The 56,415-nt window shown below is 64.8% G+C and carries 54 protein-coding genes (1 of these 54 only partly in view); 29 read left to right on the plus strand and 25 right to left on the minus strand.

Going from position 1 to position 56,415, the window contains the following annotated elements; all coding sequences use genetic code 11:
- Position 1 precedes the first annotated feature (1 nt).
- A complete protein-coding gene (locus ACH196_RS02835; protein WP_396644770.1) occupies positions 2-676 on the minus strand; it encodes a LacI family DNA-binding transcriptional regulator in 675 nt (224 codons plus the stop codon).
- 148 nt (positions 677-824) lie between these two features.
- On the opposite strand from ACH196_RS02835, the gene ACH196_RS02840 reads away from it, so the two are divergent.
- The 4 genes from ACH196_RS02840 to ACH196_RS02855 are packed head-to-tail and all read left to right on the plus strand — an operon-like array spanning position 825 to position 5,172.
- A complete protein-coding gene (locus tag ACH196_RS02840) occupies positions 825-1,766 on the plus strand; it encodes a sugar ABC transporter substrate-binding protein (RefSeq protein WP_396644772.1) in 942 nt (313 codons plus the stop codon).
- A 30-nt stretch (positions 1,767-1,796) separates the two neighbouring features.
- The gene (locus ACH196_RS02845) at positions 1,797-3,341 is read left to right on the plus strand and encodes a sugar ABC transporter ATP-binding protein (protein ID WP_396645021.1); all 1,545 of its coding nucleotides are present in this window, start codon (positions 1,797-1,799) and stop codon (positions 3,339-3,341) included.
- Entirely contained in the window at positions 3,338-4,333 is a 996-nt protein-coding gene (locus ACH196_RS02850) for an ABC transporter permease (RefSeq protein WP_396644774.1), read from the plus strand. Before ACH196_RS02845 ends, ACH196_RS02850 begins: the two co-directional genes overlap by 4 nt.
- Positions 4,334-4,344: 11 nt before the next feature.
- Positions 4,345-5,172 carry an N-acyl homoserine lactonase family protein gene (locus ACH196_RS02855; RefSeq protein ID WP_396644776.1) on the plus strand — a complete coding sequence of 276 codons (828 nt, stop codon included), beginning with the start codon at positions 4,345-4,347 and terminating at the stop codon, positions 5,170-5,172.
- A gap of 73 nt (positions 5,173-5,245) precedes the next feature.
- On the opposite strand, the gene ACH196_RS02860 is transcribed toward ACH196_RS02855, so the two are convergent.
- Entirely contained in the window at positions 5,246-6,283 is a 1,038-nt protein-coding gene (locus tag ACH196_RS02860) for an MBL fold metallo-hydrolase (protein ID WP_396644778.1), read from the minus strand.
- 213 nt (positions 6,284-6,496) lie between these two features.
- Between ACH196_RS02860 and ACH196_RS02865 the strand changes: the two genes are divergently transcribed.
- From ACH196_RS02865 to ACH196_RS02895, 7 genes are all read left to right on the plus strand, one after another.
- Positions 6,497-7,267 (plus strand): enoyl-CoA hydratase-related protein, encoded by a 771-nt coding sequence (locus ACH196_RS02865; RefSeq protein ID WP_396644780.1) that lies wholly within the window; start codon positions 6,497-6,499, stop codon positions 7,265-7,267.
- Between the two features lie 164 nt (positions 7,268-7,431).
- Entirely contained in the window at positions 7,432-8,214 is a 783-nt protein-coding gene (locus ACH196_RS02870; protein ID WP_396644782.1) for an ABC transporter ATP-binding protein, read from the plus strand.
- Between the two features lie 10 nt (positions 8,215-8,224).
- Complete coding sequence (locus tag ACH196_RS02875) at positions 8,225-9,106, plus strand: branched-chain amino acid ABC transporter permease (protein ID WP_396644784.1); 882 nt, start codon at positions 8,225-8,227, stop codon at positions 9,104-9,106.
- Positions 9,103-10,131, plus strand: coding sequence for a branched-chain amino acid ABC transporter permease (locus tag ACH196_RS02880; RefSeq protein WP_396644785.1), 1,029 nt, complete (start codon positions 9,103-9,105; stop codon positions 10,129-10,131). The genes ACH196_RS02875 and ACH196_RS02880 overlap by 4 nt, the downstream gene beginning before the upstream one ends.
- Before the next feature lie 82 nt (positions 10,132-10,213).
- Positions 10,214-11,419: an ABC transporter substrate-binding protein gene (locus tag ACH196_RS02885; protein WP_396644786.1), complete on the plus strand. Its 1,206-nt coding sequence runs from the start codon at positions 10,214-10,216 to the stop codon at positions 11,417-11,419.
- A gap of 3 nt (positions 11,420-11,422) precedes the next feature.
- Complete coding sequence (locus ACH196_RS02890) at positions 11,423-12,175, plus strand: ABC transporter ATP-binding protein (protein WP_396644787.1); 753 nt, start codon at positions 11,423-11,425, stop codon at positions 12,173-12,175.
- A gap of 876 nt (positions 12,176-13,051) precedes the next feature.
- Positions 13,052-14,002, plus strand: coding sequence for a hypothetical protein (locus ACH196_RS02895; RefSeq protein WP_396644789.1), 951 nt, complete (start codon positions 13,052-13,054; stop codon positions 14,000-14,002).
- A gap of 121 nt (positions 14,003-14,123) precedes the next feature.
- On the opposite strand, the gene ACH196_RS02900 is transcribed toward ACH196_RS02895, so the two are convergent.
- From ACH196_RS02900 to ACH196_RS02920, 5 genes are read right to left on the minus strand one after another with little or no spacing between them, the layout of a single operon-like run.
- A complete protein-coding gene (locus ACH196_RS02900; protein WP_396644790.1) occupies positions 14,124-14,858 on the minus strand; it encodes an SDR family NAD(P)-dependent oxidoreductase in 735 nt (244 codons plus the stop codon).
- 11 nt (positions 14,859-14,869) lie between these two features.
- Positions 14,870-15,658, minus strand: a complete 789-nt coding sequence (locus tag ACH196_RS02905) for an SDR family NAD(P)-dependent oxidoreductase (RefSeq protein ID WP_396644792.1) — start codon at positions 15,656-15,658, stop codon at positions 14,870-14,872.
- A gap of 10 nt (positions 15,659-15,668) precedes the next feature.
- Entirely contained in the window at positions 15,669-16,454 is a 786-nt protein-coding gene (locus ACH196_RS02910) for an SDR family NAD(P)-dependent oxidoreductase (protein WP_396644793.1), read from the minus strand.
- On the minus strand, positions 16,447-18,045 hold the full coding sequence (locus ACH196_RS02915) for a long-chain-fatty-acid--CoA ligase (RefSeq protein ID WP_396644794.1): 1,599 nt from the start codon (positions 18,043-18,045) through the stop codon (positions 16,447-16,449). Before ACH196_RS02915 ends, ACH196_RS02910 begins: the two co-directional genes overlap by 8 nt.
- Entirely contained in the window at positions 18,042-18,821 is a 780-nt protein-coding gene (locus ACH196_RS02920; protein WP_396644795.1) for an enoyl-CoA hydratase/isomerase family protein, read from the minus strand. Before ACH196_RS02920 ends, ACH196_RS02915 begins: the two co-directional genes overlap by 4 nt.
- A gap of 160 nt (positions 18,822-18,981) precedes the next feature.
- Between ACH196_RS02920 and ACH196_RS02925 the strand changes: the two genes are divergently transcribed.
- Complete coding sequence (locus tag ACH196_RS02925; RefSeq protein ID WP_396644796.1) at positions 18,982-19,650, plus strand: TetR family transcriptional regulator; 669 nt, start codon at positions 18,982-18,984, stop codon at positions 19,648-19,650.
- 13 nt (positions 19,651-19,663) lie between these two features.
- Here the strand turns inward: ACH196_RS02925 and ACH196_RS02930 are convergent, their stop codons facing one another.
- The 13 genes from ACH196_RS02930 to ACH196_RS02990 all read right to left on the minus strand — a co-directional run bounded on the left by ACH196_RS02930 (position 19,664) and on the right by ACH196_RS02990 (position 33,391).
- A complete protein-coding gene (locus ACH196_RS02930; RefSeq protein WP_396644797.1) occupies positions 19,664-20,824 on the minus strand; it encodes an acyl-CoA dehydrogenase family protein in 1,161 nt (386 codons plus the stop codon).
- The gene (locus tag ACH196_RS02935; protein ID WP_396644799.1) at positions 20,817-21,572 is read right to left on the minus strand and encodes an SDR family NAD(P)-dependent oxidoreductase; all 756 of its coding nucleotides are present in this window, start codon (positions 21,570-21,572) and stop codon (positions 20,817-20,819) included. Before ACH196_RS02935 ends, ACH196_RS02930 begins: the two co-directional genes overlap by 8 nt.
- A 435-nt stretch (positions 21,573-22,007) precedes the next feature.
- Complete coding sequence (locus ACH196_RS02940; protein ID WP_396644800.1) at positions 22,008-23,564, minus strand: long-chain-fatty-acid--CoA ligase; 1,557 nt, start codon at positions 23,562-23,564, stop codon at positions 22,008-22,010.
- 25 nt (positions 23,565-23,589) lie between these two features.
- On the minus strand, positions 23,590-24,753 hold the full coding sequence (locus ACH196_RS02945; RefSeq protein ID WP_396644802.1) for an acyl-CoA dehydrogenase family protein: 1,164 nt from the start codon (positions 24,751-24,753) through the stop codon (positions 23,590-23,592).
- Between the two features lie 34 nt (positions 24,754-24,787).
- Positions 24,788-25,588, minus strand: a complete 801-nt coding sequence (locus tag ACH196_RS02950) for an enoyl-CoA hydratase/isomerase family protein (RefSeq protein WP_396644804.1) — start codon at positions 25,586-25,588, stop codon at positions 24,788-24,790.
- A gap of 99 nt (positions 25,589-25,687) precedes the next feature.
- Entirely contained in the window at positions 25,688-27,784 is a 2,097-nt protein-coding gene (locus ACH196_RS02955) for an acetate--CoA ligase family protein (protein WP_396644805.1), read from the minus strand.
- Positions 27,785-27,969: 185 nt separating this feature from the next.
- Positions 27,970-29,205, minus strand: coding sequence for an acyl-CoA dehydrogenase family protein (locus tag ACH196_RS02960; RefSeq protein ID WP_396644807.1), 1,236 nt, complete (start codon positions 29,203-29,205; stop codon positions 27,970-27,972).
- A 1-nt stretch (position 29,206) separates the two neighbouring features.
- On the minus strand, positions 29,207-29,623 hold the full coding sequence (locus ACH196_RS02965) for a Zn-ribbon domain-containing OB-fold protein (protein WP_396644808.1): 417 nt from the start codon (positions 29,621-29,623) through the stop codon (positions 29,207-29,209).
- Between the two features lie 11 nt (positions 29,624-29,634).
- On the minus strand, positions 29,635-30,801 hold the full coding sequence (locus ACH196_RS02970; protein ID WP_396644810.1) for an acetyl-CoA acetyltransferase: 1,167 nt from the start codon (positions 30,799-30,801) through the stop codon (positions 29,635-29,637).
- Position 30,802: 1 nt separating this feature from the next.
- Positions 30,803-31,231, minus strand: coding sequence for a MaoC family dehydratase (locus tag ACH196_RS02975; RefSeq protein ID WP_396644812.1), 429 nt, complete (start codon positions 31,229-31,231; stop codon positions 30,803-30,805).
- Complete coding sequence (locus ACH196_RS02980; protein ID WP_396644814.1) at positions 31,228-31,641, minus strand: hypothetical protein; 414 nt, start codon at positions 31,639-31,641, stop codon at positions 31,228-31,230. The genes ACH196_RS02975 and ACH196_RS02980 overlap by 4 nt, the downstream gene beginning before the upstream one ends.
- Before the next feature lie 3 nt (positions 31,642-31,644).
- The gene (locus ACH196_RS02985; RefSeq protein ID WP_396645023.1) at positions 31,645-32,556 is read right to left on the minus strand and encodes an SDR family oxidoreductase; all 912 of its coding nucleotides are present in this window, start codon (positions 32,554-32,556) and stop codon (positions 31,645-31,647) included.
- A 79-nt stretch (positions 32,557-32,635) separates the two neighbouring features.
- A complete protein-coding gene (locus ACH196_RS02990) occupies positions 32,636-33,391 on the minus strand; it encodes an SDR family NAD(P)-dependent oxidoreductase (protein WP_396644816.1) in 756 nt (251 codons plus the stop codon).
- Between the two features lie 325 nt (positions 33,392-33,716).
- Here ACH196_RS02990 and ACH196_RS02995 point away from each other — a divergent pair, with 325 nt between their 5' ends.
- Positions 33,717-34,595 (plus strand): NmrA family NAD(P)-binding protein, encoded by an 879-nt coding sequence (locus ACH196_RS02995; RefSeq protein ID WP_396644818.1) that lies wholly within the window; start codon positions 33,717-33,719, stop codon positions 34,593-34,595.
- A 38-nt stretch (positions 34,596-34,633) separates the two neighbouring features.
- Here ACH196_RS02995 and ACH196_RS03000 read toward each other — a convergent pair whose 3' ends face one another.
- Positions 34,634-35,770, minus strand: a complete 1,137-nt coding sequence (locus ACH196_RS03000; protein ID WP_396644819.1) for an acyl-CoA dehydrogenase family protein — start codon at positions 35,768-35,770, stop codon at positions 34,634-34,636.
- 131 nt (positions 35,771-35,901) lie between these two features.
- Here ACH196_RS03000 and ACH196_RS03005 point away from each other — a divergent pair, with 131 nt between their 5' ends.
- Entirely contained in the window at positions 35,902-36,213 is a 312-nt protein-coding gene (locus tag ACH196_RS03005) for an NIPSNAP family protein (protein ID WP_396644821.1), read from the plus strand.
- 31 nt (positions 36,214-36,244) lie between these two features.
- On the opposite strand, the gene ACH196_RS03010 is transcribed toward ACH196_RS03005, so the two are convergent.
- The 3 genes from ACH196_RS03010 to ACH196_RS03020 form a co-directional block, all read right to left on the minus strand.
- Positions 36,245-37,468: a CaiB/BaiF CoA transferase family protein gene (locus ACH196_RS03010; protein WP_396644823.1), complete on the minus strand. Its 1,224-nt coding sequence runs from the start codon at positions 37,466-37,468 to the stop codon at positions 36,245-36,247.
- 76 nt (positions 37,469-37,544) lie between these two features.
- A complete protein-coding gene (locus ACH196_RS03015) occupies positions 37,545-38,288 on the minus strand; it encodes an SDR family NAD(P)-dependent oxidoreductase (RefSeq protein ID WP_396644824.1) in 744 nt (247 codons plus the stop codon).
- A gap of 89 nt (positions 38,289-38,377) precedes the next feature.
- Positions 38,378-38,746 (minus strand): cupin domain-containing protein, encoded by a 369-nt coding sequence (locus tag ACH196_RS03020; protein ID WP_396644826.1) that lies wholly within the window; start codon positions 38,744-38,746, stop codon positions 38,378-38,380.
- A gap of 222 nt (positions 38,747-38,968) precedes the next feature.
- Here ACH196_RS03020 and ACH196_RS03025 point away from each other — a divergent pair, with 222 nt between their 5' ends.
- The 8 genes from ACH196_RS03025 (at position 38,969) to ACH196_RS03060 (ending at position 47,279) form a co-directional block, all read left to right on the plus strand.
- On the plus strand, positions 38,969-39,979 hold the full coding sequence (locus tag ACH196_RS03025) for a BMP family ABC transporter substrate-binding protein (RefSeq protein WP_396644828.1): 1,011 nt from the start codon (positions 38,969-38,971) through the stop codon (positions 39,977-39,979).
- Positions 39,980-40,044: 65 nt separating this feature from the next.
- The gene (locus ACH196_RS03030; RefSeq protein ID WP_396644830.1) at positions 40,045-41,562 is read left to right on the plus strand and encodes an ABC transporter ATP-binding protein; all 1,518 of its coding nucleotides are present in this window, start codon (positions 40,045-40,047) and stop codon (positions 41,560-41,562) included.
- Positions 41,559-42,617 (plus strand): ABC transporter permease, encoded by a 1,059-nt coding sequence (locus tag ACH196_RS03035; RefSeq protein WP_396644832.1) that lies wholly within the window; start codon positions 41,559-41,561, stop codon positions 42,615-42,617. The genes ACH196_RS03030 and ACH196_RS03035 overlap by 4 nt, the downstream gene beginning before the upstream one ends.
- The gene (locus tag ACH196_RS03040) at positions 42,610-43,512 is read left to right on the plus strand and encodes an ABC transporter permease (protein ID WP_396644834.1); all 903 of its coding nucleotides are present in this window, start codon (positions 42,610-42,612) and stop codon (positions 43,510-43,512) included. Before ACH196_RS03035 ends, ACH196_RS03040 begins: the two co-directional genes overlap by 8 nt.
- Positions 43,513-43,524: 12 nt before the next feature.
- Positions 43,525-44,838, plus strand: a complete 1,314-nt coding sequence (locus ACH196_RS03045; protein WP_396644836.1) for an amidohydrolase family protein — start codon at positions 43,525-43,527, stop codon at positions 44,836-44,838.
- A gap of 8 nt (positions 44,839-44,846) precedes the next feature.
- Complete coding sequence (locus ACH196_RS03050) at positions 44,847-45,689, plus strand: purine-nucleoside phosphorylase (RefSeq protein ID WP_396644838.1); 843 nt, start codon at positions 44,847-44,849, stop codon at positions 45,687-45,689.
- A gap of 10 nt (positions 45,690-45,699) precedes the next feature.
- On the plus strand, positions 45,700-46,488 hold the full coding sequence (locus ACH196_RS03055; protein WP_396644839.1) for an SDR family NAD(P)-dependent oxidoreductase: 789 nt from the start codon (positions 45,700-45,702) through the stop codon (positions 46,486-46,488).
- A gap of 23 nt (positions 46,489-46,511) precedes the next feature.
- A complete protein-coding gene (locus ACH196_RS03060) occupies positions 46,512-47,279 on the plus strand; it encodes an SDR family NAD(P)-dependent oxidoreductase (RefSeq protein ID WP_396644841.1) in 768 nt (255 codons plus the stop codon).
- Between the two features lie 241 nt (positions 47,280-47,520).
- Here ACH196_RS03060 and ACH196_RS03065 read toward each other — a convergent pair whose 3' ends face one another.
- Positions 47,521-48,501, minus strand: coding sequence for a hypothetical protein (locus ACH196_RS03065; RefSeq protein ID WP_396644843.1), 981 nt, complete (start codon positions 48,499-48,501; stop codon positions 47,521-47,523).
- A 386-nt stretch (positions 48,502-48,887) separates the two neighbouring features.
- On the opposite strand from ACH196_RS03065, the gene ACH196_RS03070 reads away from it, so the two are divergent.
- The 7 genes from ACH196_RS03070 to ACH196_RS03100 all read left to right on the plus strand — a co-directional run.
- Positions 48,888-49,862, plus strand: a complete 975-nt coding sequence (locus ACH196_RS03070) for an ArsR/SmtB family transcription factor (RefSeq protein ID WP_396644845.1) — start codon at positions 48,888-48,890, stop codon at positions 49,860-49,862.
- A gap of 118 nt (positions 49,863-49,980) precedes the next feature.
- Entirely contained in the window at positions 49,981-50,295 is a 315-nt protein-coding gene (locus ACH196_RS03075) for a hypothetical protein (protein ID WP_396644847.1), read from the plus strand.
- A gap of 142 nt (positions 50,296-50,437) precedes the next feature.
- Positions 50,438-51,946, plus strand: a complete 1,509-nt coding sequence (locus tag ACH196_RS03080; RefSeq protein WP_396644849.1) for an alpha-N-arabinofuranosidase — start codon at positions 50,438-50,440, stop codon at positions 51,944-51,946.
- 205 nt (positions 51,947-52,151) lie between these two features.
- Complete coding sequence (locus tag ACH196_RS03085) at positions 52,152-54,041, plus strand: ABC transporter substrate-binding protein (RefSeq protein ID WP_396644851.1); 1,890 nt, start codon at positions 52,152-52,154, stop codon at positions 54,039-54,041.
- A 100-nt stretch (positions 54,042-54,141) separates the two neighbouring features.
- The gene (locus tag ACH196_RS03090; protein WP_396644852.1) at positions 54,142-55,143 is read left to right on the plus strand and encodes an ABC transporter permease; all 1,002 of its coding nucleotides are present in this window, start codon (positions 54,142-54,144) and stop codon (positions 55,141-55,143) included.
- 4 nt (positions 55,144-55,147) lie between these two features.
- A complete protein-coding gene (locus ACH196_RS03095; RefSeq protein ID WP_396644853.1) occupies positions 55,148-56,011 on the plus strand; it encodes an ABC transporter permease in 864 nt (287 codons plus the stop codon).
- Positions 56,008-56,415: the start of an ABC transporter ATP-binding protein gene (locus ACH196_RS03100; RefSeq protein ID WP_396644854.1), read on the plus strand. Its footprint extends 654 nt past the window's final position; the window shows 408 of its 1,062 coding nt (coding positions 1-408); it begins with the start codon at positions 56,008-56,010; its stop codon lies off the right edge, out of view. The genes ACH196_RS03095 and ACH196_RS03100 overlap by 4 nt, the downstream gene beginning before the upstream one ends.

Consider the following 56,415-nt stretch of genomic DNA (forward strand, 5'->3'; position numbering starts at 1 on the left):
CCTAAGCCTTCGTCGGCAGTGTCAGATGTGTAGAAGAGACAGGCTCTGGCGCCAGGCCGCGCGATTTCATCGCCGACAGCATCCCATCAAGACGGCCGCGGCCGGTGGTCAGGTGCAACGGTCCGGTGATCGAGCCGACACGCGTGTGGCCGAGGTCGAGCAAATATTCGGTCGCCTGCCGGCCGGCCGAAATATTGTCGATGGTGATGGTGTCGGACTTGTCGTCCTCGACGGTGCGTCCGAACAGCACGGTGGGAAGCGGCTTCTCGTCGGGGTCGCGCTGCAGATGCTTGGTCGAATCACCGACCGGAACCAGCAGCACGCCGTCGCAGGAGAGCATGCGGACGCGGCTCAGGATGCGTTGCTCCGCCTCCGGTTTCTCGTCGCTGTTGAACACCACCAGTGAATAGCCCCATGCCGCAACGGCGGCCTCCGCCGCCCAGACGACACGCGAGAAGAAGGGGTTGGCGAGGTCGGCTACGACCAGCGCGATCAATTGGCTGCGGCCGCGCTTCAGATTCTGCGCCGCCAGCGAGGGCGCGTAGTTCAGTTCCCTGATCGCGGCCAGCACGCGGGCGCGCAGCGGCGGGCTCACATAGGCGGAACCGTTGATGACGGCCGACACCGTCGCGGTGGAGACGCCTGCCGAGCGTGCAACGTCTTTGATGGTTGCCATGTGAACCTAGCTAATCGTTTAGCTGAGTGTTACTGCATCAAATGTGCTTGTCTAGGCCAAAAAACGCGAAAAATAGCTTGATCAACGGCGTTCTTTGCCTATTCTGGCGAAACGGTTCGTTGAGGCAACCAGCCGTCAGGGAGGAGTCATGAAACAGTTAATGGTGGGCGCCGCGATTGCGGCGATCGGTCTTGGCATCGTGCCGGCATCGGCGCAGGACAAGCCGCTTGTCGGCATCGTCTCGATCTCGGCGACCGAGGCCAACAATGCACGCTATATCAAGGGCGCCGAGGCCGCGGCCAAGGAACTCGGCTGGGAGGTTTCGGTCATCGACGCGGCCGGCAGCGCCGACCAGGCCAACGCCGCGATCCAGAATTTCGCGCAGCGCGGCACCACGGCGATCGTCGACATGGTGTTCCCGTTCTCGTCCATCGGCGCCGGGCTCGACGCCGCCAAGTCGGCGAACATTCCCGTCGTGACCTGGGGCGGCGGGCTTGGGTCCACGGTCGCTGCCACCAACGGTTCCGGCGGCCCGATGGTCGTGCCGGTCAACGAGGTGATGCTCAAGGCGATGGAAGGCAAGGGATCGCTGCTCGTCCTCGCCTACCGGACCGGCGAGGTGTGCAGGAACCGCGAGGTCGAGCTCGACAAGGCGCTCACCGCCTATCCCGACGTCAAGGTGACGAAGAACGAGGTGCGCATCCCCGGCTATTTCGAGGACGGCGCGCAATATGCCAACGCCTGGCTCGCCGCCCATCCGGCCGGCGACGAAAAGCTGGCGATCTGGGGCTGCTGGGACGATCCGGCGATCGGCGCCATCGGTTCGCTGCGCGCCCAGGGCCGCGACGACGTCAAGGTCTACGGCGTCAACGGCAATGCCCAGGCGCTGGAGAACATCAAGAACGGCTTCATGACGGCCACCGCCTGGCAGGACAGCTACACGGAAGGCTACAACATGATCAAGCTGCTGCCCGAGATCCAGAAGGCCGGCGCGGACTGGCAGCCCAAGGCCGTCGAGGTGCCGGCAGTGCTGGTCACCAAGGATACGGTCGAGAAATTCATTGCCGACCACCCCGATGCCATCAAGTGAGTTTCGGCGTAAAAACCGATCATGAATGCTATGTCTGGGCCGATGGGGACGCCTGCGGCGCCCCCATTCATTTCGGCGGTCGCGGTGACCAAGTCCTATGGCGGCGCGCAGGCTTTGCGCGGCGTGTCGCTGTCTATCGCGCCCGGAGAGGTGCATGGCCTGGTCGGCGCCAACGGCGCCGGCAAGTCCACCCTGATAAAAATCCTCGCCGGCCTGACGGAGCCTGACAGCGGCGAGATTTTCGTCGACGGCCAGCCCACAGCGATCGGTTCGCCGCACCGCGCCAATGATCTTGGCATGAGCTTCATCCACCAGGAACTGGCCTTCGTTCCTGGCATGACGGTGCTCGAAAACATCATGCTCGGCCTGCCCAAGAAAACACGCTTCGGCATGGTCGACTGGACGGCAATCGCCCGCGAGGTAACCCCCATCGCCAAGCGGGTCGGCGTCACGGCGCCGCTGCATGCGACGGCCAAGGGCCTGTCGACCGCCGAGAACTGGCTGATCAACATCACGCGCGCGCTGGTGCGCAAGGCGCGCCTGATCGTCATGGACGAGCCGACCGCCTCGCTGTCCGCCAGCGAATGCCAGAAACTCTTCGCCATCATCCGCGACCTGTCGGCCTCCGGCGTGGCGGTCCTCTATGTCTCCCATAGGCTCGACGAGATACTCGACCTTTGCAACCGGGTGACGGTGTTCCGCGACGGCCGCTCGGTGGCGGAGCTCGCCGGCTCGCAACTCACCCGCCCTTCCCTCGTCGAGGCGATTGTCGGCGGCGAGGTGGAGCATTTGGCCAAGTCGCACGGCGAGGTGACGAAGGGCGAGATCGTGCTTTCCGTGCGCGGATTGCAGCGCCTGCCAAAAGTCAGGGAAGCAAGCTTCGACCTGCATCGCGGCGAGATTCTGGGGATCGCCGGCCTTGTCGGCGCGGGCCGCAGCGAGCTGGCGCGTCTGCTCTACGGAGCCGACCTGCTGGATGCCGGCACGATGGCGCTGGAAGGCAAACCCTATGCGCCGCGGACCCCAGCCGCCGCGGTGCGCGCCGGTCTCGGCCTGGTTCCGGAAGAACGGCGCACCGAGGGCCTGCTGCTCGCCAAATCGATCGCCTTCAACATCAGCCTGACCAATCTGAATGCGATCCTCTCCAACGCTATTCTGCCGTTCATCAGCTCCCGCAAGCGCGCCGGCATGGCGGAAAAAATCATCCGCGACCTGTCCATCAAGGCACAGTCCTCGGACCAGCCGGTCGGGCGGCTCTCCGGCGGCAACCAGCAGAAGGTGGTGATCGGCCGCTGGCTGCAATCGAAGCCGAAGGTGCTGATCCTCGACGAGCCGACGCGCGGCGTCGACATCGGCGCGCGCGGCGAGATCCATCGGCTGATCCGCGACCTTGCCGCCAGGGGCATGGCGGTGCTGGTCATCTCCTCCGAGCCGGACGAGTTGCCGGAGCTTTGCGACCGCGCGCTGGTGATGGCCGAGGGCCGCATCGTGCGCGAGCTTGCCGGCAAGCACGTCACGCGCAATGCAATCATCGAAGCAAGCTACGCCGCAGCGGCGGAAAGGGTCCCGGCATGAGCGACGTCGGCTACACGACGCGGCGTCTGTCGCCCAATACCAAGGCGGCGCTCGGCGTGTTCGCGCGATACGGCACGATCATCGGCCTGGTGGTCATGGTCATCGTCTTCTCGATCCTGTCGCCGCGCGCCTTCCCCACCATCACCAATTTCACCAACGTGCTGAGCCAGGCTTCGCTGGCGATGATCATCGCCGGCGGCCTCACAATGGCGGTCATCGTCGGCGAACTCGATCTTTCGGTCGGCTATGCCGCCAGCCTGCACGGCGTTCTGGTCACCGGCCTCATCGTCCAGAACCAGCTTCCGATCCCCGTAGCCATCGTCATCGTGCTGGCGCTGGGCGCCCTCATCGGTGTCGTCAACGGGCTGATCGTCACCAAGCTGAAGGTCAATTCGGTCATCGCCACGCTCGGCGTCGGCACCATCCTGGTCGGCCTTTCCTTCGCCTATTCCTCGGGTGTGCCGATCGTGTCGGGCGTTCCGGAAGCCTTCCTGCAACTGGCGCTCGGCCGCTGGCTGTTCGGCATCCCCAACCCCATCATCGTCATGGCGCTGGTGCTCGGCGGGCTTTGGCTGCTGGTCGAACGCACGGCCATCGGCCAGGAGATCCAGGCCGTGGGCGGCAATCCGGCAGCGGCACGGCTCGCCGGCATCGATGTCGACCGCATCAAGATCCTCGGTTTCGTGCTGTCCGGCATGTGCGCGGCGCTGACCGGCACGCTGCTCGCCTCGCGGCTCGGCAGCGGCACCACCAACGCCGCCGACTCCTACCTGTTGACGGCCTTCGCCGCCGTGTTCCTCGGCTCGGCGACGCTGCGCGACGGCGAGTTCCACATTCTCGGCACCTTCATCGGTTCGCTGATCATCGTGCTCGGCTTCAACGGCCTGAATATATTCGGCGCGCCCACCTATTCACAATTCGTCTTCCAGGGCGCCATCCTGATCGTCGCGGTCGGCCTCGCCAGCCTTGGCCGCTCGCTCGCCGAAAGCTGAAGGGTTATACGATGACGGACACGCATTGGGACGTCTACGTGCTGGAATATGCGCGCTCCAAGGACCAGCCCTGGGTCGACCTGATCAGCGGCATGTACCAGGACGGCGTCATGGACCTGCCCTTCTCCTTCATCCTCGCCCGGCAGGGCGACCGCAACGTGCTGGTCGACACCGGCTTCATGCAGGACGATCACAGCTTTTCCCAAAAATTCGGCATCCCCTACTGGATCTCGCCGCTGAGGATGCTCGGCGAACTCGGGATCGAGCCGGGCGGCATCACCGACATCTTCGTCACCCATGCGCATTTCGACCATATGGGCTCGATCGGCGAGTTCCCGAACGCGCAGATCTACATCCAGAAAAGCGAGCTTCTGTCGTGGTACGAGGCGATCGCCCTGCCGAAGCGTTTTTCCCATCTCACCGCTATCATCGATCCCGACAATCTGCGCTCGGCGCTGGACGCGTCCATCGAGCATCGCGTGACGCTGGTCGACGGCGACAAGGACAATGTGCTGCCCGGCATCCACGTTCGCCTCGGCAGCGGCCACACGATCGGCCAGCAGTTCGTCGTCATCGAGACCGAGGCCGGGCGGCGCACCATTTCAGGCGATTGCGTCTATTCCCGGCGACAGTTCACCGGCCACAATCACGACGGCGTCTACGTGCCGCTGAACAACGCCGTGGGCAGCGTCTGGGAACAGTTGAAGACCATCGACAAGATGAACGACGAGCTCGGCGGCGATCTGTCGAAACTCGTCATCCTGCACGACATCGAGGGCTGGAAAGGCCATCCTGTCGTCGGGGAAGTCGAGGGGTTCAGAATCGTCAAAATAACATAGTGATTGGAGCCAAAGGCACCTGAAGGGCGGACTCGCGGCCCTTGCTTGTCGTGTTGTTCTCCCTCCTCTCCGGTCAAATGATGGCTTGGTAGATGGCGCTGGCATTGTCCGGCGACACATCAGCCACGATACCCTGCCTGACGAGACGGTTCACATGGGCAAGAGTTTCGCCGAGCGCGAAGCCGATATTGTCCGGGCCTTCTATGTGCGGGAACATTTCCCGGGCGAGGTCGAATGTCGTCTTCGGATTGCGCAAGAACTCCGCCGTCGCCTCGAGCCTCGCCCGATGATGCTCGCGAAGCGCGTCGATGCGCTTGCGGATACCGCGATACGGCATGCCATGCGAAGGCAGGATAAGCGCGTCGTCCGGAACGATGTCGAACCGGGGAAAGGATTCGAGATAATCCCCCAGCGGATCGCCCTTCGGAATCATCTCGAAGACCGCGATGACCGGACTGATCCTGGGCAGCAGGTGGTCGCCCGCGATCAGCACGTTCGCCTGCGGGTCGTAGAATGACGCATGCTCGAAGGCGTGGCCGCGCGTGACGATGACGCGCCATCCCCGCCCGCCGATGGCAACCATATCCCCGTCGCGGATTTCGCTGATCCAGCCGGGGATCGGCGTCGAGAGATTGATGAAGCGCTGGCGGCTCCCGACCAGTTGCCTGGCCGCACTGTCATCGAAACCGTTGCGGATCAGATAGGTGTGATGAGCCGCACTCGAGCCGGGCACGTCGTGAGTGTGGCTGACACGCGCCCAGACCCATTCGGCGAACGTTCCCATAAAGTCTGCATCGAAGCGCTCGACCATCCAGCCGCAGAGCCCGATGTGATCGACATGGCCGTGCGTGGCGATCACCCGCACCACCTTTTCGCCACGCATCGGGCCGGCCAGCAGCCGCTCCCAGACGCCAAGAATCTCCGGCGTCGCGCAGCCCGTATCGATCACCGTCCAGCCGTTGCTCTCCTCGACGAGCCAGACATTGACGTGGTTCAGACGGAAAGGCAGCGGCAGCCGCGCCCATAACACGCCGGGCGCGACCATCTTCGCCTGACCGGTTTCAGGCGGACTGTTCCAGGGAAATTCGAGCGTCGTTGGCTTGGCGAGCACATCCTGCTCCAATCACCGCACGCTGCGCGGCATTAGTATCCAGTGGTTGAGATCAAGCGGCACCGATAGCTCGGCCGCGCCGCCCGTCCCTCTTCAGTCCGATGGCAATGGTCATCATTTTGACAGGTCGGCCAGCATCCGTTAATCTAACTATCGTTAGAATCTGTCTGCGTAAACCCCGAAACGTCCATCGACGCATCCGAGGGAGGAAACATGGCCACCGTGCTCCTGGAGCATCCCGCAGCGCATGTCGCCCTGTTGCGGCTGAACCGCCCCGAAGCCCGCAACGCGCTGAGCCCTGAACTCAGGGAGGAGTTGCGCGACCATTTCCTGGCGCTTGCGCATGACGCCGACTGCCGCGCCATCGTCATCACCGGCGACGCCAGCGCCTTCGCCGCGGGCGCCGACATCAAGGCGATGGCGGACATCGGCCCGGCCGAGATGATGGCGAGCGATGACGAAGCGAACTGGGCGGCGATACACAACTGCCCAAAACCCATCATCGCCGCGGTCGACGGCTACGCGCTGGGCGGTGGATGCGAGCTGGCGATGAGCGCCGACATCATCGTTGCCGGCGAGAGCGCCACCTTCGGCCAGCCGGAGGTGAAGCTGGGCATAATGCCCGGAGCCGGCGGCACGCAGCGGCTGACGCGCGCCATCGGCAAACACCGGGCAATGCTCATGCTCCTGACCGGCGCCACCATGTCCGCCGGTGAGGCCTTCGCGGCCGGCCTCGTCAGCCAGGTCGTCGACGACGACCGCACGGTGGAAGCGGCCCTGTCCCTCGCCTCTAAGATCGCGAGCATGCCGCCGATTGCCGTCGCCGAGATCAAGCGCGTGGTGCTGGCCGGCATGGACGCCTCGCTCGACACCGCCATCATGCTGGAGCGTCGGGCGGCCTATCTCCTGTTCGGAACGCACGACAAGAACGAGGCAATGAACGCCTTCATCGACAAGAGAAAGCCCGTCTTTTCAGGCACTTGATCCGCCTTTTGGATAAATGCCGAATCCGGGATGACAAACTTTCGAACAAGTGTTAGAGTTTTTGGAAATGGCCGGAACGGCTCAGTTCGGGCAAGGGAGGAAGACATGACATCCGGCGGCTTTCCGCATTGGCGGCGCGCATCCTGCGCCGGGCTCGCCCACTGATGCTTCACGTCGACGACATCCAGCTCTCCTTCGGCGGCGTGAAGGCGCTCTCCGGCGTCAGCGTTCATGCGGAGAAGAGCAGGATCACGTCCGTCATCGGCCCGAACGGCGCCGGCAAGACCAGCCTCTTCAACGTCATCTCGGGCTTCTATAAACCGCAGGCCGGCCGGGTAGTTCTCGATGGGGAGGACATATCCGGGCTGAAGCCGCATGCGCGTGCCTATCGCGGCATGTCGCGCACCTTCCAGAACATCGCGCTCTTCCACGGCATGACCGTGCTCGACAACATCAAGCTGGGCGCCCACACCAATTTGAAGAGCGGCGTGCTGTCGGCAGGCCTGCGCCTGCCGCGGACGCGCCACGAGGAGCAGGAGCTCGACCGCGGCATCCAGCGGGACATCATCGGCCTGCTCGAACTCGACCGCGTGCAGCATCACTACGTCGAGGATCTCGCCTACGGCCTGCAGAAGCGCGTCGAGTTGGCGCGCGCGCTGGTGATGAAGCCAAAGATCCTGCTGCTCGACGAACCCGTCGCCGGCATGAACCGCGAGGAGAAGCGCGAGATGAGCCGCTTCGTGCTCGGCGTGAAGAAGGACTGGAACACCACCGTCCTGCTCATCGAGCACGACATGAGCATGGTGATGAGCATTTCCGACCACGTCGTGGTGCTGTCCTTCGGCAAGCCGATCGCATCCGGCTCGCCCGACGCGGTGCGCGCCAATCCGGACGTCATCAAGGCCTATCTCGGCACGGCCGAAGAGCCCGTGCAGAGCGCGGCCTGAGGAGGATTGCGTGAGCCCGATTCAGCAATTCATCGAATATTCGATCGTCGGCATCGCGGCCGGCGGCATCTATGCCCTGATCGCGCTCGGCATCATCGTCATCTTCAAGTCGTCGCGCACCTTCAATTTTGCCATGGGCGAGATGATGATGCTGTCGGCCTACTTCTTCTACGCCGCGGCGGTGACCTTCGCGCTCGGGCCGGTGCTGGGCCTGATCGTGGCGCTGATCGGCTCGATCGCCGTCGCGCTGCTGATCGAGCGCGTCGCCATCCGGCCTATGCTCGGCCGGCCGTTCATCGCCGTGGTCATGGTCACCTTCGGCATCGGCTCGATCATCCGCGGCATCGTCGGTATGGTCTGGGGGCCGAACGACCTCCAGATCCCGGCGATCCTGTCGCGCTCGCCGATCATGCTGGGCGACATCTTCGTGCCGGGCAAGACGGCGCGCGCCTTCGCCATCGCTGTCGTCATCGTCCTCGCGCTCATCGCCTACCTAAGATACTCGCGGGCCGGCGTCGCCCTGCGCGCCGCGGCGGCGGACGCCGTCACCGCCTATTCGATGGGCATCGACGTGCGCCGCGTCATCGCCTTCACCTGGGTGATCGCCGCGGTCACCGGCTGCATCAGCGGCGTGCTGATGGCCAACGTCAACACGCTGACGCCACATCTGGGCATGGTTGCGCTCAATGTGCTGGCGGTCGTCATCCTGGGCGGCATGGCTTCGATCGGCGGCGTGCTGGTGTCCGGACTGATCATCGGCTGGCTGGAAGCGATCACCGGCCTGTTCCTGCCGACCGAGTTCCGCGAGATCACCCCCTACGTGCTCGCGCTGATCGTGCTGCTGGTGCGCCCGAACGGCCTGTTCGGCAGCAAGGAAGTCGAGAGAATATGATGGCCGTCACCGCCGAAGCTTCTCGCGACCGATCCGATGCGCGCACCGACCCCGGCCGCTGGGTCTGGACCGGGCTGCTCGTCGCCGTTCTCCTGGCGCTGCCGCTGGTCGCTCCGCGCTACTGGATCTATTTCGCCGGCCTGCTCGGCATCAACATCATCGCCACGCACGGCCTGAACATCATGATGGGCTACACCGGCCTGCTGTCGCTCGGCCATGCGGCCTTCGTCGGCGTCGGCGCCTATGCGGTGGCGCTGCTGCAAACCTATTTCGGCATGCCCTTCTGGGTGACGGTGCCGCTGGCCGGCGTCTCGGCCGCCGTGATCGGCGTCGCCTTCGGCCTGCCCTCACTGCGCATCCGCGGCCTCTATCTCGTCATTGCGACGCTGGCGGCGCAGTTCATCCTGCAGTTCATCTTCGTCCACTGGCAGTCGGTCACCAACGGAGACGTCGGCTTGCCGGTGCGCCCGGCCACGGTCTTCGGCTATCCGCTGAACAACGAGACGCGCATCTATTACCTGATCGTGGCGGCGGTGATCTTCATGACCATCTTTGCCCGCAACGTCATCGGCTCGCGCGTCGGCCGCGCCTTCATGGCCATCCGCGAGCGCGACCTGACGGCTCAGGTGCTCGGCGTCGAGATCGTCTCCTACAAGCTGATCGCCTTCGCGCTGGGGTCGTTCTACGCCGGCATCGCCGGGGCGCTGCTCGCCTACTTCAACCAGTTCGTGAACCCAGAGCAGTTCGGGCTGCTGCTCTCCGTGTTCTTCCTGTCGGCGGTGATCGTCGGCGGAATGGGCTCGATCCTCGGCGCTATCCTCGGCGCGGCCTTCATGACGTTGCTTCCCGAACTGCTGCGCGAGGGCTCGCTCCTGTTCGGCGACACGTTCGGTCTCGATCTGGGAACCGTGCTGACACCGCTGCGGGAGACCATCTTCGGTCTCCTGATCGTCGGCTTCCTGCTTTTGGAGCCGCGCGGCCTCGCGCAGCTCTGGAAGCGGATGCGCCGCAAAGTCTCGCGCTGAGGCGCAGACGAGAGGACTCGCCGGCAACGGCCGGCCTGGAACTGAACCGCGGTCGATGCGACCGCACATGTGGAGGAAAAGCATGTTCAGCAGACGAAAATTCCTGAAGGCGGCCGGCGCCACGGCGGCGGTCGGCGCCGTCACCGGCTTCAACATCGTGAGGGCGCAGGCCGCGGACGACCTGAACTGGTCGATCCATTGCGACCTGACCGGACCAGCAGCCGAGGGCGGCAAGTTCCAGGGCGAGGGTTTTACCGAATACGCCAAGTGGATCAACGAGCAAGGCGGCATTCGCGGCCGCAAGATCAATCTGTCGGTCAACGACACGACGTTCAAGGTCGACGTCGCCGTCGCGAACCTGAAGAAGGCGCTGGCGACGGGCCGCGTCGACTACATGTTCGGCGAATCCACCGGCATGATCCAGGCGATCTCGCCGGAAAACAATTCGACCAACAAGATCTTCATGACCTCGGGATCTTTCGCCTCCGAACTCGCCGACGAGAAGAACTATCCCTATCACTTCGTGCCCGGCGCGACCTACGGCGCCCAGCTCAAGATGCTGGTCGACTACATCAAGAAGTCGTCCGGCTCCAACCCGGCCAGGCTGGTCATCATCCATTCCTCGACGGGCATGGGCCGCGACGGCATCGAAGCCGCGGTCGCCTACGCCAAGGAGTTGGGCATCGAGGTGCCGGTGGTCCAGCAGACGAAATTCGTCGAGACCGACGTTTCGTCCTTCGCGCTGGCGATCCGCGAGGCGCAGCCGACCCACGTCATTCATCACGGCTATTCCTTTGCCGTCTGGCCTGAGATCGTCCGGCTGGTGCGCGACTACGGCATGGACGACGTCGTATTCCTCGGCACGATCTGGCAGAGCGAGCGCGAGAAGGTCGTCGCCATGCCTGATGTGGCCGAGGGGCTGATCGGCATCAAGGTGTGGAACGACGACACCAACAAGCCGGCCGGCAAGACGATGGAGACCATCGGCGGCATCCTAAAGGCCAAGGACCCGAACTGGAGCGGCTATGTCCGCCTCGGCTTCCTCGATGCCTGGATCAGCAGCATGATGGCGACCCGCGCCTTCGAGATCGTCATCGACGCCGGCCAGGAGGTCAATGGCGACAACCTCGCCGCGGCGATGCGCAGCGTCAAGGATTGGGACACGGGCGGCCTGATCGACGTTCCCGTCTCCATCATCGACCAGCAGATCGGCCTCGGGCGCATCATCCGCTACAGCGCCGCCAACAACTGGGAGATGGAGCAGATCACCGACTGGATGAGGGTCTGAACCGTGGCTGCCGCCCTTGATATCAGGGATCTGGAAGTCGTCTACCAGGGCGTGATCCAGGCGCTGTCGAGCCTGAGCCTCACCGTGCCCGAGGGAGCCATCGTGGCGCTGCTCGGGGCCAACGGCGCCGGCAAGACCACGACGCTGAAGGCGATCTCCAACTTCCTGCCGCTCGAGGGCGGCCGGGTCACAAGCGGCTCGATCACCATCGGCGGAAAGGACATCCTCCGCCTTTCCCCGCACAAAATCGTGCGCGGCGGGGTTTTCCATGTCCGCGAGGGCCGGCACGTCTTCTCGGACATGACGGTCGAGGAAAACCTTGTCGCCTCCACCTTCGCGCAGCGCCGGGCGCGCTCGCGCAAGGAAGCGTTCGACGAGGTCTATTCCTACTTCCCGATCCTGTCGCAACGCCGTGGCCAACAGGCCGGCTTCCTCTCGGGCGGCGAGCAGCAGATGCTGGCGATCGGCCGCGCGCTGGTCGCCGATCCGGAGATGATCCTGCTCGACGAGCCGTCGCTCGGGCTCGCGCCCCTCATCGTCAAGGAGATCTTCGAGATCATCGCGCGCATCAACCGCGAGAAGAAGGTGTCGATCCTGCTGGTCGAGCAGAACGCCGTAATCGCCCTGAAATACGCGTCCTACGGCTATGTCATCGAAAACGGCCGGACCGTGCTGGAAGGGACGACGGCCGAGCTTTCCGCCAACCAGGATATCCAGAAATTTTATCTTGGCGTCGACGTGGAAGAGGCTGCCTGAGGTCGACGGACTGACACCCCGAAACCGGCTCGCTGGAAGCTGGCGACTGGAATGGCGTAAACGCCGGGGAGAGTTACCTTGGTTCCGCTTGCGCCAGCCTTGGAGCGGCCGCGCCCTTCCGCGGAATTAAGCAGATCGTCCCCGGATTCCCGATCGCCCTTGCCGGCCTCTTGGTCATGCTTGTTCCGCAAAGATCCACGCGGGGTGCCACCAACCCTCTGTTTTCGCTTGGTTTTACAAGCATGACATCCTTTTTGAACGGCCGTTCGCCTGAGCTGAGAAGTCACTTAAGCAGGCGATGCCTTGCGAAAGATCAAGCCTTTTCAATGCGTTATGCATGCAGCAACGGCAACCTCGCCTTTCCGTCATCGTCAAGGATTATTTTTGGAGGATGCTCCCCGCGTGCTCCATACCGGATACCGGCCTATGCGCCCAATACGTCCGCGTCGCACTCCGTCCAACACCCCTCATCCGACCTCGCTTCGCTCGGCCACCTTCTCCCACAAGGGGAGAAGGGGGAGTTTCGCGTCGACATCTCAGCTAGTCGCAAACGTTGACGATTTGCAGAGGCGGATGCACAACGCTCCCACCTTCTCCCCTTGTGGGAGAAGGTGGCCGAGCGAAGCGAGGTCGGATGAGGGGTGTTGGACGGAGTGCGACGCTTTGTCATGGGGGCGAAAGGGTCACCAGCCATCAGAGAAAATGGGGATGAAAAAAGCCGCTCCATCCCAAAAATTTTTTCTTCCGCGAACCCCGCTCCAGTCTTTTCAATGCCTTGGCCGAATGCCCGCCGCCGCGCGCCAGGAATTTTGGCAAAGTTCATCCCCGCCGTTCAGTTCGGAGCGATAATCCTTGCCGGCTGGAAAGGAGGCGGCGATGGACTTGATGGACGCGAGTGCAACGATCGAGCGATACCGGCAGGCGCTGAAGCATATCCTCTCGATGCTCGTCGGCATGGCCGAGATGGGTTTTGGCAGGCCGCTGTCGCTGGTGCTCGGCGAAGCCGTCGTCGCGCCGAGGCCTGGACGGGCCGGAAAGACGGGGAGCAAAAAGCCGTCTCCAGCGCTCTGCCTGCCACGCCACCTTTACCGCGTCATTCTTCTCATGCTGCGCCCGGCCGAATCCGCCGCCCGGCGCCTCGTCATCGCGGCGGCGCAAGGCATCGTGGTGACGCTGCCGCCGTTTCGTCCGCGAAAGCTCAAGCCAAAAATTTCCGACACGGTGGCCGCCATGCGCCGCCTCGGCCTTGCCGTCAACCTGTCGAAGGCAGACTTTGCCCGCTTTGAGGCCGAGCGGAAAGCCGCCGAACGGCGTGCCGCCAGGCCACGTACAGTAAACCTTTCGCTGCTCGATGCGCTGAAATACCCGTTCCACATCCGCCGCAAATATGTGCCGGCGCATGCCGCCCCGCGCATCCGGTCGATCGACGACGACACGCCACGCATCCCCGTGCCGCCTCCGCCGTCGCAGAACGATCCGATCAGCGCCGCGAAGCTGACCTTGCGGCTGGATGCGCTCGGCAGGGCGCTGGACGATCTGCCCGGACAGGCGCAGCATTTCGCCCGCTGGAAGGCGCGCAACGATGCTGCCCTTGCGCGGGACAGCGCGGCCCGCGACGCGGCGGCAGCAGGCGGCAAGCTAGGCCCGGTCCGGTTCCGGCGTTTTTCGCCGCTGAGGCGCGGGCGGCCGCCCGGCGGAAGATTGCCGCGTTTCGATCCGGATGTTCCGAAACGCAAGAACATCCGCGAGGTCGACGAGATTCTGGCGCACGCCAATGCCATGGCGTACTACGCGCTGGAGCCGCCGAGGCGCAACTCGTCACGATAACGGCGCGGGCTCGCGCGGGCCTCGAAAAGCAAAGTATGTGAAAGACTTAATGCCAGCCGGAAAAAGAATCCGAGCGCGGCGAGCATCATCGCAGCCGCCATATCGGCCTGACGAAAGCCGTTCAATAGATCGATATCCCCATCGACCTGCCGCCGTCGAGCGTGAGCACCTGGCCGGTGACGTTGCGGGTGCGCGGGCTGGCGAAGAAGGCGATGCCGTTGGCGATGTCCTCGGGCTGCCCGACCTCCTTCGTCGGCTGCTTGGCGATCAGTTCCTGCTGGCGTTCGGGCGTCAGCGAGCGGAACATCTCGGTCTCGATCAGCCCCGGCGCGATGGCGTTGACGAAGATGCCGCGCGGCGCAAGGTCGATCGCCATGGAACGGGTGAGGCCGATCGCGCCGGCCTTGGAAGTGATGTAGGGGGCGTGCGCGTAGCCCGCGAGATAGGCCCGCGAGGCGATGTTGACGATGCGCGCCCCGCGCTTCATCACCTTCGCCGCCTCCTGCGCCATGACGAAGGCGCCGATGACATTGATCTCGTACATCTTGCGAAAATCGTCCTCGGTGACGGCGTCGAACTTGCCGTCCCAGAAGATCGCGGCGTTGTTGACCAGCACGTCCAGCCTCGGCAGCGAGCCGATCAGGCCGGCCACGGCGGGCCGGTCGGCGACCGACAGCGCATGGTGCTCGACCGAGTTGGACGCCATCTTGAGTTCCGCGGCATTGGCGCCGAGCGGCTCCGGATTGAGGTCGACCATGACGACGTGAAAACCGTCTTCCAACAGCCGCTTCGTGGTCGCCAGGCCGATGCCGCGCCCGGCGCCGGTGACAACAGCGATTTCTTTCTCGTTCCCCATCGCCAAGCTCCTCACGCCGCGTCCACCGGCAAGACGAAGGTCTCGGTGAGGCCGCCGTCGACGGTGAGCACATGGCCGTTCATGTAGCCCGAAGCCTTCGACACCATGAAGGCGACGACGCCGCCCGCCTCCTCCGGATCGCCCCAGCGGCCGAGCGGAATGCGGCTCGATACGCCCTTCTCGTAGCCCGGACGCGCCAGGATCGTCGTGTTGATCTCGGTGAGGAAATAGCCCGGCGCCATCATGTTGACGGTGATGCCCTTGGAGCCCATTTCGGCGGCCATCGCCCGGGTCATGCCGGCCAGCCCGTGCTTGCTGGAGACATAGGCGGTGACGTTCTCGCGGCCGACCACGGCCAGCGCCGAGCCGATGTTGACGATGCGGCCGTAGCCGCGCGGCGCCATCAGCCGCGCCGCTTCCCGGCAGAGCAGATAGGGCGCACGGACATTCGTGCCGATGACCCGGTCCCAGGTGGCCGTGGTGGCCTGCGCCAGCGGCTCCCAGGCATTGATGCCGGCATTGTTGACCAGAATGTCGAGCCGGCCGCCTTCGGCAGCACCTATGTCGCGGATCGCCGCCACACAGGCCGCGCCGTCGGCGAGGTCGAACGCCCGTGTCGCGACCTCGTGGCCTTCGGCGCGCAGCCGGGCCGCCGAATCCTCGAGCTGGTCGACGCCGCGCGCCGTCATCCACACCTTCGCGCCGGATTCGGCGATGGCCTTGGCCATCTCGAAACCGAGGCCGCGCGAGGCGCCGGTGACCACGGCGACCTGCCCCTCCAGCGAAAAACGCTTGGTCATGCGAGGCCCCTCACGCCGCGAGCTGGAACTTGAAGGAAGACGAGACCCCGCCATCGACATGCAGGACTTGCCCGGTGACGAAGCTCGACGCGTCGGATGCCAGGAAGACCATGGCGCCGACGATCTCCTCCGGCCGGCCCCAGCGCTCCATCGGGGTGACGCCGTTGATGGCGTCCATGTAGCCGGGGCGGGCCTGCAGGCTGGCGTTGATCTCGGTGAGGAAATAGCCGGGCGCAACGCAGTTGACGGTGATGTCGTCGCGCCCGAGTTCGGCGGCGAGCGAGCGTGTCAGGCCGATGATCGCCGACTTCGACGCGCAGTAGGCGTGGAGTTTTGCACGGCCGAGCGGCCCGAGCACGGAGGCCGTGGTGATGATGCGCCCGCCCCGGCCGCCGGCGCGCATCGCCGCCGCGCATTCCTGCGCCATCACGAAGGCGCCACGCACATTGGTGTCCATGATGCGGTCGAAATCGGCCTCGTCACTGTCGAGCAGCGGCTGCCAGTTGATGATGCCGGCGATGTTGGCCGAGATGTCGATGCGGCCGAGGTCGCCGGCGACCTTGCGCACGCCGGCGCGGATCGCCGCCTCGTCGGTGAGGTCGAGCGCCAGCACGGTGGCGCGGCCGCCGGCCTGTTCGATCTCGGCGCGGGTAATCTCGAGCTTGTGGCGGTCGCGCGCCACCAGGACGACATGCGCCCCGGCCGCCGCCATGCCCTTGGCGACAGGCTTGCCGAGGCCACGCGAGGCGCCGGTGACGATGGCGACCTTGCCTTTCAGCGAAAACATCTCAAGCATCGGTTCCTCCCTGGCCGCCGTGCAGCTTGCGCAGGCGGACCTTGTCGATCTTGCCGCTCGGCAGCTTGACGATCTCGCTGGCGAAGACGACGTGGCGCGGCTTCTTGTAGCTGGCGATCAGCGCGCGGCAGTGCTCGACGATCTCGCCGGCGGTGGCCTCCGCCCCCTGGCGCAGCACGACGACCGCCATGACCGCCTCGCCCCACTTCTCGTCCGGCACGCCGATGACGGCGACCTCGGACACGGCGTCGTGGGTGACGACCGCCTCCTCCACCTCGCGCGAATAGATGTTCTCGCCGCCGGAGATGATCATGTCCTTCTTGCGGTCGACCAGATAGAGATAACCTTCCTGGTCGAGCCGGCCCATGTCGCCGGTATGCACCCAGCCGTCGCGAAGCGTGTCGATGGTGGCGGCGGTGTTGTTCCAATAACCCTTCATCACGCCGGGGCTGGTGAGCAGGATCTCGCCGACCGCGCCGGCCGGCAGGTCCTCGCCATGGTCGTCGACGATGCGGACATTAACGCGCGGCGATGGCTGTCCGACCGAGGTAAGAATCTCCCTGTCGCGGTCGCTGCCGTCGGGGCGGTGCTGGTGGGCGAGCAGCGTCGTGCCGATACCCTCGGTCTGGCCGAACTGCTGCTGAAAGACAGGGCCGAGCAGCTTCAGCCCCTTCTTCAGCACCGGCACCGGCATGGGGGCGGCTGCATAGACGATCATGCGCAGGCTGGAGAGATCGGCGTTGGCGATATAAGGCGATTCCAGCAGGGTCTGAATCATGGTCGGCGCCATGTGGGTGACGGTGATGCGTTCCCGCTTGATGCACTCCACGACCGACTTTGGATCGAAGCCGCGCTGCACGACGACCGTGCCCGCCCGCCAGTGCTGGGCAAGCTGGATGATTTTTGCGCCGATATGGAACAGCGGCATCATGATCAGCAGCCGGTCCGCCGGCGAGTTGCGCTGGTCGGAGCCGAGGATTTCGGCTGCCGCGACCTGGCCGCCCTGCCCCAGCATCACGCCTTTCGGCCGTCCGGTGGTTCCCGACGTGTAGATCAGGAAGGCGATGTCGTCGGGTTTCGGCCGGAAAGGTACGCCCGAAGCATCGCCGGATTCGACCAGTTCGTCATAGTCGTGGGCGAAATCGAGTCCCGGAGAACCGCGTCCGCCGATGCAGACGAAATGCTCGACCGTTTTCAGATGAGGGCGCATGGCGAGCACCGCCTCGGCATAGGCCGGCTCGAAGAAAAACACCTTCGGCGCGCCGTCATTGACGATATAGACTATCTCCGGCACGGCGAGGCGCCAGTTTACGGTCGCGCAGATGAAGCCGGAAATCTCGCAGGCGCTGTAGACTTCCTGGAATTCCAGGCTGTTCTGGCTCAATATGCCGACCCGGTCCTGCCGCCGCAGGCCGAGCCTGCGCAGCGCGTTGGCGAGCCGGGAGGCGCGGATATGGTGCCCGGCATGGGTGACGCGCCGGTCGCCCCAGACGAAGGCGGTCTCGTCCGGGTATTTCCAGGCATTGTTGTCGAGCATGTCGGCCAGCGTTTGCGGTACCCGCATCGCCGGCCCGGAAAGTTTTTTGGTCATGCGACGGGCTTGTCGAAGTCGGGCGCGCGTTTCTCGCGGAAGGCGGAGACGCCCTCGCGAAAATCGTCGGAGGCAAAGCAGAGCGCCTGGGCCGTCGCCTCGAAATCCAGCACCGCCTGCGCGTCGTGGCTTAGCTCCAGCATGCGTTTGGTCAGCGCCGCGGCGAACGATGGGAAAGCGGCGAGTTCCATCGCGCGCGCCATCGCCTTTGCCTCGACCTCCGCGTCAGGCACGACGTCGTCGGCTAGGCCGATCGCCAGCGCCTCCGGAGCTTTGAAGTTGCGGGCGTAGAGTAGCGCCTGGCGGGCGCGCGACAAGCCGATGCGCCGCGGCAGCGTGTGGGCGATGACGAAATCCGGCGCCAGGCCGACCTTTGGAAACGGAAAGCCGATCGTAGCGCCCTCGCCCATGACGATCGTGTCGCAGAACAGCGCCAGACCCGCGCCGGCCCCCATGGCATAGCCGCGAATCTCGGCGATCATCGGCTTGTCGGCCGCAAGCAACACGCGCGCCAACCGATGCGCCGAGGTCATGCGCCGGCGCCCCGCCTTGGGGTCGGCGAGCGTGTCCATTTTCGACAGGTCACCGCCGACGGAAAAGTCCTTCAGCGCCGAGGTGACGATGATGACTCGGCAGGCCGGGTCCTGGAGCAGCGCCTCGAAGGCGGGCAGAAGTTCGCCGCGCAGCGCTTCCCCCATGGCATTGCGTGACTCGGCATGGTTGAGGACGAGCCGCACCACGCCGCGGCCATGCCGTTCGATGTCGATCGATCCCACCGTCTCCTCCCAAGATACCGTTAGATACCGATAACCTACACCAGTCGAAAACCTAACACTAGTTAGAAAATATCGAAACCGGCCCATTGTTCGAAACCATTCCATGGAATCGAATCGCGGCGTAAGGTGTAGCGGCGATTACCCCGGGAGAAGGTTGTAGATGACGAAGAAGCTGGCGAAATCGGCCATTTCGCAAAAGCGTGTGCTGGACGCCGCGGCAAAGATATTTCGCGACTACGGTTATGCCGGGACGACGATGCGGGCGATCGCCGACGAGGCGGATCTCAAGGCCGGCAGCATCTATTATCACTACGAATCCAAGGACGACCTGATCAGCGCCGTGCTCGACATCGGCATCCATGCGGTGACCGACCGAGTGACGGAGGCGCTCGCCTCCCTGCCCGACGACGCCACCGGGCGGCAGCGCATCGAGGCGGCGATAACGGCGCACCTTTCGGCAATCATCGAGGTCGGCGACTACACGCTGGCGACGCGGCGCGTCTTCGGCCAGGTGCCGGAGGCGATCCGCGTCAAGAATTTGCGGCTGCGCGATTCCTACGGCGCGATCTGGCAGGACATCCTTGCAAATGCCCATGCCCGCGGCGAATTCCGGACCTCAGCCAATCTGACGCTGGCGCGACTGTTCATCCTGGGCGCGCTCAACTGGACTGTGGAATGGTTCAAGCCGGGCGGCCGCACGATCGAGGACGTGGCGCGCGAATTCGCCTCCTTCGTGCTGGACGGCCTGACCGGCAACGCCGAACTCGCCGGCGCAGCGCAGCCACCGGCCGACGACAAGCCGCGTGGGCCGCGGGTGCGCGCGCTTTGACTGTCCGAGAAATTCAGTCCCGCCCGAGGATGTGATCGGAGATGATGCGCATCTGGATCTCGGACGTGCCCTCGAAAATCTTGGTCAGCCGCGCGTCGCGCCAGTGGCGCTCGACCTGGTTCAGCGTCGTGTAGCCGCCGCCGCCAAAAATCTGCAGCGCCTCGCTGGTGACCCGCTCCGACATTTCGGAGGCGAACAGTTTTACCATCGACGCCTCTTTGTCGCAGCGCACGCCCTGGTCGATCTTTTCGCACACCGCGTACATCAGCGCGCGCGCCGCCTCGATCTCGGTCGCCATGGTGGCGATCTTGAAGCGGATGGCCTGAAACGACGAGATCGCCTTGCCGAACTGGCGGCGCTGCTGCGCATAGGCCACGGCGTCGTCGAGACCGGCTTGCGCGAGGCCGATGGAGCGCGCCGCCGTATGGGCGCGCGCCGTCTCCAGCCCGGCGGTGGCGAGATAAAAGCCCCTGCCCTCCTCGCCGATCAGGTTCTGCGCCGGCACGCGGCACTTGTCGAAGGCGAGTTCCCAGGTGGTCCAGCCGAAATAGCCGATCTTCGGGATCGGATTGCCGGAGACGCCTTCGGGCAGCCTGCCACGCGGCTTTTCCACCATGAAGGCGGAAATGCCCTTGTGGCGCGCCTTCGGGTCGGCCGCCTGTTCGGTGCGGGCGAACACCATGATGAAGTCGGCGCCGTCGGCAAAGGTGCACCAGTATTTGTTGCCGGTGATCTCCCATTCGTCGCCAACACGCTTGGCGCGGCAGGAGATGTTGGCGACGTCCGAACCGGCATCCGGCTCGGACAGCGAGAAGGCGCCGAGGAACTCGCCCTTCGCCATGCGCGGCAGGTAGATTTTCTTCTGCTCGGGCGTCATCGCCTTCAGGGAGCCGATCAGTGCGTTGCCGCGCGCGATCAGCGAGGCGACGCTCATCCAGCCCTGCGCCAGTTCCTCCGCGACCAGGCAGTATTCGAAGGCGCCGAGGCCAAGCCCGCCATATTCCTCGGGGATCAGGATGCCGAAATAGCCAAGTTCTGCCATCTGTTCGATGAGGCCGCGCGGAATCTCGCCCTTGACCGGATCGAGCCTGTCGGCCGTAGGCCGCACCACGGCGCGCGTGAACTCGCACGCCGAATGCTGGATCAGGCGGCGTTCCTCGGAGAGTTCAGGCATAGGGCGATTCCTCCGGCGGGAGCTGGCCCTGGCCGAGCGAACGCCCGCCGTCGACGATCAGCACCTGTCCCGTGATGTAGCGGTTTTCGGGGGAGGCGAGAAAGGAAACCGCGCGCGCAATGTCTTCCGGCTGGCCGATGCGGCCGAGCAGTTGCAGCGACAGCATCAGTTTCTGCCGCTCCGGCGTCATGTAATGCAGCATGTCCGTGTCGACGACACCGGGCGCGACGGCGTTGACGCGGATGTCGCGCGGCGACAGGTCGATCGCCATGGCGCGGGTCAGGCCGACCACGGCGGTCTTGGAGGCCACGTAGTGCGCCATCTGCGGCGCGCCGGCGAAGGAGCGCGAGGCGATATTGACGATCCGCCCGCCGTTGCGCATGCGCCGGGCGCCTTCCTGCGCGACGATGAAGGTGCCGACCGCGTTGATGTCGAAGGCCTCGCGAAAATGCTCTTCGGTCAGTTCCTCGAAATGGAATGTGCCGGTGATCGCCGCGTTGTTGACGATGACGTCGAGCGGCGCGAAACGCTCCATGACCGCGGCGATGGCGACGCGGTCACGGATGTCGACAACCTCCGAATCGATGCGCGCCCCCGCCGCCCGCAACCCATCGGCCACGTCGTGGACGGCCTCCAGCCGGTCGAGCGCGACGACGTGGTATCCATCGTCGACCAGACGCTCGACAATGCCGCGGCCGATGCCCTTGGCCGCTCCCGTGACGATCGCCGTGCCAAGGCCGTTAGTCATTGCACCACTCCCGGCAAACGCACGATGTCCGGAATGCCAGCGGCGCCACGCCATACGACGAGCGCATCGCGCGGCTCTCGCGGCCAGCCGTCGAGGAGCGGCGGGGCCTGGTAGCAGCGGGGCAATCGCGTCTGGAACTTATCCGCTCCCGATCCGGCTTCGCCGGCTCGGTTCGGCACCACCCCCTCTCCGGCCCTTCGGGCCACCTCTCCCCCTGCCCGGGGGAGAGGATAGCCGGCCGTGGCGTTCGCGCCAGTCGTCGACGCTGCGATCCTCTCCCCCAGGCAGGGGGAGAGGTGGCCCGAAGGGCCGGTGAGGGGGTGGTGCCTCAGCGTCTCGCCGCAGGCGAGGCGGGGAGGATCACTTGACAGAGCAGGCCCGTATGCGATCGTGCTGCGGCACGCGGCGGGAGAAGATAAGTGAACCGCGTTCATCTCAGTTCGCCTTCACATGCGGCGCGCCATACATCTGGCGCAGCGCGACCTTGTTGATCTTGCCGCTCGGCAGGCGTGGAAGCTCGGTGGTGAAGATCACCGATTTGGGCTTTTTGTAGCTGGCGATCAGCGTCTTGCAGTGCTCGATCAGCTCGGCCTCGGCTGCCGCCTGGCCGGGGTTCAGCACGGCAATGGCGCGCACCGTCTCGCCCCAGTAGTCGTCCTTCACGCCGATCACGGCGACGTCCATGACGGCGGGATGCGCGGCAAGCGCCTCCTCCACCTCGCGCGAATAGATGTTCTCGCCACCGGAGATGATCATGTCCTTCTTGCGGTCGACGAGATAGAGAAAGCCCTGCTCGTCGACGTAGCCGAGGTCGCCGGTGTAGTACCAGCCTTCCTTGAGGGCGGCGATGGTGGCGGCCGAATTGTTCCAGTAGCCGGCCATGCGGCTGGTGGTGTTAATGAGGATTTCGCCGGGTTGTCCGGCAGGCAGGTCGCGGCCTTCGTCGTCGACGATGCGCAATCCCACATTGGGCGCCGCCTGCCCGACCGAGCCGAGACGCTTGATCTCCTCCGGCGTGCCGTCCGGCCTGTGCTGGCGCTTGTGCAGCGTCGTGCCGCCGCCCTCGGTCATGCCGTAGAGCTGCAGGAAGACCGGTCCGAGGAGCCTCAGCCCGCGCTTCAAGAGCGGCACCGGCATGGGAGCGGCGGAATAGCAGACCGTGTGGAGCGAGGAGAGGTCGATCTTTTCGATGCCGGGCACGTTGAGGACGGCCTGCACCATGGTCGGCGCCATATGCGTCATGGTCACCCGCTCGCGCGCGATCGTCTCGACGATATCAGTCGGCTTGAAGTCGTGGTGCAGCACGACGCTGCCGCCGCGGATATGCACGCCGAGTTGCAGGAAACGCGCGCCGACATGGAAGATCGGCATCATCAGTTGCAGCCGGTCGGAGACGATGAGGCCGAGTTCCGTCGCCATCAGGATGGCGATGGCGATCTCCGCGCGGTGGGTGCGCATCACGCCTTTCGGCCGTCCCGTCGTCCCCGATGTGTAGATCAGGTGCATGATCTCGTCGGGCAGCGGCCGGGTCGGCGCGCCGGCCGGATCGCCGGCCGCGACAAACGCCTCGTAGTCCTCCGCCCATTCAGGCACCGGCCCGCCGAAGCACAGAAAAAACTCGACGAACCCCAGCTTGTCGCGGATGTGCTCGACGCTGGCGGCATATTGCGCCTCGAAGATCAGCACCCGAGGGGTCGAGTCGCCGAGGATGTAGGAAATTTCCGGCGGCGCCAGCCGCCAGTTGACGGTCGCCGCGATGAAGCCAGCCAGTTCGCAGGCCGCGTAGGCTTCCATGAACTCGATGGTGTTCTGGGAGAGGATCGACACGCGGTCCTGGCGGCGGATGCCGCGGCTCCACAGCGCCGAGGCCAGCCTGTTGCCGCGCTCGAGCTGTCGCGCGAAGGTCACGACCCGTCCGTGATAGGAGTAGGCGGTCTCGTCCGGAAACTTGTACGCATTGTTGCGCAGGACGTCGCCAAGCGTTTCGATCATCCCAGTCCCTCCGCCGGCCGGCGCGTCACGCCTTGGGCAGGCCCATGCGGTTCGCGATGTTGTTCTTCTGGATCGCCGTCGAGCCGCCGATGATCGGCATCAAGAGCATGTCGCGCACGTGACGCTCCATGTCAAAACCCTTGGCGTAGCCATAGGCGCCCATCACCTTCTGGCAGGTCAGCACGATGTCCAGCCCAGTCTCGCAGACATACATCTTTGCCATCGAGGTCTCCGCCGAGCAGGGCAGGTTGTTGTCCGCCAGCCAGCAGCCCCGGTAAAGCATCAGCCGCGCGGCGGCGAGTTTTGTCTGCGCATCGGCCAGCATGTGGCGGATCGACTGGTGGGAGCAGATACGCTTGCCGAACTGGCTGCGGGTCTGGGAGTATTCCCAGGCGTCGTCGACGGCCTGTGCGGCGATGCCCAGCGCCATGGCGGCGACCTCGAGTTTCTCCACTTCCAGCGCCGGGCCGGCGAGTTTCGACCAGCCCTGGTTCCAGCCTTCTTCGCCGCCGACCACGTCCTCGATCGGGATCTCGACATTGTCGAGCGTCACGTCGTTGGTGTTGAGGCCGCGCGCGCCGAGCGCCGGGATGTGCGTCAGCGTGACCCCTTTTGCGGTCGGCGGGATCAGCACGATGGAAAGGTTCTTGTAGCGGGCGCCGGGCTCGCCGGAGCGTACCAGCGCGTAGATGTAGTCGGCGTTCTCCGCTCCCGAGCACCAGCGCTTGTAGCCGTTGACGATCACCCTATCGCCGTGGCGCTCGGCACGGGTCTTGACGCTGGCGAGATCGGAGCCGACGTCCGGCTCCGACAGGCCGTAGGCGAACAGCAGCTCGCCGTTGGCGAGCTTCGGCAACAGGCGCTGCTTCTGCTCCTCGCTGCCGGAGGCCAAAATGTTCATCGACCCGTAGCAGGAATTCATCAGGTAGAGCGTGGCGATCACCATGGAGCGGCGCGACAGCTCCTCCACGGTCACCATGGTGGCGAGGATGTCGCGGCCCGAGCCGCCATACTCTTCCGGAATGGTCATGCCGCAGACGCCGAGCTCGGTGATCGGCCCCATCAGCGAACGCGGAACCTTGTCCTCCTCGTCCCACCTGGCCATCATCTCGCGGCTGGCGTGGCGCTCCAGCATCCGGCGGATGCTGTCGCGCAGCATGGCTACGTGCTCGGGCTCGCCGAAATCCATCCTCTGCCTCCCTGCCGCCTGTGCCTCCCGCGCCTCAGAGTCCGGTGAATTTCGGCTTGCGCTTCTCCGAGAAGGCGTTGATCGCCTCCAGATGGTCCTGGCTGCGGTTGGTCAGCGCCTCGTAGGCCATGCAGGTATCCATCATGGTGTGGGCAAGCTGCTTCAAACCGATGTTGATGGCGGTCTTGGTATATTTGATCGACTTCATCGCGCCCGAGCCGATCTTCTTGGCGAAGGCGTCGACTTTTGCGTCGAGTTCGCCGGCGGGGACGGCGTAGTTGATGAGTCCCATCGCCTCGGCATCCTTGGCCGCGATGAGGTCACCGGTCAAAAGATATTCCTTGGCCCTGGCATAACCGATCGCCTGCGGCCAGATCACCGCGCCGCCGTCTCCCGCCGCAAGGCCCACCTTGACATGGGGATCGCCGAAGCGGGCGTGATCGGCCGCGAAGATGATGTCGCAGAACAGCGCCATCGTCGCGCCGAGGCCGACGGCGTCGCCGTTCACCTTGGCGATGATGATCTTCTCGCAGTCGAGGATGCCGAAGACGACCTTCTTCGCCTCATTGATCGAGCGGTCGAACATCTCGGTGTCCTCGTACATCATCTTCATGCCGACGATGTCGCCGCCGGCCGAGAAGGCGCGGCCGGCGCCGGTGAAGATGACCACGTCGATGGAGTGGTCCATGCCGAGATCGTAGAAGATGCGCGAGCTTTCCTCGTGCATGTCCCAGGTCATGGCGTTGAGCTGGTCGGGCCGGTTCATCGTCACCGTCATGGTGCGGCCCTGCTTGTCGAACAGGAAATATTTGTAGCCCGAATAATCGACGTCCATGCGTGTCCTCCCGTGTGCCGCGGTTGCAGCGCCACATTTTCTAACGATAGTTCGAAAATTTTTCGAACTCAAGCGCAAACCGACCCACCGAAGCCTGGGTCATCGATTCGCACGGCAAGGTACAACCAATGCATCCAGCGCCACCACGCCCTCGCCCGCCGGCAGAACGACGACCGGGTTGAGGTCGATCGTCTCCACATCGTCGCGATGCGCCGCCGCGAACTCGGAGACGCTGACGAGCAGGTCCGCCAGCGCGTCCACGTCGGACGGCGGCGCGCCGCGCACGCCGTCGAGCATGGCCCGCCCCCTGATCTCGCCGATCATCCGCAGCGCCTCATCGCGCCCGAACGGCGCGAGCCGGAAAGTGACGTCCTTCAGCACCTCGACATGCACGCCGCCGAGGCCGAACATCACCGCCGGGCCGAACACCGGGTCGCGCGACACGCCGACGATCACTTCGACGCCCCTCTTCGCCATCGGCGCGACCAGGACGCCCTCGATCTTGGCATCCGGGCGATGTTTCGCCGCGCGATCCATGAGCGTGGCAAAGCCGGCCTCCACGTTGTTCCTGTCGCCGATGCCGACGAGCACGCCGCCGATCTCGGTCTTGTGCTCGATGTCGGGCGACACGATCTTCAGCACCACCGGATAGCCGATGGCATCGGCGGCGTCGCCGGCGGAGCGGGCGTCCCCCGCCAGCCGCTCGTCGAGGAAGGGAATGCCGGCCTTGCCGAGCAGCGCCTTCGCCGCATGCTCGGACAGCGGTTCGTGCCCGACCGGGACAGCGGCCGCGATGGAAGGCGGCGTCTCGGCGCGATCGAAGGCCTGGCTGAAGCGGGCAAGCGCGGCGAGCGCGGCGACGGCGCGGTCCGCGTCTTCGAAGACGAGAAAACCCGCCCGCTCGTATTCCCTGACGACTTCGGCGTCGGCCACCATTTCCAGCGCGATCAGCCGGTCGGGAAAACGCTCGCAGCCCTTGGCGATGGCGTTGCGCAACGGGCCGGACAGCGTGCGCGTATTGGGCACGGTGGAGAAGAAGCCCAGCAGCGCGTCGTAGCCGCCCTGGTCGAGGATGACTTCCATGTTCCTGGCCAGCAGGCCCATGTCGTTCAGCGCCTGCGCCGTCGTGTCGACGGGGTTGACGACGGTGGCGAAGGGCAGCAGCGCCTTCAGCGTCGCTTGCGCGGCTTCCGGCATCGGCGCCACGTCCATGCCGTAGCGCTCAGCGGCGTCCGAGATCAGCACGCCGGCCCCGCCGGACAGCGTGACTACGCCGAGCTTGTTGCCTCGGGGAAAAATGCCGCGCGCGCAGGCATAGGCGACGTCGATCTGCTCCTCGGTGGTCGCCGCACGATGCACGCCGTACTGGCGAAACAGCGCGTCGTAGATGGCGTCGGAGCCGGCCAGCGACGCCGTGTGCGAGGAAGCCGCCTTGGCGCCGACCTCGGAACGTCCGACCTTCATCATGATCACCGGCTTGCGCGCGGCCTGCGCCAGCGCCAGGGCGCGGCGGAAGCGCCCGCCGTCGCGCACGCCCTCGACATAGGCCATGATGACCTTGATGTCGTCCTGCGCCGCCATCCATTCGAGGCTCTCGGCGACGTCGACATCGGCCTCGTTGCCGGTGGTGATCCAGTAGTTGATGCCGATGCCGCGCTGGCGGGCGAGATAGGCGATGTGCGAGCCGTAGGCGCCCGACTGGCTGATGATGCCGAGCGGTCCGGGTCCGGGCATCTCCTTGTCGAGCGACTGGGTGAAGGTGCCGAAGAAGCCGATCCGCGGATTGAAGATGCCGAGGCAGTTGGGACCGAGCAGCCGAAGACCGCCAGCGCGCGCGATGTCGGCGATGCGTTTCTGGATGGCGAGCCCGTCCTCGCCGCTCTCGGCATAACCGGCCGAAAAAATGATCGCGCCCTTGACGCCCTTTTCCACGCATTCGCGCACCGACTGCTCGGTTAGCGATGCCGGCACCGCGAGCAGCGCCACGTCGGGCGTTTCCGGCACGTCGGCCAGCGCCTTGTACGCCTTCAACCCCTGAACGGTGTTGCGGTTCGGGTTGACCGGATAGATCGGCCCATTGAAGCCGCCTTCGATGAGGTAGCGCACCGGACGGCCCGAAATGCGCGTCGGGTCGTCGGAAGCACCGAGGATGGCGACCGAGCGGGGGCGGAACAGGGCGTCTAGAGCAGTTTGCATTCAGGTTGACTCATTCTGCCGGCGGCGGATTGGGCCAAGGTCGAGGGCTTCGTCGAAGGCTGGGCTGGTGGCCCGGACAAGACGAAGCCCGAAGGATTTGGCCCAAACCGGCCCGGCAGAATGGGTCAACCTGAATGCAAACTGCTCTGGGCTGGCGGAAGGCGTGACGTGTTTCATGGGCTTGCTCAGAAGTTTACGCCGTTCGCCAGCAGGTCGCGGGCGATGGTGCGCCGCTGGATCTCGCTGGTACCGTCGGGAATGCGCATGGAGCGGGTGAAGCGGTAGCCGGCTTCAAGCCTGAGCTCGTTGGTCAGGCCCATGCCGCCATGCACCTGCATGCAGCGGTCGAAGACACGGTTGGCGGCCTCGGTGCAATGCAGCTTCACCATCGACGTCTCGGCCAGCGCCTTGTCGCCCCGCTCGAGTTTTTGCGCGCAGTCGACCAGCATGGTCTCGGCTGCGTAGATGTCGGCGGCGCTGTCGGCGAGCAGGATCTGAACCGCCTGATGGTCGCCGATGACGCTGCCGAAAGTCTTTCGCACCTTGGCGTATTCGACGGCCTGGACCAGCGCCCACCGCGCCATGCCGATGCAGGTGGCGGACAGGCCGAGCCGGCCGGTGTTGACGCCGCGCATCGCTACCTTCAGTCCCTGGTCGATAGCGCCAAGCCGATGGCTGTCGGGCACGCGCAGGCGATCGAACGACAGGATGCCGATCTCGGCGCCGAGTTGGCCCATGATCGGAATGGTCGAGACCACATTGAAGCCCGGCCATTTCGTGTCGACGAAGAAGCCGGTGATTCCGCCCTTGCGCTTCGTGGCAAGGTCCGGATCGGTGACCGCGAAGATCATCGCATAGTCGGCATACGGGCCGTTGGTGATCCACTGCTTGGAGCCAGTGATCACCCAGTCGTCGCCGTCCCTCACCGCCCGCGTCTTCATCGCGAACACGTCCGAGCCCGCATCGGGTTCCGACAGGCCGAAGCACAGCGTCCTGTCACCTGAGCCGAGCAGTGGCAGATATTGGTCGCGCAGCGAGGGATCGAGGAAGGTCAGCACCGGCGACAGGCCGTTGGTGAAGGGCGACGGAATGACCACGGGATGGACAAGCGTCCGTCCCGGCCCACAATGCGTGGACAGCAGCCCGTTCAGATAGACCGCGGCGAGCGGCCCCAGCCCGCCGCCGCCGAGTTCCTCGGGACCGAACATGGTGTAGAATCCGGCCTCGGCCGACTTCATCCGCACCCGGCGTTTCAGCGCCTCGACCTCGGGCGTGAAGCGGCCGTTCTCGTCGAAGATGGTGCGGTCCGAGGACAACAGCGCCTTGTTGGCCGCCTCGATCGGCGCGACCTCCTGGTCGACGAAGCGGAGCAGGCTTTCGCCGATCCGGACGATCTCCTCGGGGATGAGCGCGGTGTTCATCTCATTCCTTGTCGAGCGTGAACTTCGGCAGCGTCAGTTCGGCCGTCACGTCGTCGAACCGCACCGTGACGCGGTCGCCGATGCGCACCTGCTCGACATCCCCGGTGACGATGTTGGTCAGCATACGCGGACCTTCGTCGAGCGCGATCATGGCGATGACATAGGGCACGTCGGCGGCGAAGACCGGACCGGCGGGCTTGCGCGCGATGGTGTAGGAATAGATCTCGCCCTTGCCGCTGACATCGGTCCAGTCCAACTCGGCCGAATGGCAATGTGGACAGAGTTCGCGCGGGTAGAAATGATGTTTTCCGCAGGAACGGCAGCGCGGGATCGACAGCCGGTGTGCGCGCGCGGCATCCCAAAATGGTTTTGTGCCGGGATCGATGACCGGCTGCGGCTTCTCGTAGGCTTCGCTCATCGCACTTCGCCTCAGTTGTTCGACAGGATGACGGTGGCGCCCGACGACAGCGTGCCGCCGGTGCCGTGGACAAGCGCCGTCGCGACATCGGCGACCTGCCGTTCATCAGCCTCGCCGCGCAACTGGCGGACCGCCTCGACCAGCAGGAAGATGCCGTACATGCCGGGATGGCAATAGGAGAGCCCGCCGCCATTGGTGTTGAGCGGAAAAACGCCGCCCGGCGCGGTGCGCTGGCCGGATACAAACGGACCGCCCTCCCCTGGCTTGCAGAATCCCAGCGCCTCCAGTGTCATCAGCACGGTGATCGTGAAGGAATCGTAGCACTCGACGAGATCGATCGCGTCGTGGCCGACACCGGCAATCTCGAATGCGCGCTTCGACGCCATCTCGGCGGCGGTGAGGCGCGCGAGGTCGGGCATGGCGCCGATCGACCAGTGGGTATGCGCCTCGCCGTAGCCGCGGATGTGGATCGCCTTGGCGCCGTGCGCCCTGGCATTGTCGGCCGTGGTCATCACCACCGCGCCGGCGCCGTCAGTCACCAGGCAGCAGTCGAGCAGCTTGAGCGGGTCGGAGATCCTTGTCGAGTTCATCACGTCGTCGATGCCGATCCGGTCGCGCATCGTGGCGGCCGGGTTGAGGCTCGCCCATTTGCGCGTCGCGACCGCGATCTCGGCGAGTTGCTCCTCGGTGGTGCCAAACTCGTGCATGTGGCGGCGCGCGGCCAGCGCATAACCTCCGACAGGCTGCGGAATGCCCCAGACATTCTCGAACTGCATGGTCAGCACCGGCGGCCGCCCGCCCAGCGTACGGCTGCGCTCGCTCTTCTGCGTCGACCCGTAGACGATAAGGGCAACGTCGCAATAGCCTTTTTCGATGGCCATTGCGGCGTGCGCCACATGGGCTTCGAAGGCCGAACCGCCTATATTGGTATTGTCGGCGAAACGTGGAAAAATGCCGAGATATTCGCCGAGCGTCACCGAGGGCAGTTGCCCTGGCCCCGGCACCCCCCAGAGGCCTGCCACCAGGAGACCGTCGACGTAGCGCATCGGAATGCGCGCATCGTCAAGCGCGGCCTTCGCGGCGCGCGCCTGCACCTGCAGCACGGAGCCGCCGCCCACCACCTTGCCGTCCTTGAGGGGCACGTCGCCCACCCCGACGATCACCGCTTCGCGCGCCATGTCAGTTCCCTAGATTCTTGATCGGCTGGATCGCATGCCCGGCGAGGATCTGCCGCCCGCCGGCGCTCACAAGCAGCTTGACGCGCGCGCACTCGGTCCCGTCGCGTACGACCATCTCCTCGACGAGGCCGGTCACCTCCAGCATGTCGCCGGCAAACACCGGCGCGACGAACGCGACGTCGATTTCTCCCGTCTCGTCGAACGCGCCGCCGCTCCAGTCGTTCAGCATCTCGGCAACATAGGCGAGCGTCATCAGGCCATGCGCGATGGTGCGGCCGAAGGGACCTGTGCTGGCATAGTCCGGATCGACATGGATCGGGTTGAAGTCGCCCGACGCCTCGGCATAGGCGTCGATCGCCTTCTGATCGACATGACGGGTGAGAACCGGGAGCCGATCGCCGTCGGCGCGCATGGCGAGGCTCGCGCTCATTGGTCCCGTCCCCAGATCGAGGTGATGCGCCCGGACGAGACGAGCGAACCGTCTTCGCCACGCGCCTCGAAGTCGGACACCACGTAGGGCCGCTCCTTGCGGATGTATTTTTCGACCACGCTCGCCTGGATCGCCAGTTTCTCGCCAATCTCGACGGCGCGGTGGAAGCGGATCGCCTGCTTGGCATGGATGCCGCCCGGCGGGCTGCGTCGCGCCATCAGAAGGTCGATCAGGTAGACGGAAGCGATCATCGACGGCGCGCGGCGCGGCGTGGCACGATAGGCGGCGCCGTCATTGCCCGTGGCGCGCAGGAACCCATCGACGACGCCCTCCGTCACCGCGAAGGTCAGCGGCTCGGCGGGGAACGCATCCCCGACCGACACCTCGTCGTAGCGGCGGTAGTCGGCCATCAGTCAGACCGGCGTCCAGGAGAACACGTCGCGCGACATCTGCAGCGGGATGAAGGACGTCTTCAGCGTCGGCAGCATGTGGTCGCGCAGCGTCTCCGGGGTCCAACCCTCCGAACGATGCACCGAGCGCAGCGGACGCGGCTGGCTCATCAGAAACACTTCGTTGCCGCGCACCGCGAATATCTGGCCGTTGACGTCCTTCGCGTCGTCGCTGGCCAAAAACACCGCGACCGGGGCGATCTTGTCGGGCGTCAGCATGCGCAAGCCCTTCAGCCGTTCCTCCTGGTCGGGCGTGTTGGGGATCGATCCGACCATCCGGCTCCAGGCGAAAGGCGAAATGCAGTTCGAGCGCACGTTGAACTTCGCCATGTCGAGCGCCAGCGACTTCGACAGGCCGACAATGCCCATCTTGGCCGCCGAATAGTTCGCCTGGCCCGGGTTGCCCACCAGACCGGACGTGGAGGTCATGTGGACGAAGGCGCCGCTCTCCTGCTTGCGGAAATGCTCGGCGGCGGCGCGGCTGACATTGTAGCTGCCGTAGAGATGCACCTTGATGACGGAGTCCCAATCCTCGTCGGTCATCTTGTGGAAGATGACGTCGCGCAGGATGCCGGCATTGTTCACCACGACGTCGATCCTGCCGAAGGTGTCCACCGCCAGCTTGACCATCGCCCTCGCCGCATCCGGATCGGCGACGCTGCCGTAGTCCGCGACCGCCTCGCCGCCGGACGCCTTGATGTCGCGAACGACTTCGTTGGCAGGACCGTCCGTCTCGTCCTTGCCGTCGAGCGACACGCCGGGATCGTTGACCACCAGCCTGGCGCCGTGACTGGCCATCAGCAGCGCCATCTCGCGGCCGATGCCGCGCCCCGCGCCCGTGACCAGCACCACCTTGTTGTCGAGCATTCCCGCCATCTTCGGCACCTTGTCCATGAAATCCTGAAATCGTTCTTTTGCGATCGCGGGCCGGCCTGGTGAGCAGGCCGGCATACGGTCAGATCATCCAGCGTCCGCCGTCGACGACGACCGACTGACCGGTCATGTAGCGGGCATCGTCGCTGGCGAGGAAAGCCGCGGCGGCGGCGATGTCCTCCGGCTCGGCGAAATAGCCGAGCGGGATAGAGGCCCGGATCTTCTCGAGAATGTCCTCGGGTATGCGGTCGACGACCCGCGTCTTGGTGACGCCCGGGCAGACCGCGTTGACGTTGACCTTGAACGGCGCGAGCTCGCGCGCCAGCGAGCGCGTGAAGCCGATCACGCCCATCTTGGCGGCGGCGTATTCGCTGATGCCGATCTCGCCGGCCATGCCGGCATTCGACGCGACGTTGACGATCTTGCCGCGCCCGGCCTCGCGCATCGACGGCACCACCTGGCGCGAGGCGAGAAGCGTTGAGAACAGCGTGACGTCGACGACGAAACGCCAGACCTCGGGGTCCGACTTGTAGAACTCGGAAGCACGTTCGCGCGCGCTCTGGCCGACATTGTTCATCAGCACGTCAACGAAACCGAATTCGTCATAGATCGACTTGAAGGAGGACACGACGAACTCCTCCTTCGTGCAGTCTCCGGCGACGGTGAGCACCTTGGCTCCACCCTTGCGGGCCTCTTCGGCGACTTTTTCCAGCCCGTCGGCCGCGAGATCGAGGATCGCCAGATCAGCACCCTCGGACGCGAAGCGCAGCGCCGAGGCGCGGCCGATCCCGTTTGCAGCGCCGGTGACGACGGCAAGCTTACCTTCCAGACGACGCACGATCCGCATCCTCCTGACTGGCCTCGGGAGCTGCGGAGGCTCCTTCGGACGGGCTTCGACGGCCCTGAAAAACTCTTCCCGGCGGCCGCCCGGCCGCCTCGCGAATAAAAACTAACACCTGTTCGAAAACAGTGCAACGGAAAAGTGTGCGATCGTGATCGGCATGCCCGGCCGCCCCCCGGCCCGGCAGCGCGCCGCCCCTTGCCGGCCCTTCGCCGGGAAAGATGCTTCTGGGCTGGACATGGCGGATACTCCTCCTGTAGAAAACAAACATCTGTTAGAATTCTCTTGCGGTCAAGCAAGGAGGCGCGCAGTGGGAGGCGAGATGCCGAGACGGATCCTGGTGACCGGGGCCACGGGCACGGTGGGCGGCGCGACGATGCGACTGCTCAAGCCGGACGCGGATGCCGGACGGATCGAACTGCTGGGCGCGGCGCGCAGCGCCGAGAGTGCCGAAAGACTGACGCGTCACGGTTTTTCGCCGGTCACCTTCGATTTCGACGCACCTTCGACGATGCGTCCGGCGCTGGAAGGCGTCGACGCGGTCTTTCTGCTGACCGGCTATTCGGTGGACATGCTGGTCCATTCCAAGCGCCTGCTCGACGCGGCGAAGGCGGAAGGTGTCGGGCATATCGTGCATCTCGGCGCGCTGGCGGCCGACGACACGCCCTTCGCCCACTTCGCCTGGCACCAGCTCGTCGAACGGGCGACCGAGGCGATGGGTTTTTCATGGACGCACCTGCGACCCAACTTCTTCATGGACACGGTGTGGAATGGTTTTGTGCAGCGGCCGGACCGCATCGTCCATTTCGTCGGCGGGCGCCGCGTGTCGTGGATATCATCGGACGACATGGCAGCCGTGGCCGCCGAGAGCCTGCGCAACCCTGCCCCGCACGCCGGAAAGACCTACCCGCTCGCCGTCGAGGCGCTGACTTTTGCGGAAGTCGCCGCCATTCTGTCGGAGGTCACTGAAAGGCCGGTGGAATACCGCCCGCGGCCCGCGTCGGACCTGTTTCCGATCATGCAGAAGATGGGCGCCGAGCCGCTCTACGCCGCGAGCCTCGCCGAGGGTGTCGCGGCCACCGAGCGCGGCGAGATGCCGCTGGCCGATGCCGTCTTCGACACGGTGGAGAAGGTGACCGGCCGGCCAGGCATCGGCTGGCGCGAGTTCGCCCTGAAGCGCAAGGCTGAGCTCGCTTCCTAACCGATCCGGCCGGTCGGCCGGCATGCCGGCCAACGCACCTATAGCGTGCGTCCGATCAGCTCCTTCATGATCTCGTTGGTGCCGGCATAGATGCGCTGCACCCGGGCGTCGGCGAAGGCGCGCGTGATCGGGTACTCCCACATGAAGCCGTAGCCGCCATGGAGCTGCAGCAGCGCATCCAGCACCTTGCCTTGCATTTCGCTGGTCCACAGCTTCACCATCGCGGCAGTCGTGGTGTCGAGCTTGTTCTGCAACACTAGTTCCAGGCAGCGGTCGAGAAAAATGCGCCCGACCTGCACCTCGGTCTTCATCTCGGCCAACTGGAAGCGGGTGTTCTGGAAATCGATGACCGATTTGCCGAACGCCTTGCGGTTGCGCGTATAGTCGATCGTCCACTCCAGCGCCGCCTCGCAGCACGACACCGCCTGGATGCCGACATGCATGCGCTCCCACGCCAATTCCTGCATCATATAGGCAAAACCCCTGCCCTCCTCGCCGATAAGGTTCGAGGCCGGCACCCGCACCTCGTTGAAGAAGAGCTCCGATGTATCCTGGGCCTTGGTGCCGAGCTTCTTCAGCCGCCGGCCGCGCTGGAAGCCGGGCCGGTCGGTCTCGACCACGATCAGGCTGATTCCCTTCGCCCCCTGCGCACGGTCGGTCTTGCAGGCGACCAGGAAAAGGTCGGCGGTCTGGCCGTTGGTGATGAAGGTTTTCTGGCCGGAGATGATGTAGTCGTCGCCATCGCGGACCGCCGTGGTGCGGATTGCCTGCAGATCGGACCCGCCGCCGGGCTCGGTCATGGCGATGCCGGCGACGTATTCGCCGGTCGCCATCCCGGGCAGCCAGCGCAGCTTCTGCTCGGGCGTGCCATAGTGATCGATGTAAGGCGCGACGATGTCCGAATGCAGCGGAAAGCCGAGCCCGGTCAGATTAAGGCGCGACTGCTCCTCCATGAGGATGATCGAATAGCGCCGGTCGGCGCCGACCCCGCCCCATTCCTGCGGTATGGCGACGCACAAAAACCCCTGCTCGCCCGCCCGCTTCCATGCCCACCGGGGCACCTCGCCCTTCTCCTCCCATTCCTCGTGATGGGGAGCGAGCTCCTTCTCCATGAAGCGCCTGACGGACTCCCGAAAAATCTCGTGCTCTTCCGAAAACAGCGTCCGCTCGATCATCTTGCGCCTCCCTGCTGAGCGATGGCGAACCGGGGAACGACGTGATTCAAACCGGCACCTTTCGCAATTTCTAACATACGTTTGATTTTCTGCAATGCCGCGATTAGGATGCGCATGACGCGGAGGACAGCATGATCATCGAAAAGCGCACCTACACCTTCCATCCCGGAAAAGTGCAGGAATTCCTGGCCCTGTACGAACGCGAGGGCCTGCCATTGCACACCAAGTACCTGACCATGGTCGGCTATTTCGTGTCCGACATCGGCCCCTTGAACCAGGTCATCACCATGTGGAGCTACGACAGCATGGCCGACCGCGACGACAAGCGCGCAAGGCTCTATGCCGATCCGGAATGGATCGCCTTCGGACCGAAGACGACGCCGCTGATCCAGACGATGGAATCGGCGATCCTCAGGCCGACAAGCTTTTCGCCCATCCGCTGACGGCCGCCCGGCGCAAGCCGCGGACAAAGGCTCAGGCGATGACCTTCGCGGCCCGGAGCGAGGCGATCTCGTCCGCGCCGACGCCCAGGGCGAGCAGCACCGCGTCGGTATGCTCGCCGGTTGTCGGCGCGCGGCGCACGACACCGCCGGGTGTCACGGTCATGCGGATCGGCGTCGACGCGATGGTGACCGGCGCGGACGAGCCGGGATGCTCGACCTCGACCAGCATCTCTCTGACGGCCATATGCGGATCGGCATAGATGTCGGCGGCGGTATTGACCGGACCGAACGGCACGCGGACGCCGAGCGCTTCGGCGATCTCGGCCTTGCTGCGGGTGCGCGTCCACTCCTCGACCAGCGCGACCGCTTCCCGGCGATGCGCCAGGCGGTCGTTGTTGGTGCGGAAGCGCGGATCGCTCGCAAGCTCGGGCCGCCCCATGATCTCCGTCAACTCGGTCCAGAAGGAATCGCGCGGACAGCCGATCGTCACCTGCCCGTCGCGTGCCGGGAAGGTGCCGAACGGGCACAGGATCGGATGCTGGTTGCCTTCGGGAACGGGCGAACGGCCGGTATACGAATATTGATAGACCATCCGCTCGCAGAGCGACACGATGCTGTCATACATGGCTACGTCGACGAACTGCCCCTGCCCTGTGCGGGCGGCGTGATGATATGCCGCCAGGATCCCGAACGCCGCCAGCGCGGCGGGAAAAATGTCGCCGATCCCCGGTCCGATCTTGATCGGCGTCCGCTCGTCCGGCCCGGTGATGCCCATCGCGCCGCCCATCGCCTGGGCGACGACGTCGAAAGCCGGCCGGTCGACATGCGGGCTGGCACCGGTACGCGGATCGCCGAAGCCCCGGATGGACGCATAGACAAGGCGCGGGTTCTCCTTCGCCAGCACCTCGTATCCGAGCCCGAGGCGGTCCATGACGCCTGCTCGAAAATTCTCCACCAGAACGTCGGCGTCCCGCACCAGCCTCAACAGCAGTTTCTTGCCCTCCGGCTTCTTCAGATCCAGGGCAAGGCTGAGCTTGTTGCGGTTGGTGCTCTGGAAATAGCCGCCGAAATGATGCGCGGTGTCGTCGGCCGGAAACGGCCCAAAATGCCGTGTCGGATCGCCATCCACCGGCTCGATCTTGATGACCTCGGCGCCATGGTCGGCAAGCATCATGGTGCAGTACGGCCCGGCGAGCATCTGCGTCAGGTCGATAACCCTGGTGCCGGCGAGCGCCCCCGGTTGGCCTTGCGGCATTCCCATCCTCCTCCGGAACCGACTTCACGCATTTCTAACGAACGTTCGAAAAATTGGCAAGCAAATAGCTTCGCTCTCACTGAGCGGTATATCCTCCGTCGACCAGCAGGTCCGCGCCGGTCATAAAACTCGAATGCGGCGAGGCCAGAAACCACACGGCGTCGGCGATGTCGGCCGGCTTGCCGGTTCGACCGATCGGATGGAGCGGCAGCAGATAGTCTTCCGCCGCCGCTTCCGAGCCGAATAATTCGATCAGCCGGTCGGTGGCGATGCCGCCGGGCGACACCGAATTGACCCGGATGCCAAGCGGCGCCACGTCCAATGCGAGGCTCCGCGTGAAGGCCAGGATGGCGCCCTTCGTCGTCGAATAGGCGACACGGCCTGGGGAGCCGACATGAGCGAAGGTCGATGCCAGGTTGATGATGCGGCCGCCCTTGCGCATCAGCGGCAGAAAGCTGCGCGACACATTGAACGTGCCGGTGATGTTGACCGCTATCGTGCGCTGCCACTCTTCGGGACTGAGTTCGGTGATCGGAACTGCACGCGTCACCGCCGCGGCGTTGTTCACCAGCACGTCCACGGACCCGATCGTGCGGACTATCTCGCCGACGGCTTCGAGGTCGGTGATGTCGCAGTCCAGGCACACGAGCCGGTCCTCGCCAGCGCTCGCTTCCGGATGGACCAGATCGATGGAATAGACGGCCGCGCCGCAAGCCAGGAATTTTTCGACGATCGCCCGCCCAATGCCCCGCCCGCCGCCGGTGACGACGCAGGTTTCCCCATGGAGAGAACCCGTCTCGCCATGCATCCTCTTGTCCATATCTCAGCTCCCTTGAGGCAAAATTTCGAACGGACCGCAGCCCCGCGCTCCCGAGCAAGACGCCGCGCCGCCGAAGCCGCCCGGACGGTTCAATCCTCGAGATTGACGTAGCTCGCCGGATGGAAGCGCGGGACGCACAGGCAGTAGAACTCAAGATCGGTCTCGCCGGTATTTTCGATGCGCTGGGCAGCACCCGCGGGGATCACCGCCTGGTCGCCGGCCTTGAGCTTCTGGCGGATACCGTCGACCTCCAGTGTGCCTTCGCCCTTGCGCAGGATGTAGCGTTCGGAGACGCCGTCGAGACGGTGCAACTGGGTGGTCACGCCGGGCTCGACGCGGGCGAGCGCGAGCGACGCTTCCGGCGACTGGTCGCAATTGTGCAGTTCGGTGATGTAGCAGCGCTCCCCGGTCCAGAACTCCGCCAGATCGTTCCTGGGGATAAAAAACTGCGCCAACATTCCAACCTGCCTGGCCATCTCGACAAATGTGAACCACGTTGACAAGTGTTAGGAAGCGCTTTGATATCTGTCAAAGGCTCTCGCTTCGAGGTCCAGCAGGAGACGGCCGCTCGATACCGGTTTGTCGCCTCAACCAGATGCCGCTATCGTCGTTATGACGGGTTCGCGCCGATGCGGATTCGTCGCTGCGCCGAACGTCTTGCAACGACAGGGGAAAAGATGATGGGTTTTGTGAAGAAGTGTCTCGTTGCCGGCGCGCTCGGCGTTGCGGCGCTTGCGACGAATGCGCGGGCCGCCGACAATCTGTTCGTCTACGTTTCGCCCGACGCCATCGGCGTCAATGCCTTCCTGCAGATGGGCAAGGCCGGCATCGAGGCCGCGGGCAAGAAATACGGCGCCGACGTGAAGACCTATGAGAGCAAGACCGCCGCCGAACGGCTGGACAACGTCAACGCCGCCATCAACGAAGGCGCAAACATCGTCGTCCTGCTCGGCTTCGAATTCAACGACATCGTCAAGCAGGTCGCGCCGACCGCGCCGGACACGCAGTTCCTGATCGTCGACCAGTGCTTCGACGAGCGCCCGGACAACGTGCACTGCGCCGTCTTCCGCGAATACGAGGCGAGCTACCTGATGGGCGTCGCCGCCGGCATGCTGACGCAGTCCAAGAAGGTCGGCGTCGTCGGCGCGCTCGATATCCCCTTCCTGCACCGCTACACCGACGGCTACGCGCAAGGCGTGAAGTCCGTCGCGCCGGACGTCAATGTCGACATCCGCTGGGTGGGTGGTGAGAACCCGTTCGCCGATCCGGTGCGCGCCAAGGAACAGGCCGTCGCCATGCATGCGGCGGGCTCTGACCTGATCTTCACCGCCACCGCCGGCGGCGACTACGGCGTGTTCGAGGCGGCAAAGGAAGGCAATTTCAAGGTGTTCTCGGTGGACGTGAACCATTGCCCGGAACTGCCCGGCCACATCATCGACATGACGCTGAAGCGGGTCGATACCGCGATGGTCGCGGCGATCGGCGGCATCCTGAACGGCGAGAAGAAGACCATGGCCTCGCTCGGCCTCAAGGAAGGCGGCATGGACGCCATGGCGCTGGAGGACGCCGACTTGGCCTCGAGCCAATGCGAGATCGCCAAGCATCCCGAGGTCGTCGAGAAGATGCGCAGCGTCGCCAAGAGCATCGAGGACGGCTCGCTGAAGCTCGAAGACCCGATGTTCGCCAAGTGATGGGTTCGATCGCCCTCCGCGCCGGCGGCGGGCGCCTCGCTTCCTGATTCCCGCGGGCTCCTCCGATGCATGTCATGCTCTCCGGCATCACGGTGCGCTTCGGCGCGCTGGTCGCCGTCAACGATGTCTCGCTGGCCATCGCGCCGGGCGAGATCCATGCGGTGGTCGGCGAAAACGGCGCCGGCAAGTCGACGCTGATGAATGTGCTGTTCGGGCTGGTCGAGCCCGCTTCGGGCACGATCAGCATAGACGGCTCCGTCAGGCGTTGGACTTCGCCGCAGGGCGCGATCGCCGCCGGCCTCGGCATGGTGCATCAGCATTTCATGCTGCAGGAGGAGATGACGATCCTCGAGAACATCGTGCTCTGCTCCGAGCCCGTCGGCCGCTTCGGCTTCGTCGATTTCGCCGCCGCGCGCCGCCGCCTGAGGCAAAGCGCCGAGGGCCATGGCATCGCCATCGGCCTTGACCGCATGGTCGGCGGCCTGTCGGTCGGCGAGCGGCAGGTTGTCGAGATCATGAAGGTTCTGTACCGCGAGGCCGAGGTGCTGATCCTCGACGAGCCGACATCCGTGCTGACGCCGCAGGAAAAGGACCGGCTTTTCGCCATCCTCAAAAGCTTCCGCGGCGCCGGCAAGGCGATCGTGCTCATCACCCATAAGCTCGACGAGGTCATGGAGATCGCCGACCGCGTCAGCGTCATGCGCGGCGGGCGGCTGGTCGCGTCGGGTCCGCTTGCGCAGACCTCCAAGGAGGAGATCGCGCGCGGCATCATCGGCGGCGAACTGCCGCCCGCCCGGCAGCGCCAGCCGCGCGAGCCCGGCGACATGGTGCTCTCGGTCGACAAGCTCGTTGCGGCCGGCCATGGCATGGCCGTAGGCCCGATCACGCTTTCGGTGCGCGCGGGCGAGATCGTCGGCATCGCCGGCGTCAGCGGCAACGGCCAGGCCGAACTGGTGCAGGCGCTGACGGGCCTGAAGCCGGCGTCAGGCGCCGTCACGCTTTGCGGCGTCCGCATCGAGACGCTCGACGTCGAGAGGCGGCGGCGGATCGGCATGAGCTACATCCCCGAGGACCGCCAGCGCACCGGCCTGGCGCTCGGCGCCACCGTCGCCGAAAACGCCAATGCCGGGCGCGACGACCGCGTAGCCTTCTCGCGCGGCGCCTTTCTCAACCGCCCGGCCATGGCGCGGTTTGCCCGTTCGCTGATCGAGCGCTATCGCATCCGGGTCGGCGGACCTTCGGCACGGGCCTCGACCATGTCCGGCGGCAACAAGCAGAAGCTGGTCGTCGGGCGCGAACTCGCCCGCGCGACGCCGCTGGTCATCGCCGAGAACCCGACCTGGGGCGTCGATATCGGCGCGATCGACTTCATCCACGGCGAGCTGATGCGCATGCGCGACGCGGGACACGCCGTGCTGCTCGTCTCCACCGAGCTCGACGAGATCCTGGCGCTGTCGGACCGCATCCTGGTCCTTTATGCGGGCAAGGTGGCCGGCGAGGTAGCGCGTGGCGAAGCCAGCCGCGAACAGATCGGCAAGCTGATGACCTCGCGCGCGGTGGATGCGTTGAAGGACGTCGCATGAGCCGCATCCTGCGTGGCGAACTCCTGTCCTGGCTTGGCGTCGCGGCCTCGATCGCCGTGGTGCTGCTTGCGCTGATGGCGCTGGCCGGCGCGCCGTTCGGAGAAGCGCTCGCCGGTTTCGTCGACGGTGCCTTTGGCGGCCGCCGCTTCTCCTACCTCCTGACAACGCTCAGCCGCGCCGCTCTGATCGTCGGCATGGCGATCTCGGTGATGCTCTCCTTTCGCGCCGGCCTGTTCAACATTGGCGGCGAGGGGCAATTGGTTGCTGGCGGCCTGGTCGCCGCGCTGGTCGCGATCATGCTGCCGGGGCCGCCGCTGGTCGTGCTGCTGATATCGATCCTCGCCGCCATGGCGGCGGGTGCGCTGTGGGCGCTGCTGGCAGGCGTCCTCCAGCTCTATCTCGGCGTGCCGCTGCTCGTCGGTTCGCTGCTGCTCAACTATCCCATTCGCTACATCGGCTCCTATCTCGTCGCGCACCCGTTCCGCGACGTCGAATCCGGCATGGTGCAGTCGCATCTCGTGCCGCAGGCGATGTGGCTGCCCTATTTCCCCGGCACGCGCCTCGACATCGGCATCCTGTTCATCGCCGTGGCGAGCATTTTCGCCATCGTCTACAGCCACGCGACCGTGCATGGTTATCATGTGCGCCTGAACGGGCTATCAGCCGATTTCGCGCGGGCCGTCGGCCTGCCGGTCCACAAGCTGGCGCTGCAGACGCTGGCGATGAGCGGCGCGATCGCCGGCCTTGTCGGCGCGATTGCCGTCTTCGGCATCCATCACCGCTATATTGACGGCATGCTGGTGCAGCCGCTCTACGCCTGGACCGGCATCATCGCCGTGCTTCTGGTTGGAATGGTCCCGTGGCTGGTGCCGCTGTCGGGCTTCTTCTTCGCGGTCATCCAGACAGGTGCGGCCGGCATGGAGCGGGCCGCGGGCGTGCCGAAGGAAATCGCGCTGGTCATGCAGGCGGTCATCATCCTCTTCGTCGCCAGCCGAGTCTCGGGCGCGCTGCTTGCTTCCTCGCACCGCAAGGCCGGCGGAGACGGCGATGCTTGACCTGCTTTTCGACAGTTCCTTCGCCGCCTCGGTGCCGCGCTTCGTCACGCCGATCCTGCTTGCCGCGCTTGGCGGCGCACTGTGCGAACGCGCCGGCGTCTTCAACATCGCACTCGAAGGCTTCATGCTGGTCGGCGCCTTCGCCGCGGTGTTAGGCGCCTATTTCTCGGGTTCGCCCTATGCCGGCGCGCTGGCGGCGATGCTTGCCGGTATCGCGATGGGCCTGGTGTTTGCCGAATTCAACCTCAGGCGCGGCGGCGATCCGATCGTCGTCTCCATCGCCGTCAACATCCTGGCGGCCGGGCTTACGGCCTTCCTCCTGCGCGCCGTCTTCCACGTCACCGGCGCCTTCAACGATCCGGCTATCGCGGGTTTCGAGCCCATCCACATTCCGCTCATAGGCTCGATCCCCGTTGTGGGGCGGCTGCTCAGCGGCCAGTCTATCCTGTTCTATGTGGCGGTCCTCGCCGTGCGGGTGCTGCATATCTTTTTCGCGCGCCATCGGCTCGGCCTGCGGATGCGCGCGGCGGGCGAGAATCCGGCGGCCCTGCAAGCCGGCGGCGTCAACCCGCGCGGGGTCCAGCTCTGGGCGCTGATCGGCTGCGGCGCGCTCTGCGGCCTTGCCGGCGCGCAACTGTCGATCGCCAACGTCAATCTGTTCGTGGAGAACATGAGCGCCGGGCGGGGCTGGATCGCCGTCGTGGCCGTGCTCCTGTCGCGCGGGCGGCCGCTGCCGCTGTTCCTGATCGCCGTCGTCTTCGGCGTCGTCGACAGCCTGTCCTTCCGCGTCCAGGGTTTCGGCCTGCCGCAGCAGTTCACCGACATGATGCCTTACCTCGCCACGCTGGTCGTGCTGGTCGGCCTGTCGTGGTGGCGGCGCAGGCAGACGGCCTAGCGGGAGAACAAGATGGATCTCGTCATCACCAACGCAACGGTCGTCACCTGCGACGCCAAGGGCACGGTGATCGCCGATGGCGGCTTGGCCGTGGAGAACGGCCGCATTGTGCGCGTCGCTTCCACCGCCGACCTCGCTTCGCTGGCGGCGGTCGCACGGCGCGTGGTCGACGGCTCCGGTCACATATTGATGCCGGGCATCGTCAACACGCATTGCCACGCCGCCGACAGCCTGTTCCGCGGCCTGGTCGAGAACCTGGCGCTGGAGCCCTGGCTGCAGACCGTGTGGAAGGCAGAGGGGGCGATCCTCAACCCGGAAACGTCGCGCCTCGGCAGCGTGCTGGGCTTTGCCGAGCTGCTGCTGTCCGGGGTGACGACCGTGATGGACATGTTCTGGTATCCATCCGAGACGGTGCGGGCGGCCAGAACCGTCGGCCTGCGCGTCGCGACCGGCGGCATCTTTTTCGATCCGCCCGGCGTCACCGGTCACGACCTCGCCGGCCGCATCGCGGCGGCCGAACATTTCTTCGACGAATTCGGCGGTGCCGACGATGTCTTGCCGTCGATCCTGCCGCATGGCGCCTATACTGTCGCGCCGGAGAACCTGAAGACCGCGAAGGCGCTCGCGGACAAGCATGGTGCGCTGTTTTCCACCCATGCCGCGGAGACCAGGGCCGAGCAGGCCGATGTGACCAGCCGCTACAGCCGCTCGATTATTCGCCATCTCGATCACCTCGGCCTGCTCGACGAGCGCACCGTGCTTGCGCATTGCGTCCATCTCGACGACGGGGAGATCGAGATCCTCGCCCGCACCGGCGCGTCGGTCGCCCACAATCCGATGTCGAACCTGAAGCTCGCTTCGGGCGTGGCGCGCATTCCCGACATGCTCGACGCCGGCATCAATGTCACGCTCGGCACCGACGGCGCGATCAGCGGCAACGACCTCGACATGTGGATGGCGCTGCGGCTTGCCGCGACGCTGCACAAGGGCGTCAGCGGCCGGCCGGAGGTTGTCACCACCAGCCAGGCGCTCGCCATCGCGACGACGGCCGGTGCCAAGGCGCTCTGCGTCAGCGACCGTATCGGCAGCCTGGAGCCGGGAAAATTCGCCGACATGATCCTGATCGACCTGAAACGCCCGCATGCCGTGCCGGTGTTCGATCCGGTCACGCATCTCGTCTATTCGACGGCCAAGTCCGATGTCCGCCACGTCTTCGTAGGCGGGGAACAGGTGGTGCGCGACGGCGTGCTCACCCGCCACGATATCGGCGAGACCATCGCCGCCGTCGAACGCCTCGCTCCAAAAATCGCCGCCAGCATAGTGTGAGGAAACCCATGCCCGACAGCCAACTCGTGCGCCTCGATCGTGCCCATGCCTCGATCCGCGACCGCGCCGGCGCGCCGTGCGACATAGCCATCATGCTCGGCTCCGGCCTCGGCCAGTTGGCCGATGCCGTCACCGACGCGACGATCATCCCATACGGCGAGATCGACGGCTTCCCGGTCTCGACCGCGCCGGGACACAAGGGCCAGTTGGTCATCGGCACGCTGTTTTCGCGCCGCGTGGTGATGATGCAGGGCCGGCTGCATCTCTACGAGGGCTGGGCGCCGCGTGACATCGGGCTCGCCGTCTATCTGCTGCAGCGGCTCGGCGCGGGCGTTCTGGTAGTCACCAATGCGTCGGGAGGGCTGAATGCCGATTTCGACGCCGGCGACGTCATGCTGATCGAGGATCACCTGAACTTCACAGGTGCGAGCCCGTTGATCGGCCCCAATGACGACGCGATCGGATTGCGCTTCCCCGACCAGTCCAGGCTCTACGATCCGCACCTTCGGCGGCTTGCCGACGACGCGGCTGCCCGTGCGGGCACTGCGATCCGCCGCGGCATCTATTGCGGCGTCAACGGGCCGGAACTGGAGACGTCGGCGGAGCGCAGGTTCTTCCGATCGGCGGGAGGCGATGCCGTCGGCATGTCGACCGTGATGGAGGTGATCGCCGCGAACCATGCCGGCATGAAGGTGCTCGGCCTCTCCGCGGTTGCGAACGCCGCGACCGGCGGCCCCGACCAGCAGCCGGACACGGTCGAATCGGTATTCGCCGTGGCCGCCATCTGCGGCGAGAAGATCGCCGCCATCCTGAAGGAATTGCTGCCGGCGCTGCCGGGGCGCGCAAATTGAGGACATGCCAATGACCGCCGCACCACCCGTCGCTTCGCTGCTCGACCTCTCCGGCAGGACAGCCATCATCACCGGCGCCAGCGGGGGCATCGGCGCCGGCATCGCACGACGCTTCGGCGAGGCCGGGGCCAATGTCGTCTGCCACTACAACAGCAACCGCGACAGCGCAGAAAGGGTGGCGGAGGCAATCCGCTCCACCGGCGGCAAGGCCCTTTCCTGCCAGGCCGACGTCTCGTCGGGCAAGGAGGCTGCCGATCTTGTCGGGCGGGCCGTGGCCGAATTCGGCAGTGCAGACATCCTGGTCAACAATGCCGGCCAGCAGCCGGTGCGGATGCTGGCCGACATGTCGGAAGGCGACTGGAGCGCCATGATGGCGGCGAATGTCGCCGGGCCATTCCTGCTTGTCCGCGCCTTCGTCGAGCAGGCGCGCAAAGCCGGCAGGCCCGGTTCGGTCGTCAACATCGCCTCGATCGAGGGCCACAATCCCGCCCCCGGCCATGGCCACTACGCCACTTCCAAGGCCGCGCTCTTGATGTTCACGAAGGCCGCGGCGCTGGAATTCGGTGCGTTTGGCATCCGGATCAATTCGATAAGCCCCGGACTGATCCATCGCGACGGCATCGAGGAGGGCTGGCCGGAAGGCGTGGGCCGGTGGAAGGCCGCCGCCGCGCTGCCAAGGCTCGGCCGTCCCGACGACATAGCCGACGCTGCGCTGTTCCTGGCGTCCGACGCGGCGCGCTGGATCACCGGCGCCGATCTGGTCGTCGATGGCGGCGTCAGGGCCCGCCCGACCTGGTGAGAAAAAGCATGGGAAATCTGGCAATGAAAACACTTGAAAACAGAGTGATCGCCGTGACGGGCGGAGCCGGCGGAATCGCTCGCGGCATCGCGCAAGCCGTCCTGGAAGCCGGCGGACGGGTCGGCCTGATCGACCTCGATCTCGCCAAGGCGGACCAGGCGGCGGTTGCGCAGGACGCGGGCGACCGCGTCGCCGCCTTCGCCGCCGACGTGACCGAGCCGGCCGGTCTCGAAGTAGCGTTCGCCGCGCTGGTCAAGCGCATGGGACGGCTCGACGGCCTGGTCAACAATGCCGGTATCGTCCGGCTCGGCCCGGCCGACGAGACCAGCCCCGCCGGGCTCGACCTGGAGCTCGCCATCAACGTCAAGGGCGTGCTGCTCGCCTCGCAGATTGCCGCGCGGCATTTTTCGGGCAAGGGCGCGATCGTCAACATCGCCTCCAACGCCGGCAAGGTCGGCTACCGCAACATGGCCGGCTACAACGCCTCGAAGGCGGCGGTGATCAGCCTGACGCGCTCGCTGTCGATGGAATGGGTCGACAAGGGCATCAACGTCAACGCCGTCTGCCCCGGCGGCGTGGCGACCGACATGCTGAAGAACGTCGCCGACTTCCTCGGCCCGCGCCTCGGTCAGGATTCCGGCGAACTGCTGAAGACCATGGTGCCGCAGCAGCTCGGCCGCCACATCCAGCCGGTCGAGGTCGGCCGCGTCGTGGCGTTCCTGTTGTCCGACGCCGCCGAGATCATTCGCGGGCAGTCGATCAACGTCGATGGCGGCGACACGCCGTACTGAGGGGCTTCGGATGCCCGGCGTATGGGACAAAATGGCGGCGGCCGGAATGGCGCAAAACGCCGGGGACAGTTTACTTTTCCGCCCGCGCTAACCCTGAAGCGGCTGCGTCCTTCTGCGGAAAAGTAAACTGTCCCCTGCATGCAGCCGTCTTCGTCGCCACGCCCCGGTTCCTTTTCCGGTTGGCATTAAGTCTTTCAGATAGTTTGCTTTTCGACACTCGCCGGGTCGGCTGGTTGTGCCGTCACGACGTATCCCGCCTCGGCGGCTCCAGCGCGTAGTAGGCCATCGCATTGGCGTGCGCCAGGATCTCGTCGACCTCGCGGATGTTCTTGCGGCGCGGCGCGTCCGGATCGAAGCGCGGCAATCTTCCGCCGGGCGGCCGCCCGCGCCGCAGCGGCGAAAAACGCCGGAACCGGACCGAATCCTGCTTGCCGCTCGCCGCCGCCGCGTCGCGGGCCTGCTTGTCGCGTTGAAGGCCTGCGTCGTTGCGCGCCTTCCAGCGGGCGAAACGCTGCGCCTGGCCGGGAAGATCGTCGAGTGCCTGACCCAGCGCGTCCAGCCTGAGCGTCAGTTTTGCCGCATTCATCGGATCGTCGCCCGACGGAGGCGGCGGCAGGGGGACATACGGCGCGTCGTCGGTGAGCGACCGGATGCGCGGCACGGCATGCGCCGGCACATATTTGCGGCGGATGCGGAACGGATATTTCAGCGCATCGAGCAGCGAAAGGTTTTGTCCACGCGGCCTGGCAGTGCGCCGTTCGGCGGCTTTCCGTTCGGCTTCATAGCGGGCAAAGTCTTCTCTCGACAGGGCGACGGCAAGGCCGAGGCGGCGCATGGCGGCCACCGTGTCGGAAATTTTCGGCTTGAGCTTTCGCGGACGAAACGGCGGCAGCGTCACCACGATGCCTTGCGCAGCCGCGATGATCAGGCGGCGGGCGGCGGATTCGGCCGGGCGCAGCATGAGAAGAATGGCGCGGTAGAGGTGGCGGGGAAGCGTAAGTGCGGGATTAAGTGCCGGGGACAGTTTACTTTTTTCCGCCTGCTCCAGCCTTGAAGCGGCTTCGCCCTTCTGCGGGAAGAAAGTAAACTGTCCCCCAGCGCCTGGCTCTCGAGCGCCCACCTTGCAAAACCCCATCTCGGCCATGCCGACCAGCATCAAGAGGATATGCTTCAGCGCCTGCCGGTATCGCTCGATCGTGGCACTCGCGTCTCCATACTCCACCGCCGCCTCCTCCGGACAAGGCCAGCATTCATGGAACAGATAGGGAACAAATACAAGCGTTCTAAGAAAATAATCCTTGACGATGACGAATCAGCCACCACGCTGTCAGCGCAACACATTGAAAAGGTTCAATTTTTCGAAGGACAGCAGCGTGCCTCACGGTCCTCCCGACCTGGGCGAACAGTCGTTCGAAAACAATGTCATGCTTGTAAAACCAAGCAGAAACAGAGAGTTGATCGTGCGCCACGTGGATTCTTGCGTAACAAGCATGACCAAACAGGCCGACATCCGCCCCCGCCGTGCAATGCGAACTTGAAGGATCGGCAAATTCTGGTATGCATCAGGAAATCTGATATGGTCGCTCGACGCGGCCCGGACGCCTAAGCATGGACCTGCCGCTCAAGAACAACCGCAATTTTCTGACGATCAACGCCACCGACGGGCTGGAGGTGCTGAAGGGCCTTTCGTCGCCCGTGCGCATCAACATCCTCAAGCTGCTGCATGCGCGCGGGGCGCTGAACGTCAACGAGATCAGCGAGGCGCTTTCCCTGCCGCAATCGACGGTGGCGACCAACATCCAGGTGCTCGAAAGCTGCGACCTGATCCGCACGGAGACGGTGAAGGCAAGCAAGGGCCAGCAGAAACTGTGCGCGGCGCGCTTCGACGAGATCGTGCTGCGCTTCGACGATTACGACGTGAAGACCCGCACCAACGTCATCGAACTGTCGATGCCGCTCGGCCTTTATACCAACTGCGCCGTGTCCCCGCCTTGCGGCCTCTGTTCGAGCGAATCCGTCATCGGCCTGCTCGACGTGCCGGACTACTTTCTCGACCCCGACAGGATGAAGGCCGGGCTGATCTGGTTCGAGCGCGGCCATGTCGAATACAAATTCCCCAACAACGCCAAGATATTGAAGGCGGAAATTGAAGCGCTGGAATTCAGCATGGAACTGTCCTCCGAAGTGCCGGGAACCAACGCCAACTGGCCGTCGGACGTAAGCATCTGGGTAAACGACGTGCTGGTCGGCACCTGGACCTCGCCCGGCGATTTCGGCGACAAGCGCGGCATCTACACGCCGCGCTGGTGGAAGCTCGAAGGCTCGCAATACGGCCATCTGAAGACCTGGAAGATCACCGGCAGCGGCACTTTTCTCGACGGCGCCAAGACATCGGACGTGACGCTGGAGCAGCTTCACCTTGCCGAGCATCATTCGATCCGGCTGCGGGTCGGCATCGACGAGCACGCCGAGCACCCCGGCGGCCTCAACATTTTCGGCAAGGGTTTTGGCAATCACGACCAGGACATCATCCTGCGGCTGCATCTCAAGCCGGACCCGGAACGCGGCAGAACCCCGGCCTGACACTAGCTGCGGGCGCAGGCCGCGCGGTGTCTCAGTTTGAAGTCGGTTTCGAGTGGAAAGCTGACTCAGGCATCTGATATTTGGGTTGTTCAAACACACGGTGCATGGATGTCTTTCGATGGCAACGGTCGCAAACTGGGTATACCTATCAAATTTGAACGTGTTGCTTGACGAGCTTCAGAACATGTCAGGCGAACGCCTCGATGAGGGTTTGTTCAAAATTTTGCGTGATGACATCGAAGGGTCGAATACTGACGATACCCCACCGCGCTGGGCATCTGCAGATTTTGACGGACCGAGACTGATTACAGCGTCGCTCGGCATTGACCGAGGAACAGAGGTGCTACACGTTCGGCTTGAGGTTCCTGACGAACTTGCCACACACGCCGAAACTCTTTTCTACGTGATGCAGCGATACCGGCTCGTGCGATAGCTGTGCGTCCGCAATGGGGTCGAAAACCGAAATTCAGACTGAGACACGACCCAGCAACAAGGAGGGTTGACACCTCCACCCCGATCGGGATCAGATAATACGGATACATATCCAAATATCTGATATAATCAGGGGAAACGCCATGAAGGCCAAAGCCACGATCCATAAGGATTTTCGAATCGGCCGGATCGACGACCGCGTCTACGGCGCATTTCTCGAACATCTGGGCCGCGCGGTCTATACCGGCATCTACGAGCCCGGACATCCGACCGCCGACGAGCGGGGGTTCCGCCGCGACGTGATCGAGCTGGTGCGCGAGTTGAACGTGCCGGTGACCCGCTATCCCGGCGGCAATTTCGTCTCCGCCTACAATTGGGAGGACGGGATCGGCCCGAAGGAGAGCCGGCCGGTCAGGCTCGACTATGCCTGGCGCACCAAGGAGACCAACGAGGTCGGCATCGACGAGTTCGCGGCCTGGTGCGAGGCGGCGGGCACCGAGCTGATGCTGGCGGTCAATCTCGGCTCGCGCGGCCTCGACGAGGCGCGCGGGCTGCTCGAATATTGCAACCACCCCAGCGGCAGCCACTGGAGCGACCTGCGTATCAAGAACGGCCGGCGCGAGCCTTACAACGTAAAACTGTGGTGCCTCGGCAACGAGATGGACGGACCCTGGCAGGTCGGCCACAAGACGGCTCACGAGTATGGCCGCATCGCCAACGAGACGGCGAAGGCGATGAAGGCGTTCGATCCGACGCTGCAGCTCGTCGCCTGCGGCAGCTCGCACAGCTTCATGCCGTCCTACCCGCAATGGGAGGCCGATGTGCTGGGCGAGTGCTACGAAAACGTCGATTACCTGTCGCTGCACATGTATTTCGAGAATTACGAGGACGACTATCTCAATTTCCTCGCCAAGCCGGCCATTCTCGACCGCTACATCCAGACCGTCAGCGGCGTGATCGACTATGTGAAGGCCAAGAAACGCGCCAAGAACGACATCCATATCTCCTTCGACGAGTGGAACGTCTGGTATCATTGCCGGCGCCAGGACAACGACAATTTCAAGAGCTGGAACTGGCCGGCGGCGCCGGCGCTGCTGGAGGAAGTCTATAATTTCGAGGACGTGCTGGTCGTCGGCTGCATCCTCAACACCTTCATCCGCCGCGCCGACCGGGTGCGCATCGCCTGTATCGCGCAGCTCGTCAACGCCATCGCCCCGATCACCACCGAGCCCGGCGGGCGCGCCTTCCGGCACACCATCTTTTACCCGTACCTGTTCGCCTCGCGCCACGGACGCGGCGAAAGCCTGGCCGTCGTGGTCGACGCGCCGCGCTACGACGCCAAGGCGGCCGACGACGTGCCTTATGTCGACGTCGCCGCCGTACACGATGCAGCGGATGGCACGATCGCGCTGTTCGTGATCAACAAACATCCGGACGAGGAAACCGAACTCACCGTCGATCTCGCCGGCTTTCCGGCGGCCCGGCTGATCGAGCATATCCTCATCCATCATCCGGACCTGAAGGCGGTGAACAGCGCCGATGCTCCGGACGTGGTGAAGCCGCAAAAGCAGGACGGCACGCTCATCGAGGAGGGCCGCATCTGGTGCCGCCTGAAGCCGCGCTCCTACAATCTGATCCGGCTGTCGGCCTGAACCTCGGTTTGAGATTTTGTGGCCGGGCTCGGCCTTTGTTGAGCCCGGCGGAAGGCAAGCAAATAGGGTCCGGCCGTCACATTTGTATCATAGAATACGATATGTATCAGCTTCTATTGACCACTCCGGCGGACCGGGTTAGCTTCCTTCCCCAACGACAATAAGCCATCCACTATCGATGCGACTGGCAAAGGGAGGAACTGCGATGCGCATCCTGCGAGCCCTGGCGTTCATAACAAGCGCGTTGTTGGCGGCATCCGCCGCGCTTGCTCAAGACATCTCGAACCTGCCGCGCGAAGAAACCATCATCATCGAGAACCCGCAGGGCACGATCACCAACCCGCCCTGGTTCAACATCTGGATGGTGGCCCGCGGCGGCAACTCGACCGGCCTGCAGCAACTCGGAATGGACACGCTCTGGTACATCGATCCGGATGCCGGCATCGACGGCGTGTGGGACAACTCGCTGGCCGCCGACAAGCCGCAATACAATGCCGACTTCACCGAGATGACGGTGAAACTGCGCGACGGCATCTTCTGGAGCGACGGCGTGGAGTTCACCGCCGACGACGTCGTCTACACGGTCGAGACCCAGATCAAGAACCCCAGCATGATCTGGGGGCCGGTCTTCGCGGCCAGCGTCGACACGGTGACCGCGCCGGACAAGCGCACGGTGGTGTTCAAGCTGAAGCGGCCGAATTCGCGCTTCCACGCCACCTTCACCGTGCGCTGGAACGCGGCGTGGATCATGCCGAAACATGTGTTCGAGAAGGTCGCCGACCCGACCAAGTTCGACTTCAACCCGCCGGTCACCATCGGCCCCTACAAGCTTCACAGCTTCGACCCGAACGGCAAATGGTACATCTGGGAGAAACGCGAGGACTGGCAGCGCACGACGCTTGCCCGCTTCGGCGAGCCCGGCCCGAAATATGCCGCCTATATCGATCCCGGCCCGCCCGACAAGCGCGTGATCCTGCAGCTCAACCACCAGCTCGACATCATACACGACACCTCGCCGGAGGGCGTGTTCACGCTGGTCAAGCAGTCGCCGACCTCGCATGGCTGGTTCAAGGGTTTTCCCTACGCCCATCCCGACCCGACGCTTCCGGGCGTGATGTTCAATCATCAGGTGCCGCCGTTCGACAATGCCGACGTCCGCTGGGCGCTGGCGCTGCTGATCGACATCAAGGCCGTTTCGATGGCCTCCTATCGCGGCGCCGCGACGATCTCGGCGATCGGCGTGCCGCCGACCGGCCTCTACGGACAGTACTATTTCGATCCGCTTGAAAAATGGCTCACAGAGTTCGAGATCGACACCGGCAAGGGCAAATACAAGCCCTACGATCCGACCGTCGGCCAGCAGATCGCCGACATGCTGCGGCCGTCGATGGGCGAGCAGATACCGACCGATCCGAAGGAGATTGCGAAAGCCATCGGCCGCGGCTGGTGGAAGCCCAATCCGGAAGCGGCTGCCCAGCTTCTGGAGCGCGCCGGCTTCACCAGGCAGGGCGACAAGTGGATGAAGCCCGACGGCACGCCGTTCTCCATCACGCTGCTGGTCGAGGGCGACCAGCGCCCGGTGATGACGCGGGCGGGCACGATGATCGTGCAGCAATGGCGCCAGTTCGGCATCGACGCCAAGACGCAGGCCTATCCCTCCGACTTCTTCCCGCGGGTGGAATCCGGAGATTTCGAGGCGGCGATCGCCTGGAGCGTCGAGACCTGGGGCGGTCACCCCGACCTCTCCTTCTTCCTCGATAGCTGGCACTCGGAATTCCTGAAGCCGCGCGGCGAACGCCAGCCGCCGCGCAACCGCCAGCGCTGGAAGAATGCCGAGCTCGACAAGATCATCGAGCAGATCCGCACCATCGACTTCGACGATCCGAAGGTGCAGCAGCTCGGCCAGGACTACATCAAGCTGGCGGTCAAGGAGATGCCGACCATCCCGCTGATGTCCTACAACGTGTTCACGATGATGGATGAGACCTATTGGACGGGTTATCCGACCGCGGACAATCCCTACACCAACCCGGTCTCGAACTGGGCGAACACCAAATACATGTTCGTCAAGCTGAAGCCGGCCAAGAGCCAGTAGCGGCGGGCGTACGAGCGAGGCGGCGGCGGACCCCGCCTCGCTCCGTGATTCAGGTGCAGGGAGCAGACGAGATGACGCAAGCCGCGGCGCGACCGAAGCGATGAGGACCTACGCGCTCTATCTGGCCAGACGCTTCGTACAATTCATCCTGGTCGTGTTCATCGGCATCAACGTCGCCTATCTCATCACCCACCTGACGCCGATCGACCCGGTCGAGCAGGCGATCAGCTCGGTCACCATGTTCGGGCAGTCTAGCCCGGAGATGGTCGAGGTGATGCGCAAGACCTTGCGCGAGCTCTACGGCCTGGAGGGCTCGGCCTGGGAACAATACGTCACTTTCTGGCGGCGCATGGCGACCGGCGATTTCGGGCCGTCGCTCTCGGCCTTCCCGACGCCGGTCTCGACTCTGATCTGGCAGGCGCTGCCCTGGACGGTCGGGCTGCTCGTCTGCTCGACGCTGATCGCCTGGACGGTCGGCAATTTTCTCGGCGGGCTGGCCGGCTACTACCGCCGCAACATGCTGCTCAAGGCCCTCGGCATCATGGCGATGAGCCTGCAGCCGATCCCCTATTACATCGTCGCCTTCATCCTCCTCGTCGTCTTCGGTTTTGTCTGGCCGATCCTGCCGATCAGCGGTGGCGCGGAGATGAACATCGACCGCCAGGGTTTTGCCTTCGCCGCCAGCATCGTCAGGCACTCCATCCTGCCGGCGCTGTCGCTGGTGCTGGTCGGCATGGGCGCCTGGTTCATCGGCATGCGCTCGCTTGTTTCGAACATCGTCACCGAGGACTACGTCACCTATGCCGAGCTCGGCGGCGTCGACCGCCGCCGCATCCTGTTTTCCTATGTCATGCGCAACGCGCTGTCGCCGCAAGTGACGGGGCTGGCGCTGTCGCTCGGCGCCATCTTCAACGGCGCGATCATCACCGAGGTCGTGTTCGGCTATCCGGGCCTCGGCACACTGCTGGTCCGGGCCGTCAACGCGGGCGACTACAGCCTGGTGCTCGGCATCACGTCGGTGTCGATCATCGCTGTGGCGACGGCGATCCTGGTTATCGACATCGTCTATCCGCTGCTCGATCCACGCGTGACGCAAGGTTGACGCCATGCTGAGAACCGTCCGCGACCTCTTCCGCTACAATCTCGAATTCGCACTCGGCGCGATCCTGATCCTGATCGTCTTCGGCTTTGCCGCCGCCTCGTTCTTCTCGCCCTATCCGCCGCTCGACAGCTATGTGGTGCCGCCCGACGTGCCGCCCTCCTGGGCCTATCCGTTCGGCACCAATTCGCGCGGCCAGGACGTGTTCTGGCAATTGACCCTCGCCATCCGCAATTCGCTGCTCTTCGGCCTTTCGGTCGCGCTGATGAGCCGCGTGCTGTCGCTGCTGATCGGCCTGGTCGCCGGTTATGCCGGTGGCATCACCGACCGCGTGCTGATGACGATCAACGACACGTTTGTCGTCATCCCGCTATTTCCGATCCTGGTGCTGTTCTTCTTCATGATGCACGACAACATGTCGTGGCCGATGCTGGCGATTGCCATGGCGTCGCTCGGCTGGCCCTACGATGCGCGGCTCATCCGCTCGGTGGCGCTCAGCCTCAGGAACCGCGAGTTCACGTCGATGAGCGTCTTTTCGGGCATGAGCACCCGCCAGATACTGGTGGAGGAGCACCTGCCTTATGTTCTGCCCATCGTCTTCTCGACCACGCTCAACAACATGAACTGGTCGATCGGCCTGGAGGTGACACTTTCGGTGATCGGTTTCACCAATATCGAGACCCCGACGATCGGCACGATGATCTACTGGGCGAACCAGCATACGGCGATGGTCGCCGGCATCTGGTGGTGGATTTTTTTCCCCGTAGCCCTGGTCATCATGACCTTCCTCGGGCTCTATCTGCTATCGGTCTCGATGAACGAATACATCGACCCGCGTAGCCGGCTGATGCGCATGGGAGGCGGGGCATGAGCGGCGCACGCAACGGCGCCGGCGGGCAGTCGGACATCATGCTCGAGGTGAAAAATCTCCGCGCATACTACGTGATGAAGTATTTCGGCACAGAACGCGAGGTGCGCGCCGTCGACGACATCTCGCTGAAGGTCCGCAGCAACGAGATCTACGGGCTCGCCGGCGAATCGAGCTCCGGAAAAACCACCTTCATCAAGACCATCGCCGCAGCCATCCGACCGCCGCTCGAAGTAATCGGCGGCTCGATCCGCTACAGTTTCCTCGACCGGGACATCTACCGGCTCGACCGTGCCGCGCTGTCGGCGATCCGCTGGCGTCATCTTTCCTATATCCCGCAAGGGTCGATGAACGTGCTCAATCCGGTGCGGCGCGTGCGCGAATCCTTCAACGATTTCGCCTTCCCG

Source organism: Mesorhizobium sp. IMUNJ 23232 (genome assembly GCF_044326205.1).
Taxonomy (GTDB): domain Bacteria; phylum Pseudomonadota; class Alphaproteobacteria; order Rhizobiales; family Rhizobiaceae; genus Kumtagia.

Excerpts from the sequence above, each read along its gene's own strand:
- ACH196_RS02835 (WP_396644770.1), bottom strand. The coding sequence starts at position 676 with ATGGCAACCATCAAAGACGTTGCACGCTCGGCAGGCGTCTCCACCGCG.
- ACH196_RS02840 (WP_396644772.1), top strand. The coding sequence starts at position 825 with ATGAAACAGTTAATGGTGGGCGCCGCGATTGCGGCGATCGGTCTTGGC.
- ACH196_RS02845 (WP_396645021.1), top strand. The coding sequence starts at position 1,797 with ATGTCTGGGCCGATGGGGACGCCTGCGGCGCCCCCATTCATTTCGGCG.
- ACH196_RS02850 (WP_396644774.1), top strand. The coding sequence starts at position 3,338 with ATGAGCGACGTCGGCTACACGACGCGGCGTCTGTCGCCCAATACCAAG.
- ACH196_RS02855 (WP_396644776.1), top strand. The coding sequence starts at position 4,345 with ATGACGGACACGCATTGGGACGTCTACGTGCTGGAATATGCGCGCTCC.
- ACH196_RS02865 (WP_396644780.1), top strand. The coding sequence starts at position 6,497 with ATGGCCACCGTGCTCCTGGAGCATCCCGCAGCGCATGTCGCCCTGTTG.
- ACH196_RS02870 (WP_396644782.1), top strand. The coding sequence starts at position 7,432 with ATGCTTCACGTCGACGACATCCAGCTCTCCTTCGGCGGCGTGAAGGCG.
- ACH196_RS02880 (WP_396644785.1), top strand. The coding sequence starts at position 9,103 with ATGATGGCCGTCACCGCCGAAGCTTCTCGCGACCGATCCGATGCGCGC.
- ACH196_RS02885 (WP_396644786.1), top strand. The coding sequence starts at position 10,214 with ATGTTCAGCAGACGAAAATTCCTGAAGGCGGCCGGCGCCACGGCGGCG.
- ACH196_RS02895 (WP_396644789.1), top strand. The coding sequence starts at position 13,052 with ATGGACTTGATGGACGCGAGTGCAACGATCGAGCGATACCGGCAGGCG.
- ACH196_RS02900 (WP_396644790.1), bottom strand. The coding sequence starts at position 14,858 with ATGGGGAACGAGAAAGAAATCGCTGTTGTCACCGGCGCCGGGCGCGGC.
- ACH196_RS02905 (WP_396644792.1), bottom strand. The coding sequence starts at position 15,658 with ATGACCAAGCGTTTTTCGCTGGAGGGGCAGGTCGCCGTGGTCACCGGC.
- ACH196_RS02910 (WP_396644793.1), bottom strand. The coding sequence starts at position 16,454 with ATGCTTGAGATGTTTTCGCTGAAAGGCAAGGTCGCCATCGTCACCGGC.
- ACH196_RS02915 (WP_396644794.1), bottom strand. The coding sequence starts at position 18,045 with ATGACCAAAAAACTTTCCGGGCCGGCGATGCGGGTACCGCAAACGCTG.
- ACH196_RS02925 (WP_396644796.1), top strand. The coding sequence starts at position 18,982 with ATGACGAAGAAGCTGGCGAAATCGGCCATTTCGCAAAAGCGTGTGCTG.
- ACH196_RS02930 (WP_396644797.1), bottom strand. The coding sequence starts at position 20,824 with ATGCCTGAACTCTCCGAGGAACGCCGCCTGATCCAGCATTCGGCGTGC.
- ACH196_RS02935 (WP_396644799.1), bottom strand. The coding sequence starts at position 21,572 with ATGACTAACGGCCTTGGCACGGCGATCGTCACGGGAGCGGCCAAGGGC.
- ACH196_RS02940 (WP_396644800.1), bottom strand. The coding sequence starts at position 23,564 with ATGATCGAAACGCTTGGCGACGTCCTGCGCAACAATGCGTACAAGTTT.
- ACH196_RS02945 (WP_396644802.1), bottom strand. The coding sequence starts at position 24,753 with ATGGATTTCGGCGAGCCCGAGCACGTAGCCATGCTGCGCGACAGCATC.
- ACH196_RS02950 (WP_396644804.1), bottom strand. The coding sequence starts at position 25,588 with ATGGACGTCGATTATTCGGGCTACAAATATTTCCTGTTCGACAAGCAG.
- ACH196_RS02955 (WP_396644805.1), bottom strand. The coding sequence starts at position 27,784 with ATGCAAACTGCTCTAGACGCCCTGTTCCGCCCCCGCTCGGTCGCCATC.
- ACH196_RS02960 (WP_396644807.1), bottom strand. The coding sequence starts at position 29,205 with ATGAACACCGCGCTCATCCCCGAGGAGATCGTCCGGATCGGCGAAAGC.
- ACH196_RS02965 (WP_396644808.1), bottom strand. The coding sequence starts at position 29,623 with ATGAGCGAAGCCTACGAGAAGCCGCAGCCGGTCATCGATCCCGGCACA.
- ACH196_RS02970 (WP_396644810.1), bottom strand. The coding sequence starts at position 30,801 with ATGGCGCGCGAAGCGGTGATCGTCGGGGTGGGCGACGTGCCCCTCAAG.
- ACH196_RS02975 (WP_396644812.1), bottom strand. The coding sequence starts at position 31,231 with ATGAGCGCGAGCCTCGCCATGCGCGCCGACGGCGATCGGCTCCCGGTT.
- ACH196_RS02980 (WP_396644814.1), bottom strand. The coding sequence starts at position 31,641 with ATGGCCGACTACCGCCGCTACGACGAGGTGTCGGTCGGGGATGCGTTC.
- ACH196_RS02985 (WP_396645023.1), bottom strand. The coding sequence starts at position 32,556 with ATGGCGGGAATGCTCGACAACAAGGTGGTGCTGGTCACGGGCGCGGGG.
- ACH196_RS02995 (WP_396644818.1), top strand. The coding sequence starts at position 33,717 with ATGCCGAGACGGATCCTGGTGACCGGGGCCACGGGCACGGTGGGCGGC.
- ACH196_RS03000 (WP_396644819.1), bottom strand. The coding sequence starts at position 35,770 with ATGATCGAGCGGACGCTGTTTTCGGAAGAGCACGAGATTTTTCGGGAG.
- ACH196_RS03005 (WP_396644821.1), top strand. The coding sequence starts at position 35,902 with ATGATCATCGAAAAGCGCACCTACACCTTCCATCCCGGAAAAGTGCAG.
- ACH196_RS03010 (WP_396644823.1), bottom strand. The coding sequence starts at position 37,468 with ATGCCGCAAGGCCAACCGGGGGCGCTCGCCGGCACCAGGGTTATCGAC.
- ACH196_RS03015 (WP_396644824.1), bottom strand. The coding sequence starts at position 38,288 with ATGGACAAGAGGATGCATGGCGAGACGGGTTCTCTCCATGGGGAAACC.
- ACH196_RS03020 (WP_396644826.1), bottom strand. The coding sequence starts at position 38,746 with ATGTTGGCGCAGTTTTTTATCCCCAGGAACGATCTGGCGGAGTTCTGG.
- ACH196_RS03025 (WP_396644828.1), top strand. The coding sequence starts at position 38,969 with ATGGGTTTTGTGAAGAAGTGTCTCGTTGCCGGCGCGCTCGGCGTTGCG.
- ACH196_RS03030 (WP_396644830.1), top strand. The coding sequence starts at position 40,045 with ATGCATGTCATGCTCTCCGGCATCACGGTGCGCTTCGGCGCGCTGGTC.
- ACH196_RS03035 (WP_396644832.1), top strand. The coding sequence starts at position 41,559 with ATGAGCCGCATCCTGCGTGGCGAACTCCTGTCCTGGCTTGGCGTCGCG.
- ACH196_RS03040 (WP_396644834.1), top strand. The coding sequence starts at position 42,610 with ATGCTTGACCTGCTTTTCGACAGTTCCTTCGCCGCCTCGGTGCCGCGC.
- ACH196_RS03045 (WP_396644836.1), top strand. The coding sequence starts at position 43,525 with ATGGATCTCGTCATCACCAACGCAACGGTCGTCACCTGCGACGCCAAG.
- ACH196_RS03050 (WP_396644838.1), top strand. The coding sequence starts at position 44,847 with ATGCCCGACAGCCAACTCGTGCGCCTCGATCGTGCCCATGCCTCGATC.
- ACH196_RS03055 (WP_396644839.1), top strand. The coding sequence starts at position 45,700 with ATGACCGCCGCACCACCCGTCGCTTCGCTGCTCGACCTCTCCGGCAGG.
- ACH196_RS03060 (WP_396644841.1), top strand. The coding sequence starts at position 46,512 with ATGAAAACACTTGAAAACAGAGTGATCGCCGTGACGGGCGGAGCCGGC.
- ACH196_RS03070 (WP_396644845.1), top strand. The coding sequence starts at position 48,888 with ATGGACCTGCCGCTCAAGAACAACCGCAATTTTCTGACGATCAACGCC.
- ACH196_RS03075 (WP_396644847.1), top strand. The coding sequence starts at position 49,981 with ATGGCAACGGTCGCAAACTGGGTATACCTATCAAATTTGAACGTGTTG.
- ACH196_RS03080 (WP_396644849.1), top strand. The coding sequence starts at position 50,438 with ATGAAGGCCAAAGCCACGATCCATAAGGATTTTCGAATCGGCCGGATC.
- ACH196_RS03085 (WP_396644851.1), top strand. The coding sequence starts at position 52,152 with ATGCGCATCCTGCGAGCCCTGGCGTTCATAACAAGCGCGTTGTTGGCG.
- ACH196_RS03090 (WP_396644852.1), top strand. The coding sequence starts at position 54,142 with ATGAGGACCTACGCGCTCTATCTGGCCAGACGCTTCGTACAATTCATC.
- ACH196_RS03095 (WP_396644853.1), top strand. The coding sequence starts at position 55,148 with ATGCTGAGAACCGTCCGCGACCTCTTCCGCTACAATCTCGAATTCGCA.